Consider the following 57,671-nt stretch of genomic DNA (forward strand, 5'->3'; position numbering starts at 1 on the left):
GCATGGCGAGATCCTGGGCGGCCCGCGCCGTCTCCACCGTGGCGCGCACCGCACCCCAGTCCGAGATCACCAGGCCGTCGAAGCCCCACTCGCCCTTCAGCGGTTCGTCCAGCAGCGGACTCGCCGACATGGTCGCGCCGTTGACCCGGTTGTACGCCGACATCACCACCCACACACCGGCCTCGACGGCGGCCTCGAACGGCGCCAGATAGACCTCGCGCAGGGCCCGTTCGCCCACCCGGACATCGACCGTCAGCCGGTCGGTCTCGGCGTCGTTGGCGACGAAGTGCTTGGCCGTCGCGGCGACTCCGCCCGCCTGCACACCGCGGATGAGGGCGGCACCGGTACGGGAGGTGAGCAGCGGATCCTCGGAGCAGCACTCGAAGTGGCGGCCGCCGAGCGGCGTCCGGTGCAGGTTCAGCGTGGGCGCCAGCAGTACGTCCACGCCCTTGGACCGGGCCTCGGCCGCGAGCAACCCGCCCAGTTCCGCGGCGAGTTCCTCGTCCCAGGCCGCCGCGACGGCGGTGGGTGACGGCAGGACGAGCGAGGTCTCGCGTTCGTCCCACGACTCACCGCGTACGCCCACCGGCCCGTCGGATGTCACCATCGCCCGCAGCCCGGCCGCCGGTTCGGCGTGCGTGCGCCAGCCGGAGGCCCCGGTCAGCAGACGCACCCTGGCCGCCGGGCTCAACGCGGCGACCAGGGCGTCCAGTTCTTCGTCGGTCATGAAGCCCCCTCCGCGCTCTCCTTCGGAGAGCGCTCTCCCGTATCGGCTGCAAGGGTACGGCGCGCACGTGCCCTTGTCATTCCCTCCACGCCGGCCTTACTTTTGCGCCCTGCGACGTGTCCGAGGGGCGCGTCCGAGGCGCGAGTGGGGGAGCCGAGCATGGCCGCATCCGGTCGTCATCGCCGTTACGAGCCAGGCCGGATCAACCGTGCCTCGCTCGCGGTCACCGCGGGCGGCGCCGGGCTCGCGCTGCCGCTGCTCACCGCCGCACCTGCGGGCGCCGCCACGGCAGACGTCTGGAACAAGGTGGCGCGCTGCGAATCCACCGGCAACTGGCAGATCAACACCGGCAACGGCTATTACGGCGGGCTCCAGTTCAGCCGGTCCACCTGGCAGGCGTACGGCGGCGGTGTCTACGCCGCGCGGGCCGATCTGGCGACCCGGCAGCAGCAGATCGCGGTCGCGGAGAAGGTGCTCAGGGCGCAGGGTCCCACCGCCTGGCCGGTCTGCTCGGTACGGGCCGGGCTCAGCAGGGACGATGCCGCGCCGAGGACGGTCGTGAAGGCCGGGGCGCCGAAGACGGCCGTACGGACCGGGACCGGAACGGCCGGCCGAGCGGCCCCGAAATCCCGTACCGCGGCGCCGGAGCACACATCCGCCCCGAAGCCCCGGAGTGAGCCGCACCCCAGGACCCCGGCCGGCTCCAAGACCGGTGCCGCGCCCGCGGCGTCGGCGAGGCCGTCGGCGACCGTCGCTTCCGCCACGCACCACGACGCGTACACGGTGGTCAGCGGTGACTCGCTCTCCCGGATCGCCGAGGCCGAGCACGTCAGCGGCGGCTGGCACCGGCTGTACGAGGGCAACCGCCCGGTGGTCGGCACCGACCCCGACCTGATCTTTCCCGGCCAGCGGCTGACCATCGACGGGCAGCAGCGGAAGGCCCGGTCCGGACACGCCCCCGCCGCGCCCCGGACCGCGGAGCCCCGTACGGCACATACGGCGCACACCACGACGGCGCCCGCCGGACCCGCGGCGAAGTCCCACCGGACGGCGCCCGCGCAACACCACCCCGCTTCGGCTGCTCAACGCCACCCCGCTTCGGCCGCGTCCTCGACGGCCCTGGTCGCACCCGTGCCCGGCCACCACACCACGGCCTACCGCGCGTCCGGCGGTTCCTGGTCCAGCGGCCACCACACCGGTATCGACTTCCCGGTCGCGACGGGCACCTCGGTCAAGGCGGTCGCCGCGGGCCGAGTGGTCGCCGCCGGGTGGGGCGGTGCCTATGGCTACCAGGTGGTCATCCGGCACGCGAACGGCACGTACACCCAGTACGCCCATCTGTCCGCACTGACGGTCCGGATGGGCCAGAACGTCCAGCAGGGGCAGCGCATCGCCCGCTCCGGGTCGACCGGCAACGCCACCGGACCGCATCTGCACTTCGAGGCGCGGACCGGCCCGGACTACGGCAGCGATATCGATCCGTTGGGCTACCTCAGGGCGGGCGGCGTCGCCGTGTGACCGTCCTTCTTGGTGCGGGTGCGCGCTGCCACCAGATGCGGCTGCGGCGCGGGCCCGCCGGGTGGCGGGACCGTGGCGGAGGTCTGCCGGCCCTGTGACTGTGAGCCGCGCGGGGTTCCGGCGTCCGGCCGGTCGTCCGGCCCGTGGGGGGTCCCGGCGTCCGGCCCGTGCGTGGCCCCGGAGTCCGGCCGGTCGGCGGCGAGCCGCTCCGTCGTCAGCAGGATCAGTCCGCCCGCCGCCACGACGCCGCAGGCGAGCGCCAGCACCGTACCGGTCACCCCGTAGCGGAACTGCTCACCGAAGAGCGTGACACCGAGCGCGGCGGCCAGCACCGGATTGACGACGGTCACGGTCGCCAGCGGGGCCGCGAGCCCGGCCCCCCGGTACGACGCCTGCGAGAGCAGTACCCCGGTCGCCGCGAACCCGGCGATGGCCAGCAGGCTCGGCCACTCGGCGGTCGGTGAGTGCGAGGTCCAGTCCACCGCGACGGTCTTGACGAAGACCGAGGCGGCGCCGAAGGCCACCCCCGCGGCCGTTGCCATCACGACGCTCCGCACCACCGGCTTGCGCACCCGCAGAGCGGTGAGGAACAGCAGGGCGATCCCGCCGAAGGTCGCCAGCGCCAGTACGGTCCGCTCGCCGCCGGGCAGCGTGCCGCTGCCCGCACCGCCGGTCAGGGCGAGCAGCCCGGCAAGCCCCACCGTGGCCATGATCGCGCCACGCCAGGCGGCGGCCCCCGCCCTGCGGCGTACGAAGACGGCAGCCATCGGGAGTGCGAAGACGATGGTCAGGGCACCCAGTGGCTGCACCAGGCTGAGTGGCCCGTAGGCCAGCGCGATCACATGCAGTCCGGCCCCGAGGCCGTTCAGTGTCATGGCCGCCCACCAGCCGGCGTGACGCAGGGGTGCGTAGGGGCTGCCGGGGGTGGCCACGGCGACACGTTCCTGCACGATGGCCCCGGCCGCATACGCGACCGCGGAGACCAGCGACAGCAGCACGGACAGCGCGAGGGCACTCATGTATCAACGATCTCTCCTTTCGGCCGGATTGTCGTCGTACCCAGGCACCGAATCGTTCGTACTACCAGAGCAGTACGCGGCAACCCGGGAGGTAGTCCTCGCGGCGGTCGTGCAAGAGCCGCAAACCGCCCGGTAGCGGCGCAGAGCGGCTACCGGGCGGTTCGCGGCGTGGTCACCGGGTGGTCAGGGCGCGGCCTTCAGAGCATCCTGCGGCGCCTGCCCAGCCAGGTCTGGGCGATGACCACGACCGCCAGGAAGGCGCCGCTGACCACCTGCTGGTACGCGGAGTCCAGCGAACCGATCTGGTTGATCACGTTCTGGATGACCTTCAGCAGCAGCACCCCGACGAGCGAACCGCTGATGAAGCCGAATCCGCCGGTCAGCAGCGTGCCGCCGATGACGACGGCCGAGATCGCCTCCAGCTCCATGCCCGAGCCGAGAATGGTGACACCGGAGACCAGCCAGGCCGCGTTGAGCGCGCCCGCGAGCCCCGCGCAGACCCCGGAGAGCGCGTACACGGTGGTCTTCGTACGGGCCACGGGGGCGCCCATCAGCGCCGCCGCGTCCTCGTTCCCGCCGACCGCGTACACATACTGGCCGAAGCGGCTGCGGCGCAGCACCACCGCTCCCAGGACGAAGAGCGCCAGGGTGATCCAGACCGGAACCCCCAGGCCGAGCCAGCTGTCCTGGCCGAGGTGGGCGAAGAGCGAGGAGCCGTCGACGAGGTAGGTCGTCGCCCCCTCGTGGGTGATCGCCAGCAGGATGCCGCGCGCGGCGAGCAGCGACGCCAGGGTCACGATGAACGGCGCCAGCCGGGCCCGCGCGATCAGCAGGCCGTTGACCAGGCCGATCAGCCCGCACACCGCAAGCGGCAGCAGCAGCGCCACCAGCGTCCCGTACCGCGAGCCCCAGGCCCCGAGCACACCGCCCAGCGCGAAGAGCGAGCCCACCGACAGATCGATGCCGCCGGTGATGATCACAAAGGTCATCCCGAGGGCGACGACGGCGAGGAAGGCCGAGGAGACGGCCATGTTTCCGAGGTTGTCGGCGGTCAGGAAGGTGTCGAAGCTCAGCGATGCCGCGATCACGGCGACGACCAGGGTCACCAGGGCGCCGTGCTGCTGGGCGAGCGCGCTGATCCGCTCGCCGCGGGTCGATCCGGTGGGCTCGTCCCCTTCGGCCTCGCGGCCGGTCCCGATGGTCTGCACGGCGGTCACCGCTTCCCCCGTTCCCGTGCCGCGTACACCGCGAGCACGATCACCACGGCCTGGGCGATCTGCGTCCAGGACGGAGGCAGATCGTGCTTGATGAGCGTGGCGGTGAGCAGCTGGATGAGGACGGCCCCCGCCACGGTGCCGCCGATCCTGATGCGGCCGCCGCTCAGCGGCGTACCGCCGACGACGACCGCGGTGATCGCGGAGAGTTCCATCAGATTGCCGAGCGAGGTCGGATCGCTGGCCTGCAGCCGCGCCGACGCGAGGACCCCCGCGACGGCGGCCAGCACCCCGGAGCAGACATAGACCAGGATCAGCACCCGCCGGACCGGAAGCCCGGCCAGCTGGGCGGCGGGCCGGCTGTCGCCGATGGCGAGCAGCTGCCTGCCGAAGGTCGTACGCCGCACGGTGAACGCGACGACCAGGGCGAGCGCCGCCGCGATCAGCACCAGATACGGGATGCCGAGCACGTCCCCGGAGCCCAGCGACGCCATGCCCGGGTCGTGGATGTCCTTCAGCTGGGGGAGCAGGACCAGGGCGATCCCGCGTCCTGCGACCATCAGTGCCAGGGTCGCGACGATGGGCTGGACGCCGATGAACGCGATCAGCGATCCATTGGCCACCCCCACCACGATCCCGCCGACGACGGCCGTGATGAGCGCGATCCACACCCCGTAGCCGAGGTAGAGCGAGACCAGCGAGGTCGAGAGGGCCATCACCGAGCCGACGGAGAGGTCGACGCCCTCGCTGCCGATCGCCAGCGCCATCCCGAGCGCCACGATGAGGACCGGTGCGACCTGCACGGCCTGGGTGCGGAAGTTCTCCGCGGACAGGAAGTGCGGGGTGAAGGCGATATTGGCCAGGATCAGTACGGCCACCCCGGCGTACACGCCGTACTCCTGGAGGAGCCGCAGCAGCCGGTCACGGTCGTAGGAAGTGCGCCGGAGCGCCAGGTCAGTCATGGTCCCCGCCCTTCGCGGCGATGGCCCGCAGCAGTCGCTCCCCGGTGACGGCGTCACCGGACAGCTCCGCGACGACGGCGCCGTCCCGCAGGACGACGACCCGGTCGGAGCCCTCGATCAGCTCCTCCATGTCGGAGGAGATCAGCAGGACGCCGAGCCCGTCCTCGGCGAGTTCGTCGATGAGTTTCTGCACCTCGGCCTTGGCACCGACGTCGATGCCCCGGGTCGGCTCGTCCAGGAGCAGCACCTTGGGGTGCATGGCGAGCCAGCGGGCGAGCAGCACCTTCTGCTGGTTGCCGCCGGAGAGTTCGCCCACCTTCTGGTGCGGGCCCGCGGCCTTGATCCGCAGCCGCGTCATGAAGGTCTCCACGATGCTGTCGATGCGTTTCTCGTCGACCAGGCCGAAGCGCGAGAGCCCCGGCAGTGCGGCGAGGGCGATGTTCTCCCGTACCGAGAGCCCCGGCACGATGCCCTCGGCCTTGCGGTCCTCGGGCAGCAGACTGATGCCCGCCCGGATGGCGGCCGGGGTGGAGCCGGTACGGACGGCGCCGCCCGCGACCAGCACCCGGCCCGTGTCGGGCGGCAGCGCCCCGGCGATGGCCTTGGCGGTCTCGCTCCGGCCGGAGCCGAGCAGCCCGCCGAGACCGACCACCTCACCGGGCCGGATGGTGACCGACACCCCGTCCAGCACATGACGTACCGTCAATCCCTCTGCACTCAGGACGGGTTCGGCGCCCTCGATGTGTCCGCCGGTGAACTTGGTGAGGCCCTCGCTGCGCACCTCGCCCATCTCCCGCCCGAGCATCAGCGAGACCAGCCGCAGCCGGTCGAGCTCGGCGATCGGCCCGGTGTGCACGACCTTGCCGTCCCGCAGCACGGTGACGTTGTCGCAGACCTCGTACAGCTCCTCCAGGCGGTGGCTGACGTAGATCACCGCGATCCCGCGGTCGCGCAGCATCCGGATCACCCCGAACAGGGTCTGGACCTCGGCCGGTTCGAGCGAGGACGTCGGCTCGTCCATGATGACCACCCGGGCGTCCACCGAAACCGCGCGGGCGAGCGCCACCATCTGCTGGGTGCCGACGCCGAGGGACCGCAACGGCCTGCGCACATCGGTACGGACACCCAGTGAGCGGAGCGCCTCGTCCGCCTCGCGGTGCATCCGGCGGAAGTCGATCAGGCCGATACGGTTGCGGGGCTCGCGGCCGAGGAAGAGATTGCGGGCCACGCTCAGCAGCGGGACCAGATTCACCTCCTGGTAGATCGTGGAGATCCCGGCGTGCTGTGCGGCGAGCGGGGTGGCGAAGGAGGCCGGTTCCTGACGGTAGGTCAACTCGCCTTCGTCAGGGTGGTAGACACCGGTCAGTACCTTGATGAGGGTGGACTTCCCGGCGCCGTTCTCACCGATCAGCGCGTGGACCTCACCGGGCCGCACCGCGAAGTCCACCCCGTCGAGCGCGCGGGCACCCGGGAAGGTCTTGGTCAGACCGGTGACGGACAGCACCGGCGCCTCGGGCGCCCCCATGCTCAGAACGCCTTGTCGATGTCGGACTTGGCGTTGTCCTTGCTGTACTCACTGTCCTGGATGACGATGTCCTGCGCGACCTTCTGGCCCTTGGTGAAGTTGTCCAGCGTCTCGAAGGCGAGCGGCCCGAAGCGCGGGTTGGACTCCACGTCACCGCTCATCCAGCCGTCCACGATCTGCTGGACGCCGTTGCGGGTGCCGTCCACCGTCACGATCTTCACCGCGCCGGCCTTCTTGCCCGCGCCCTTGAGCGCGTTGACGGCGCCGAGGCCCATCTCGTCGTTCTCCGCGTAGATCCCGGCGATGTCGGGGTTCGACTGGATGAGCTGTTCGGTGACCTGCTGGCCCTTCTCGCGTACGAAGTCACCGGTCTGCTCGAAGACCACCTTGAGCCCGGGGGCCTTGGCCTTCAGCTCGTCCTTGAAGCCCTTGGTGCGTTCGGTGGTGACGTTGTTGCCCGCGGAGCCCAGCAGAATCGCGAGCTTCCCCTTGCCGCCGGTCGACGCGATCATCTGGTCGGCCGCCCGCTTGCCCTGCTGGACGAAGTCCGAGCCGATGAAGCTGACGTAGTCCTTGCACGGGGTGGCGTTGATCTTCCGGTCCACGGTGACGATCGGGATGTGCTTCGCCGCCGCGGTACGGAGCACCGGGCCCCAACCGTCCGAGTTCAGCGGGGCGATGACCAGCAGGTCCGCGCCCTTGGCCATCAGGTCCTGGACATCGCTGATCTGCTTGGAGAACTGCGACTGCGCGTTGGCCGTCAGCAGCTTCAGACCGCGCTTCTTGGCCTCGGCCTTCATGGACGCGGTCTCGGCGATCCGGAAGGGGTTGGCCTCCTTCTCGGACTGCGAGAAACCGATCGTGGCGTTCTTGATGTCGAGCTTCTTGCCGCCGAACTGACCGATGGTGCAGCTCTTGGCGTCGCCCGCGGTCGGAGTGGCGACGACCTGGCCCGAATCGCCCTTGCCGGACGAGGCGGAGGTGTCCTTCGAGCCGTCGTCCTCGGACTTGGCGCAGCCGGACGCGAGCGCGAGGCACGCGGTGAGGCCGGTGGCGAGAAGAGCTTTGCTGGTGGTGCGTCGAAGGAGCATGGTCGGATTCATGGCGTCCCCAGATTTGGCGCAGGCCCGTGGTGGTTGAGGCACGGGAGGCGGGCTCGTACGAGTCGACTCACAGCGTTCCGGGGCACTTTTTACAACGTTAGAAGGGTCCTGTAAACCCTTCGCGTACCTGACAACCCAATACCGGGCCTGATCCCGCGTCACCGGCGCCCCAGAGTGCTCTCCCGCTCCACCAGCCTGAATTCCGCGGCCAGTTCACGTCCGGCGCGCGTCCCGCCCGACTGCTCGCTGTGCTGGTCGGAGCCCCCTTCCGGACTCTGGAGACCGCCGATGACCGACTCCACGGCGAGCCGCGCGATGGACTGCTTGTCGGGCGAGACGGTGGTGAGTGTGACCGCACCGAATCTGCCCTCCGCGATGTCGTCGAACCCCACCACCGCCACATCCCACGGCACCCGCAGCCCCCGCTCCGAGAGCACCCGCATCGCACCCACCGCCACCAGGTCGTTGTAGGCGAAGACGGCGTCGGGCCGCTGTCCCGAGTCCAGCAGCCAGGCCATCGCCTGCGCCCCGTCCCCGCGGTCCCAGCCGCTGGTCGGGGCCGCCAGCCCGTCGGGCGCGGGCAGCCCGGCGGCCGTCAGCTCCTCGCGCCAGCCGCGGAGCCGCAGTTGGGCGGGCCTGTTGATGCGGTCGGTGCGGGCGCCGAGGTAGGCGATCCGGGTGCGGCCGAGCCCGATCAGATGCCGCACCGCGCAGCGCGAGGCCGCGACGTTGTCGATCGCGATGTGGTCGTACGGGAGGGCGTCGTACTCGCGCTCGCCGAGCAGCACCAGCGGCGCGTCATGGATCCGGCTGCTCAGATCCTCGGGCTCCAGCTCGATGGGGGAGAGGATCAGCCCGTCGATGACCCGCCCCCGGAATCCCTGACTGACCAGGATCTCCTGTTCGCGCTCGCCGCGTGTGTGGTCGAGCAGCACCGTGTAGTCGTGCTCGGCCGCCGCGTCGATGACGGCCCCCGCCAGCTCGGCGAAGTACGGGTTGCCCAGTTCGGGCACGGCGAGCGCCAGGATTCCCGTACGGCCTTTGCGCAGGTGGCGGGCGGTGAGGTTCGGTACGTAGCCGAGCTCGTCGATCGCCGCCTGCACTCTGGCCCGCATCGCCGGAGTGACGTGCTGGTAGTTGTTCACCACGTTCGAGACGGTCTTGATCGAGACGCCCGCGAGCCCGGCGACGTCCTTGAGGCTTACGCCCACTGAGTCTCCCCTCCGAGTTGGTCATGCCGCTGGACAGCAGGCAGGAGTCGTGCTGTCATGCCAACTGCCGTTCCTTCCAACGTTGTACAGACTGATGCAACGAGCCGCCACCCTTCCTCACCAAAGGAGGATCCGTGCGCATCCGAAGAAATCTGGCCCTACTCCTCGCCGCCGTCACCGGCTTCGCGGGGCTCTCCGCGATGCCGGCCGCGTCGGCCGCGCCGGCCAGGTCCGCACACCCGAGCACCACCGTCACCGCCCATGGGCTGAAGGGGGAGTACTACACCCAGTCGGCCCCGGGAGCCTTCGACTTCGCGCAGCTCAAGGCCACCGGATTCGACCCGGACATCGACTTCCCCACCCTGGAGTCACGGCTCCAGTCCGCCACCGGCCAGTCGGACAACGACAGCGTCCGCTGGACCGGGAAGATCGTCCCGGAGAAGACCGGCGCCCATACGTTCTCGATGATCGGCGACAACGGCTTTCGGCTCTGGATCGACGGGAAGCCGGTCATCGACCACTGGGTCGACGACTGGGAGAAGGAACAGACCTCCCAGCCGGTCGAGTTGACGGCGGGCAAGGCCTACGACATCAAGATCGAGTACTTCGAGCACGAGGGCGGTTCCAACCTCCATCTGAAGTGGACCCCGCCGGGCGGCACCAAGACGCCGGTCCCGCAGTCCGCGTTCCGGCTGCCCGACGGATACGACTACGACGGTGCCATCGCCGCCACCGTCCAGAAGTCCGGCCGCACCCTCAAGCTCGACTTCGCGCAGAAGCTGGCACCCCCGCCCGCCGGACTCGCCGGACATCTCGACGCCGAGATAGGCGGCGCTACCTGGCCGCTGGGCGCCGTCAAGGCCGACCGCTCCGACCCGCACAGCCTCACCGTCGCACTCAAGCAGCCCGTGGTCGGCAAGAAGGGCGGCGGTGCCAACGGTCTCGCCGACATCCGCTACGACGGCAAGGGTTCGCTGAAGAGCCGCGACGGCAAGGCGGTCGGCGCCTTCTGGTCGAGCGGTTCCAACAACTCCGAGTACGAGCTGCGCACCAAGTGGGCGGACGACGTCAGCCCGTCCAACGCCCACCCCGAGTACCCGCGACCCCAGCTCACCCGGGACGACTGGCAGAACCTCAACGGCAGCTGGCAGTTCGCCGCGGCCAAGGCGGGCGAGAAGCCGCCGGTCGGGAAGAAGCTGGCGGAGAAGATCCTCGTCCCGTACCCGGTCGAGTCCCAGCTCTCCGGAGTGGAGCGGCACGAGGACCGGATGTGGTACCGGCGTACGTTCACCGTCCCCAAGGGCTGGAAGGTCGGCTCGGGCAAGCGGCTCCAGCTCAACTTCGGGGCCGTGGACTGGCAGGCCGATGTGTACGTCAACGGCACCAAGGTCACCGAACACAAGGGCGGCTACGACAAGTTCAGCGCGGACATCACCGACGCGCTGAAGCCGGGCCGCACCCAGGAGGTGATCGTCGGGGTCTATGACCCGACCGACGCCAAGGACGGCGAGAACCCGCCGATGGGCAAGCAGCGCCAGGACCCCAGCGGTATCTGGTACACCCCGTCGTCCGGCATCTGGCAGACCGTGTGGATGGAGCCGGTCGCGGCCGACCACGCGGACTCCCTCAAGCTCACCCCGGACGTCAAGGCGCAGAAGGTCGCCGTCGAGGTGCAGGGTGTGCGCGGCGGAGTGCCGGTCACGGCGACCGCGTACGACGGCAGGCGCAAGGTGGGCACCGCCACCGGACGTACCGGCACCGCGCTGAACGTGCCGGTGCCCAGGCCGCACCTCTGGTCGGCGGACGACCCGCATCTCTACCGGCTCAAGGTCACCGTCGGCTCCGACCGGGTCGGCAGCTACTTCGGGATGCGCTCCATCGCGGTCGAGAAGGTGAACGGCACCCCGCGCACCGTGCTCAACGGCAAGCCGGTCTTCATGATGGCCACCCTCGACCAGGGCTTCTGGCCGGACGGGCTGTACACCGCGCCGACCGACCAGGCCCTCGCGTACGACCTCAAGATGCACAAGGCGATGGGCTTCAACGCGGTCCGCAAGCACATCAAGGTCGAACCGGACCGCTGGTTCTACTGGGCGGACAAGCTCGGGCTGCTCGTCTGGCAGGACATGCCGGCCATGGAGGCGGGCACCAACCCGTCGCCGGCCGCGCGCACCGAGTACGAGCACGAGATGAAGCAGATGATCGACCAGCACAGCAGCCACCCGTCGGTCGTCATGTGGGTGACGTTCAATGAGGGCTGGGGCCAGTACGACATGGCGCGCATCGCCGACCAGGCCAAGGCCTGGGACCCGACGCGTCTGGTCAACAGCATGTCCGGGATCAACCTGGGAGCCGACGGCGGTACCGGCGACATCATCGACGAGCACGGCTATCCCAGTCCGGCGCTGCCGGCGCCCGACGGGAGACGCGCGCTGGTCAGCGGTGAGTACGGCGGACTCGGACTGGCTGTCCCGGGGCACGCCTGGGCGGTGCAGCAGTCATACGTCGCGGTCGACCCGGCCACGTACACGGACGACTACCTCACCAAGCTCAATGAGGTACGCAAGCTCGCCTGCCAGGGCAGCAACGGCGCCGTCTACACCCAGATCTCGGATGTGGAGGGCGAGCTGAACGGGCTGATGACCTACGACCGGAAGGTCATCAAGCCGGATGTGAAGCGGGTCAGGGACGCCCAGCAGGCGCTGATCCATGACGCGTCGCAGGCGGTTCCGGCAGGGTGCCCGTCCTCCTGACGGGGCCGGGTGCCCCGTGCCGTACGCGGCCCGGGGCACCCGGAGCATTCCGGTCGGAACTCTTGACGCGAGCCCGACAGGAACCAACAATGATCGCGTTCTGACAACGTTGTCCAAGGAGGCGGAGCGGCGTGTCGCACCACCCGTACCAGCCGAGCCGACGCCGTTTCGCCCAACTGCTGGGCGTCTCCGCCGCACTGACGGCCGTTCCGCTCGTGACGGGCACACCCCCCGCCGCCGCGGACAGCGGCCGGCCGGCCCGCGGCGGCCACCCCGACACGGTGGCGGGCACCTACTACCGGGTCCTGCTCGACCACACCCGCTGGTCCGAGACCCAGTGGGACGCGAAGTCCGGCCACTACACCGCCACCGACTTCGGTTTCGCCGTCGTCCTGGGCCATGCGCTGCTGCTGACGCGCGGCACCTATGACGCGGACGCCGCGGGGGTGGACGAAGCGACCCTGCGCGCGCGGACCCTCGCCACGATCCGCCACTTCGCCGCTTCCAACCGGCTCACCGGCGGCACCGAATGGGGCCGCACCCTCTTCTTCGACACCACCTTCCAGTCGTACTTCATCCTCGCCGCACGGCTGCTCTGGTCCGGCCTCGACGAGAAGACCCGGGCGAACGTCGACACCATCGCCCGCGCCCAGGCCCGGTACACGACATCCCTCGGCACCGGCGACGACCCCGCGTCGGGCAGCTGGACCCCGCACGGCGCCACCGGCGGCTTCCAGGGCGACACCAAACTGGAGGAGATGGGTGTCTACGCCCAGTCGCTCGCACCGGGCCTCGCCTGGGCGCCCTCCGACCCCCAACAGGACGCCTGGCGTGCCGCGTTCGGCCGCTGGAGCCGCAACGAGACCGGGCTGCCCGCGGCCGACCTCGCCAACCCGGCCCGGGTGGACGGCGTACCGGTCAGCGACAACACCGCGCAGAACCTGTACGACACGTTCATCGTCGAGAACCACGGCTCGTTCGGCCCGCACTACCAGGAGGAACTCTGGCGCACCTCCGGCCGCAACGCCGCCCACTTCATCACCGCGGGGCAGCCGCTCCCCGAGGTACTCACCGCCCAGCCGAACGCCGGCCCGCTCTGGGACACCCTGCTCACCATGGCCAGCGACGCGGGCGAACCGCTGATGCCTATGGTCGAGGACCGCGAGCATCTGTACGGGCGCGATGTCATCCCGCTCGCCTTCCTCGCCCAGGTCGTCGGGGACCGGGCGGCGGCCCGCGCCGAGGCCGCACTCGCCGACCGGCTCGTCGCCTACCAGGCGTACCCGCCGGAGCACCGGATGGCGAAGTTCTCCGGGGAGCCCAAGTACGAGCCCGAGGCCCGAGCCGAGATCGCCATCAGCTATCTGCTGCACGAGTGGCGCGCCCGCACCGGCTCCCCGGTGCGCCCGCTGAGTGAACGTCAGCTGTTCGAACAGGCAAGCGGCGCAAAGGACTTCGGCGCCGGGCCCGGACTGCTGGCCCATCAGTCGCCCGGCGCCTGGGCGGCCGCTGTCACCAAACCCGGCTTCGTGAAGTTCGCCTGGCAGCCCGCCCACGACGACTGGCTCTTCGCGCTCAGCGGTCACACCCCGATGTTCCTCCCCGGCACCGGCGCCAAGGTGACCGCCCGCACCGCCGTGACGTACAGCGCGCTGCGCGACGGCTTCGACGGGAGCGCCAGTCTGCTCACCCTGGACAGCGGCTTCGCCGGCCTGACCACGCTGCCGTCCGGCGCGGTGGTCTACGCGACGTCCGGCACCGGTGCGGGGGAGGGCCATCTGGAGGTGCGGAACCTGACCATGCCGGGCATGCCAGGACTGGACGGCAGCCGCACCTACACGGCGGCCGACGGAGCGGTCACCGTGCCCGCGCAGGACGGCGCCGCGCCCACGGCGACAGCCGGACGCACCGACGAACTCCCCTGCGCGGCAAGCGAGTTCCGCTATGTACGGATGCAGGGAATCACCCCGGACCCGGCCTACGGATACTCGCTCTACGCCATCGAGGTCCGCGATGGTGCCACAGGCACCGACCTGGCCAGGGGCGCCACCGCCACCGCGTCGTCCGAGGACACCGGCAGAGCGGCGGCCCTCGCGGTCGACGGCGACAACACGACCCGCTGGGCCGTGTCCCGCGCCGACCGGGGCCGGGCGGACAGCAGCCTCACCGTCGACCTCGGCACGGGGCGCCGGTTCGACCGGGCCACCCTGCGCTGGGAGGCCGCGGCCGGCCGTGCGTACACCGTGCAGGGATCGACCGACGGGCGGAACTGGACCGAGCTCGCCCGCTATCCGCACCCCGATCTCACCAGCACGGGTGACTGGCTCTGCGTGGACGGGCGGGCCGGGCTCGTCGTACGCGGAGCGCGCAGTCCGCTCGCGGTGTACGGCGACACGGTCGTCCTCTGCGACGGGCCCGCCCAGCCGCTGCTCGTGGAGGGGTACCCGTCGGCCGACCCCGGCCGGACCCGCGCCGCCGCGGGCAGGAAGGTCCCGGCGGCCGACCACCCGGGCGTGCTGGCCTGTGACGCGGAGGGGTATCTGAGCCTCTTCAACCTCACCGCGCAGCCGGTCACCAGCACGGTCACGCTCCCGCAGGACACCCGCTCGGTCCGGCTCTACCCGGGCGACCAGCGCGTCACCGCGACGGGCACCGCGTACACGGCCGCACTCGGCGCGGCGGCGGCGGTCCTGGCCCCGGCACGGCTCACGCTGCGTACGGCGAAAGGCACACGGGTCCCCGCCGGGATGCGGGCCGAGGTGACCGACGCGGGCACGGTACGGCTCACCGGTCCTTCCGGCCGGTACACCGTCACCGCTCCGGGCGGCCACAGCGCCCGGGTGACCCTGCGCTCCGGACGCCCGTACGAGGTCAGGGTCCCGGGAGTCACCCCGTACCCGCTCACCGACGCCGCGCTCGGCCGGACCACCTTCCCGACGGCTCCGCTGCCGCCCGGCATGTCGGACCCCGCGGCGGCGGTCGACGGGCAGTCCCACACGTCGTGGACGCCGGGGCCGGGCGGGCGGATGGTGGTCGACCTCGGTTCGGTACGGCGGGTGAGCGCGGTGCGGGCGGTGTGGACCGGCGGCCGGACACCGGCGGCGCAGGCGGAGCTGAGCGCCGACGGCATCGGTTACCGGCCCGCCGGCCGGCTCTCCGCACGCTCCCGCCACGGTCATGACAGCGCACTGACCACGGACGGGTCCGCCCGCTACGTCGCCCTTTCCGTCCCCGGCTGGCGCCACGGCGACGCGGCGCTCGTCTCCCTCAGCATCACCTGAACCGGCGCCCCGCCGCCCGCCCCGATTCCCACAGCCCCCAGAGTCCCGGACCGGGCACCCGTAGTTCCCCCTTCATCCTCGCGGAGGTCTCCACCCATGTACTGGACACAACGGCTGCGCGGCGCAGGGACGGCCGTGGCCGCCGCAGCGCTCATCGGCGGGGTGCTCGCCGCGCCGGCGGCCGAGGCCGCGGGCGCCGGTCACGGTGGCCGGCTCACCGATCTCGTCAACCCGTTCATCGGTACGGAGAACGAGGGGAACACCTACCCGGGGGCCGCGGTGCCCTTCGGCATGGTGCAGCTCTCGCCGGACACCGGGCACAACACCGGCTACGACCACGCCCAGAACGAGATCCGCGGCTTCTCCAGCGTGCACATCTCAGGCGTGGGCTGCGGGCTCGGCGGGGACCTGCCGACCCTGCCGACCACCGGTGACGTCACCGAGACCGACTACGCCAAGTACGCGGCGAAGTTCAGCCACGACACCGAGAAGGCGAGCCCCGGCTACTACAAGGCGGTACTCGACTCGGGCATCACCGCCGAACTCACCGCCACCAAGCGGACCGGGGTGCAGCGCTACACCTTCCCCGCCACCGACAAGGCCAACGTCCTGCTGAACGCGGGCCAGTCGCTCCACAAGACGGTCTCCACCTCCGTAGAGGTCCTCGACTCCCGGACCATCCGCACCGCCATCACGGGCAGCGGCTTCTGCCAGGACACCAAGCCGTACACCCTCTACACCGTCACGCACTTCGACCGCCCCTTCACCACGTCGGGCACCTGGAAGGACGGCACGGTCACCCAGGGCTCACGCAAGTCCACCGGGACCGGCGGCAACGGCGCCTGGGTGCGCTTCGACACCTCCAAGGACCGCACGGTCGAGGCGACCACGGCCATCAGCTACGTCGACGCGACGGGCGCGGCCCGAAATCTGCGCGCCGAGGGCGGCAGGAGCTTCGACCGCGTCCACCGCGCCGCACAGGCGAGCTGGGAGGACCGGCTGGAGGACGTACAGGCGCAGGGCGGCAGCGACACCCAGCGCCGGACGTTCTACTCCTCGCTCTACCGGTCGTTCCTCGCGCCCAACATCGGCAGCGACACCGACGGCCGCTACACCGGCTGGGACCAGAAGATCCACCGTGCCAAGGGGTTCGACTACTACCAGAACTGGTCGCTGTGGGACACCTACCGCACCCAGACCCAGCTCCTCTCGCTCCTCGCGCCGCGCGAGGAACGGAACATGGCGATCTCCGTACTGAAGATCGACGAGCAGAGCGGCTGGCTGCCCAAGTGGGGTTACGGCACGGTCGAGACCAACATCATGACGGGCGACCCGGTCACCCCCTTCCTCACCAACGCCTACCGGCAGGGGCTGCTCAAGGGGTACGAGGAGCAGGCGTACCGGGCACTCAAGAAGAACGCCGACGGGACCCCGCCCACCGACTCCCCGGCGGTCGGGCGTGAGGCCAACGTCCAGTATCTGAAGGACGGTTTCGCCCCGTACATCAAGGACCGCCCCCATGCGAAGCCCGGCGACTCGGACTTCGACCACGGCGCGTCGGCCACCCTGGAGTACGCGCTCTCCGACGCCATGCTCGGCCAGATGGCTCGCGACCTCGGCCACCGGGCGGACGCCAAGCGCTACGCGGCCCGTGCGCAGAGCTACCGCAACATCTTCGACCCCTCGACCGGCTTCTTCCGCGCCCGTGACGAGAAGGGGAACTTCACCGGTCCCGCCGACCCGGCGCAGGGCGAGGGCTTCCACGAGGGCACGGCCTGGCAGTACCAGTGGATGGTCCCGCAGGACCTCTCCGGCATGGTCGACCTGATCGGCGGCAAGGACGCGGCCAACAAGCGCCTCGACTCCTTCTTCGCCTACGACCAGCTCCTCGCGGACCCGGCGAAGACGGCCACCGACGTGTGGGTCAACGGCCCGTACGACTACTACAACGCGGACAAGTACAACCCGCAGAACGAGCCCGACCTGATCGCCCCGTACACCTATCTCTCCACCGGCCAGCCGTGGAAGACCACCGATGTCGTACACGCCGCGCTGACGCTCTTCACGGACACCCCGACCGGTATGACGGGCAACGACGACCTGGGCACCATGTCCGCCTGGAACGTCCTGTCCTCCATCGGGGTCTTCCCGGTCCAGCCCGGCACCGACACCTGGGGCCTCTCGACACCCGCCTTCCAGCGTGTCGACCTGAGGCTCGACCGCCGCTACTACCCGCAGGGCCGCTTCACGGTGAAGGCGCCGGGGGCCTCGGACACCGACCGGTACATCCAGTCGGCGGCCGTGGACGGCAGGGCGCACGCGAAGACGTATCTCACCACCGACGAGATCCGCTCCGGCCGCACCCTCTCCTTCAGCGTCGGCGCCAAGCCGTCCGGCTGGGGTACGGAAGCCTCCGCCGCCCCGCCCGTCATCCGCTGACCGACGGCCGCTCCGCCCCGCCCGTCCCCGCGCCCGGGGGCGGGCGGTCCCCTTCGCGGGCGGGCAGCACCCCCACGGCCAGCCCGGCCAGTGCCACGCCCGCCCCGGTGGCCACCACGGCGGGCCAGCCACCGCCCGCCCACGCCAGCGAGCCCACCAGCGAGCCCAGCGCGATCCCGAGGAAACGGAAGGTGAAGTAGAGGGTGTTGAGGCGGCTGTGGATGCGCGGCTCCAGGGTGAACAGCACGGTCTGGCTGACGGCCTGACCGCCCCAGACCCCCACATCGAGCACGACGACCCCGGCCACCAGCCACCAGAAGCGGCTGCCGCCCGGCAGCAGCACCAGCCACCCTGCGATGACCAGACCGGTCAGCGCCGCCAGCGCACCGCGCCGGCCGATCCGGTCGGCCAGCCGCCCCGCGGACGGTGAGAGGAGCGCACTGGCCGCGGCGACCAGACCGAACAGCCCGACGCCGGTCGGCCCGATGTGGAAGTGCTGCTCCAGGAGGAAGGTCAGCGTGGTCCAGAACGCGCCGAACGCGATGCCGACCAGCGCTCCCGACACGGTGATCCGGCGGACCAGCGGATGGGCCAGGAAGAGCCGCGGCAGCGAGGAGAGGGTGGCCCGGTACGAGGCGGCGCCCGCGGCGGCGGGGACGTAAGGCAGCGCCCCGCGCAGGACCAGCACCAGTGCCAGGGTCAGCAGACAGGAACAGCCGAACACGGCCCGCCAGCCCGCCAGTTCGGCCAGCGACCCCGAGTAGGCGCGGGAGGCGAGCACGCCCATCAGCAGGCCGCCCTGCACGGTGCCGACGATCCGCCCCGCGCCCGCCCGCCCGTCGCCCGCCAGGGCGACCGCGAGCGGGGTGACCAGCTGCGGGACCGGCGACAGCAGACCGACGGCGAACCCGGCGGCGACCAGCCAGCCGAGCGAAGGGGCCAGCGCACACCCCGCGAGTGCGACGGCCGACCCGGTACCGAGCCACAGGATCAGCCGCCGCCGGTCCTGGCTGTCGCCCGCCGGTACGACCAGCAGGATGCCCGCCGCGTAGCCGAGCTGGGTGGCGGTGGGAACGGCGGCCAGCGCGTCGGGCCCGGCCCGCAGCGAGGCGGCCGCCGCCCCCATGAGCGGCTGGCTGAGATACACATTGGCGGCCGTGACGGCGCTGGTGGCGGTGAGCAGCAGCGTCAGCTGACGGGTCCTGGCTCTGGCCGCACGGCCCTGGCCTGCGGAAATGTTGGATTCGATCACATGAGTCGACGTTAGGGCGGGCACCCGGTGGCATACTTTCTCCGCTACGCCAACGTCTATCGAGAATGCGCCAATGTACGGGAAGAGCGAGCAGCGCGACGACTACCAGTCGGTGCCCAGGCCGCTGGCCGCGATGGCCAGGGACCTCCCCGACGGCCACCACATCCCGCCCCACCACCACCGGCGGGCCCAGCTGATCTACGGCACGACCGGGGCCATCACCGTGGTCACCGGCCACGGCGCCTGGGTCGTCCCGGCCACCCGGGGTGTCTGGGTGCCGGCCGGCCTCACCCATGAGATGACCTGCGCGGGGGCGGTCGCGATGCGCACCCTGTACATCGAGCCCCAGCCGGACCTGCCACGGGAGCCGACCGTCGTCTCCGTCTCGCCCCTGCTGCGCGAACTGATCGAGGAGGCGGCGCGGCTGCCCGTGGAGTACGACCCGGAGAGCCGCGACGGCAAGGTCATGGAGCTGCTGCTCCTCCAGCTGACCCCGCATCCGGTCCCCGCGCTGCATCTGCCCGCCCCGGCGGACGACGGCCTCGCGTCCCTCTGCGCGGCTGTCCAGCGGGCCCCCGGCGCCGACTGGCGCACCGGGGCGGCCGCGGAGTTCGCGCATCTCAGCCCCCGTACGCTGCAGCGCAGATTCCCCGCCGCAACCGGAATGAGCCTGGCCCGCTGGGTTCAGCAGGCCAGGCTCATTCACGCGGTGACACTTCTCGCCAGGGGAGTGCCGGTCACTTCGGTGTCCGGCGCGCTGGGCTATGCGACGCCGAGCGCCTTCACCGCGATGTTCCGCCGTGCGCTCGGTATCAGTCCCACCGGGTACTTCACCCCGGGGCGCTGAGCGCGCCGGGCATCCCGGGCGTGCTCAGCCGATGGGGCTGATCAGCCCTTGGCGCCCTTCGGCACCGAGTTGATCATTTCACGGCTGCTGCGCTGGACGTCCTTGCAGTAGTTCACGAAACCGGTGTTGTCCACGTAGCGCGCCGAGATCCAGGTGTTGCTGTCGCGGAGCAGGTACCAGATGGTGTTGCCGTCGATGTTCTGGGCGCGGACCTTGCAGCGCAGGCCCACCTGCTGGTGGAAGCGGAGCGAACCCCGCACGGAGGAGTCCGTGCTGGGGTACATCCGCTGGATCAGGCCGGAGGGGGAGGTGACCGTGCCGTACGGGCGCGGCGGGGCGGCCTGGGCCGGGGCGGCGGCCATCAGGGTGGCTCCGAGGGTCAGGGCGGTGGTCAGCGCGCCTGCGCCCGCGATGATGTTCCGGCCGCGGGCGGTGCGGAGGGCAGCGGTTGTGGACAAGACGTTCTCCTGTTTCTTGAAGCGCAATGACACTCATTGGCGCGAGTGGGACATTAAGCCGCAAAATGCCCAACGAGTGGGAGAACACGCGGTGTTGGGCCGAACGTGTGAGGCTGAAACCCGTGCTCGCCGGTGGTCCGGCGGGCGGTGAAGGACGGGTCTTCCGGGTGCTGGAGGGGCTGAGCGCGGGGCCGCCTTTTTTGGTATCCCGCCCGGCTGCGTATATCTTCGTCAGTTGGTCGATGGCCGACTGCTGACCTGGGGCTACGGAACACAGAGGGACGACGATGACGGTGACAGAGGACAGCCAGGCGTTCGGCCCGGGCATCGATCCGGAGCGGCTGGCTCTCTGCCTCAGTGTGCTCGACGAGCTGGACAGCATCGATGTCGACCATCCGGACGCCGTCGCGGTGCGCCGTGCCACCGCCGGTGTCTACCGCACAGTGAAGCAGCGCCGCCGGCAGGAGCGCCGGGCCGCGAAGACCGCCCACGACAAGGCCGTCACGGAAGCCACCGCCACCGGCTCGGCCGAGCGCATCGACGACGAGACCCAGGGCGTGCTGCCCTCCTCGCGGGCCCGGGGTGAGATCGCGGGCATACTCCAGCGTCCGCGGTCCTGCTACATCTGCAAGGCCCGGTACGTCGAGGTCGACGTCTTCTACCACCAGCTCTGCCGTGACTGCGCCGCCGAGAACCGCGCGCGGCGCGACGCCCGTACCGACCTCACCGGCCGGCGGGCCCTGCTCACCGGCGGGCGGGCCAAGATCGGCATGTACATCGCGCTGCGGCTGCTGCGCGACGGCGCGCACACCACCATCACCACCCGGTTCCCGAAGGACGCGGTCCGCCGCTTCAAGGCGATGCCCGACAGTGACGAGTGGATCCACCGCCTCAAGGTCGTCGGCATCGATCTGCGCGACCCCGCCCAGGTCATCGCCCTCGCCGACTCGGTCGCCGCCGAGGGTCCGCTGGACATCCTGATCAACAACGCCGCGCAGACCGTGCGCCGTTCCCCCCAGGCGTACAGCGAGCTGATCGCCGCCGAGACCGCGCCGCTGCCCGCGGGGGAGCTGCCCGCGTCGCAGGTCATCGGTGCCTTCGGCAGCGGTGCGCAGGTCTCCCTGCCCAGCGCCAGGCCCGGCGGGCTGAGCGCCCAGGACGTGGCCGAGCTCGCCCTGGTGACCGGGTCCGCGTCACCGGCAAGGATCGAGGCCGGCACCGCGATCGACGCGGGCGGCCTCGTGCCGGACCTGCACGACACGAACAGCTGGATCCAGACCGTCGAGGAGGTCGACGCGGTCGAGCTGCTCGAAGTCCAGCTCTGCAACTCCACGGCGCCGTTCATCCTGATCAGCCGGCTGCGCCCGGCGATGGCGGCCGCGGCGGCCGGCCGTACCTATGTGGTGAACGTGTCCGCGATGGAGGGCGTCTTCAGCCGCGGCTACAAGGGTGCGGGCCACCCGCACACCAACATGGCCAAGGCCGCGCTGAACATGCTCACCCGTACCAGCGGACAGGAGATGTTCGAGTCGGACGGCATCCTGATGACCGCGGTGGACACCGGCTGGATCACCGACGAGCGCCCGCACCCCGACAAGATGCGCCTCGCCGACGAGGGCTTCCACGCACCGCTCGACCTGGTCGACGGCGCGGCGCGGGTCTACGACCCCATCGTGCGCGGCGAGGCCGGCGAGGACCTGCACAGCGTCTTCCTCAAGGACTACGCCCCCGCGAACTGGTAGGGCCGGCGCCCAGGCCCGGTCGGCGCCACAGGTCTGTCCGCCCCGAGGTGCCTTCTGGCCGATTTCGGCAGATCATGGCCGGGTGGGCGTCCTTCTGAACGGAAGGCAAAGAAAACTTGGCCGACCGACTGGCGCCCCTATCGAGCGGAACCCCGCTCATTTGGTTACTCTGATGTGGGCGGACAGCCGAAGAGGTTCCACCAAATCTCTCGTCCCGTCCCGGGACAGGCACGCACCACGGCCGCGCTCCCGCCAGAAAGCCGGCGCCACCGCGTCCGAACTGCCCCTGTCCATGCGGTTACGCGACACAAAGGAGTGCGCGGTGACATCAGAGACCATCACCAAGCGCGAGCAGCGCCCGGCGGAACGTACCGGGATCGTCCGGCCCGAGAAGCTTCAGAATCTCGACGTCTGGGCCAGGTCGGCCCCGATCAGGCTGGCCGGTTACGAGGACGACCTCGCCGAGCCCCACATCCTGCAGGGGATCGACTGACCGCTGCACGCACACCACCGAACGGCCCGTTCCGCACCTGGAGCGGGCCGTTCGCGTGCTCGGGGTGCGGACGTTCCGGAGCGGGAGCGGGGGAGAAGAATGGGACGAACCATGACAGAGTGATCACATGGTTGAACGGGCACAGGGCGCCCTGTCCCTGCCATCGGACTGGCCCGCCCACCCGGATCTGAGCCTCGCCCTCAACCGTATGGGCAGCTTCGACTGGGATCTGGACACCGGGCTGATGCACCTCGATCAGGCCGCCCTCGACGTGTTCGACCTCTACGCCGACGAGTACGACGGCCGCCCGGAGACGCTCGCCCGGCGGGTCCCGCCCGACGAGTCGAGCCGACTCGACGCCATGGTCTCGCAGGCGCTCAAGGGCGGAGTCACCACCTACGGCGCGTACTTCCGCATCCGCCGCCGCGACGGTTCGCTGCGGTGGACCCATACCCAGGGCGCTGTCCGGCGCGATGCGACGGGCCGCCCGCACCGGATCATCGGCATCGTCAGGCACGCGGACCAGGAACTCACGGACGCCTCGGTCCGTATCGCCCTGGATGACGAGGGTCGGCGGAGATCCAGTGTGGTCGCGGGCACGGCGGCGGCGCTGGCCCATGCCCGTACCGTCCAGGACGTCACCGATGTGCTCAGCGACTCACGGGGCCTCGAATACCTCGGTGTGACCAGTCTGGTCATGGGGCTCGTCGAGGCCGGGCGGATCCGGCTGGTCGCCGACGGGCCCGAGGGGAGCTATGTGCCGGGCACCCGGTACACCCGGGTGGACGAGCAGTTCCCGATGAGCGAGGTGGTCCGGACCTTCGCCCCCCGCTTCATCGAATCGCCGCACGACTTCGCCGTCTCCTACCCCCGGCTGTGGCCCCACATCAAGGACCTCGGCATCACATCGGCCGCCTATCTGCCGCTGATCGCGCAGGCCAGACCGATCGGTGCGATCGGTCTGCTCTACCGGGACAAGGCCGGCTTCAGCGCCGACGAGCGTGATCTGCTGATCGCGCTCGGCAGTTCCATCGGGCAGAGCCTCCAGCGGGCCATGCTCTACGAGCAGGACCACGACCTCGCCCAGGGGCTCCAGCAGGCCATGCTGCCGCGCCGGATACCCGAGGTCGCCGGGGGACAGGTCGCCGTCCGCTACCGCTCCGCCGGGGCGGGCCGTGACATCGGCGGTGACTGGTACGACGTGATCCCGCTGCCCGGCAGCCGGTTCGGCATGGTCATCGGGGATGTGCAGGGGCACGACACCCACGCGGCAGCCGTCATGGGCCAGCTACGCATCGTCCTGCGGGCCTACGCGGCCGAGGGGCACAGCCCGGCGACCGTGATCGCCCGCGCATCCGACTTCCTGCACCAGCTCGACACCGACCGCTTCGCCACCTGCCTGTACGCGGAGGTGGATCTGGCCACCGGGGTGGTCCAGCTCGTCCGCGCCGGACATGTCGATCCACTGCTGCGGGCGCCCGACGGCACCTGTCGCCGGGTGCCGGTGGAGGGCGGACTGCCGCTGGGGCTCTCCGCCGAGTTCGGCCGGCTCGACTACCCGGTCGCCATCCTGGAACTGGACCCCGGGCACACCCTGCTGCTCTTCACCGACGGGCTGGTCGAGCGGCCCGGTACCGACCTTGACGAAGGGATGGAGCGGCTCACCCGGCTGGTCCGGTCGGGCCCCCGTGATCTCCAGCTCCTCGCCGACCAGCTGTGCGAGGTGGTCGACGAGTGGGGCGGCGCCGACGACGTCGCGGTGCTCCTGCTGCGCAGACAGGGGGTTGAGGCCCCGCAGACCGGGGGCAGGCTGCAGCAGCGGGTGGCCCAGTCCGACCCCGAGGCGCTCACCGCCGCACGCCACATGGTCCGTGCGGCGGTACGGGCCTGGGGCGCGGCGGAGCGCGCTGACGACATCGAACTGGCCGCCGACGAACTGCTGACCAACGCCCTGCTGCACACCGAGGGCGGTGCGGAGATCACCCTCAGGGTCCTCGCCCGGCCGCACCGCAGACTGCGGGTCGAGGTCAATGACGGCTCCAGCGCGCTGCCGCGCCTGCGGGAGGCGGGGGAGACCGGGGTCTCCGGGCGGGGACTTGTGCTGGTGGCTCGGCTCGCGGACCGGTGGGGGGTCGAGTCCCGGGGCAGCGGCAAGTGCGTCTGGAGTGAATTCGCCCTGCCCGGGACGACGTCGATGTGAGGGATACCAGTTAGTAACTGTAAGTATCGAGATCGTACTTGACCGTAACTGACCCATGGAGCTTGACTGCTGCATCCCGGGTGTCCGCCCATGGCATCGCGGCACCGGCTCCCGACGACGACATCGAGGATCTGTTGAGCTCCGAGCCGCTGGCCCCGCTTGATCTCGCGTTCTGGCACCTCGAATCCGCGGAGCACCCCATGCATCTGGGGGCGCTCGCGGTCTTCGGGCCCGGTACCGGCCCGGGGCCCGCCCCCGGCGACGTCATGGAGTTGCTGGCGGAGCGCGCCGCCGCCATCCCCGGGCTGCGGATGTCTGTACGCCCCGTGCTGCTGCCCCTCGGCGGCGCCGCCTGGTCCGAGGACAGACACTTCGACGTATGCCGCCATCTGCGCCATGTCGTACTGCCCGAAGGGGACTTCGCCGCCGGGGCGAACGGCCTCGCGGGGGAGCTGATGGAGCGGCCGCTGGAGCGCGGGCGCCCGCCCTGGGAGATGTACGTGCTGACCGGGCGGTCCGGCGGCCCCTTCGCGGTCCTGGTCAAACTCCACCACGCGCTGGCCGACGGGATGCGGGCGGTGGCGATCGGTGCCGGGATCTTCGACCAGATCGCGGACGGGCGCGGCGCGGAGGGCAGAAGGACGCGACCCGTACCGCCGCGCTCCTGGCTGCCGGGCCCCGGGCAGTTCGCGGGGTTCGCCAGGGAGCGGATCGAGGAGCTGGGCCGGGCCGTGGGGATCGGCGCCTCCGTCATGCGGGCCAGCCGCATCGACCTGTGGGCCGGGTCCGCGCTGGCTGCCAGCTCCAGCGGCACCCGGCGGCTGGCCACCGCCGTGCTCGACCAGGACGAGGTGCTGCGGGTGCGCCGGGAGGCGGGCGGCACCGCCAACGACGTGCTGCTCGCGGTGGTCGCGGGCGGGCTGCGCCGCTGGATGCTGGAGCGCGGGGAGCGGCTGCCGGCCGCCGATCCGCGGGCCCTGGTGCCGGTGTCCCGTCGCCGCCCCGGCTCCCCGCCCGGCTCGGCGAACAGGCTGTCCGCGTATCTGCTCGGCCTGCCGGTCTCCGAACCCGATCCCTGGCGGCGGGTCGGCCGCGTCCGTGCGGCCATGGACCGCAACAAGGCGGCCGGGCCCGCGCGCGGGCCCGGCGCGGTGGCCGTACTCGCGGACCGGCTCCCGCCGCTCGCCCACCGGGTGGGCGCCCAACTGGCCGGGAGCGCGGCCCGGATGCTCTTCGACGTCCTGGTCACCAGTGTGCCGCTGCCTCGCTCGACGCTCTCGCTCGGCGGCTGTCCGCTCCGGGAGCTCTACCCGCTGGCGCCGCTCGCGCACGGGCAGTCCCTCGCCGTCGCACTCTCGGCCTACGGCGGGCGGATCCACGTCGGGCTGGTCGCGGACGGGAAGGCGGTGCCGGACGCGGGGCGGCTCGCCCAGTGCTTCTCCGACGAGCTGTCCGCTCTGCTGGACATCACGGAGGAGAGAGCGGCGGAGGGGAGAATCTCTGGGGAGGGGGTCGCGGACGAGAGGTTCGCGGAGCAGGAGTTTGTGGAGGAGAGATCATGCAAGGGTGTTGACGCCCTGAAGTGATCCGATGAATATTCGTGTGATGCGGCGCAACAAGATCGGAAACGGCACGGTCGGCATCACCGAACTGTCCTTCGGGGCGGCCGGGATCGGCAATCTCTTCACCCCGGTGGACCCGGCGGACGCCCGAAAGGCCGTCGACGCCGCCTGGGACGCGGGCATCCGGTACTTCGACACCGCGCCGCACTACGGGCTCGGACTCTCCGAGGAGCGGCTCGGCGACGCACTGCGTGAACGGCCCCGTGCCGCGTACGTGGTGTCGACCAAGGTAGGACGTCTGCTGAAGCCAGGTCCAGGGGAGGGCGACGACCTCTCCAACGGGTTCGCGGTCCCCGCCGACCGCCACCGGGTCTGGGACTTCAGCGCGGACGGGGTGCGGCGCAGTATCGAGGAGAGCCTGGTCAGGCTCGGCACCGACCGGATCGACATCGCCTATCTGCACGATCCGGACGACCACGCCGAGGACGCCTTCCGGTACGCCTACCCCGCCCTGGAGCAGCTGCGCGCGGACGGGGTGGTCGGCGCCATCGGCGCCGGGATGAACCAGACGGCGATGCTCACCCGCTTCCTGCGCGACACCGACGCCGACGTGGTGCTCTGCGCCGGACGCTGCACCCTGCTCGACCAGTCGGCCCTGGATACTCTGCTGCCCGAGGCGCAGGCCCGCGGCAGGAGCGTCGTCGTCGGAGGCGTCTTCAACTCCGGCCTGCTGGCCGACCCCAGGCCGGGCGCCCCGTACGACTACGGAGCGGCGCCCGCCGGCGTCCTCGACCGCGCCCTGCGGATGAAAGCCGTCTGCGAACGGTACGGGGTCCCGCTGCGGGCCGCCGCCCTCCAGTTCCCCCGGCGTCACCCGGCGGTGGCGAGCGTGCTCGTCGGCACCCGCTCGGCGGCCGAGGTGCGGGACGCCGCCGAGATGCTGGAAACCGGCATACCGGAGGCGCTCTGGGACGAGCTCGCCGCACTGCGGGAGGGCTGAGAGCCGATGCGGATCATCGACGCCCACCACCATGTGTGGGACCTCTCCGTACGCGACCAGGACTGGATCACCGGGCCCGGACTGGCCCCGCTGCGAAGGAACTTCGCACTCGAAGAACTCGCACCGCAGGCACGGCAGGCGGGTGTGGCGGCCACCGTCCTCGTACAGACCGTCACGGTCGCCGAAGAGACCCCGGAGTTCCTGGCCCTGGCCGGGCGGAGCGGCCTGGTCGCGGGCGTGGTCGGCTGGACCGACCTCACCGATCCCGCGATCGCCGACACTCTCGCCGCGCTGCGTGAACTGCCGGGCGGGGAGCATCTGGTCGGCATCCGGCACCAGGTGCAGGGCGAGCCGGACCCCGGCTGGCTGCTGCGCCCCGATGTCCGGCGCGGTCTCGCCGCCGTCGCGGGGGCCGGACTGGCGTACGACCTGATCCTCCTCGACCACCAGCTCCCGGTCGCCGCCGCTGTCGCCGCGCAGCTGCCGGAACTCACCTTCGTACTCGACCATCTGGGCAAGCCGCCCATCGCCGACGGGACGCTCCAGCCCTGGGCATCCGATGTGCGCGCCCTGGCCGCCCGGCCCAACACCGTCTGCAAACTCTCCGGGATGGCTGCCGAGGCGGGCCCGGACTGGACGGTGGACGGGCTCCGTCCGTACGCCGATACGGTGTTCGACGCCTTCGGCCCCGGCCGGCTGATGTTCGGATCGGACTGGCCGGTCTGCACCCTCCATGCCTCCTACGCCCAAGTCGCCGACGCCGCACACCGGTTGACCGACGGTCTGAGCGAAGCCGAGCGCGCCGAGGTGTTCGGGGGGACTGCGGCTCGGGTCTACGGAATCGCCACGCCCTGATCAACAGCACGATCTCAACGCCCTCTGCAACAGAGCCCATTGGGGACGCTCCGGCCGGCCCTTCGCGGGCCGTGGGCCACGCCCCGGGCCGTACACTCCGGGCCATGCTGCGCGTACTGGCCGTGGACGACGAGGAGCCCGCCCTTGAGGAGCTTCTGTATCTGCTCCGCAGCGACCCCCGGGTCAGCAGTGCGGAGGGCGCGCCGAGCGCCACCGAGGCGCTGCGCCGGATCGGCGGCGCCCTCGGCACCGGGGCCGGGGGAACGGCCACCGTCGATGTCGTCTTCCTCGACATCCACATGGCCGGGCTCACCGGTCTCGACATCGCCCAGCTTCTCGCGGGGTTCGCCCGGCCCCCGCTGGTCGTCTTCGTCACCGCGCACGAGGGCTTCGCGCTGCAGGCGTTCGACCTCAAGGCCGTCGACTACGTCCTGAAACCGGTGCGCAGGGAACGCCTCGCCGAGGCCGTGCGCAGGGCCGCCGAACTCGTCGCCGACCGGGCGGCCCCGGTCCTGGACACGGCCGACCAGATCCCGGTCGAACTAGGCGGAGTCGTCCGCTTCGTCGACGTCTCCGACATCACCTATGCCGAGGCCCACGGGGACTACGTGCGGCTGCACACCCCCGACGGCAGCCATCTCGTCCGCGTCCCGCTCTCCGCCCTGGAGGAGCGCTGGCGCGCTCGCGGCTTCGTCCGGATCCACCGCAGCCGCCTCGTCGCACTGGACCGGATCGACGAACTGCGCCTGGAGGCGGGCTCCATGAGCGTACGGATCGGCACGGCCGAACTCCAGGTGAGCCGGCGCCATGCCAGGGCGCTCCGCGACCGCCTCATGCGCCGCCCCGGCCGCTGACCCGGGTCTGCTGAACCCGGGGCCGCCGGCACCCGGCCGCTGCCCCCTTAACGCGTACTCCTTCTCCGTTTGCCTCCCGGCCGTTCGCCCCGCTGCGTACACTCCGCGCCATGTCCGCTGAGCCGCCACCCCGACGCGAGACCGTGACGGGCGAGTCCCGGCGGGTGCGGCCGCTGCCCCGCCGCAGGGTGCCATCGGAACCGCTGTCCGCGCCCGCCGCGGCACTCGACGGGCAGACCGCGCTGGGCGACGCCTATGTCCGCTCCCTGATGCGCGGTCAGCTGCGGGCCGGGCTGGGTGCCTTCGGCCTGGTGGCGCTGCTGGCCGGCACCTTGCCGCTGGCCTTCGCCGCGCTCCGCAGCGACCTGGCCGTCTGGATCGTCCTGGGCCTCGGCGCCTATCCGGTCCTGGTGGCCGTCGCCTGGTGGTACATCCGCCGCGCGGAGCGCAACGAACGGGACTTCGCCCGGCTCGTGGAAGGCCGACCCGCGCGGTGAGCCGGACGTACGCCGTGGTGGCGGTGGCCGCCGTCGTCCTCGCCACGGTCCTGGTCGGAGGCTTCGGCCTGCGGATCTCCCGTACGACCTCCGACTTCTATGTGGCGTCGCGCACCGCGGGCCCACGGCTCAACGCCGCGGCGATCAGCGGTGAGTACCTCTCCGCCGCCTCCTTCCTCGGGATCGCCGGACTCGTCCTCGTCCACGGCCCCGGCATGCTCTGGTACCCGGTCGGCTACACCGCCGGATATCTCGTCCTGCTGGTGCTCATCGCCGCACCGCTGCGCCGCTCGGGCGCCTACACCCTGCCCGACTTCGCCGAGGGGCGCCTGGAGTCACGGCAGGTACGCGGGCTCGTCGGGGTCCTCGTCACCGGAGCGGGGTGGCTCTATCTGGTACCCCAGCTCCAGGGCGCCGGGCTCACCCTGGAGATCCTCACCGGCGCGCCCGGCTGGCTGGGCCCGGTGATCGTCGCCGCGGTCGTCGTGCTCTCGGTCGCCGCGGGCGGAATGCGCAGCATCACCTTCGTCCAGGCGTTCCAGTACTGGCTCAAGCTGACCGCCCTGCTGGTCCCGGCGCTCTTCCTGGTGCTCGCCTGGCAGGGCGACGGCCGGCCCCGGATGCCGGCCGCAGGCCCCCAACTGGCAGCCGCTGCGGGCCTCGACCGGGCGGGCCACCCGCTGTACGCGACCTACGGGCTGATCGTCGCGACCTTCCTCGGCACCATGGGCCTGCCCCATGTCGTCGTTCGCTTCTACACCAGCCCGGACGGCCGCACCGCCCGCCGTACCACCGTGGTGGTCCTGGCCATGATCGGCGTCTTCTATCTGCTCCCGCCGGTGTACGGGGCGCTGGGGCGGCTCTACGCGTCGGAGCTGTCCCTCGGCGGTGACGCCGACGCCGCCGTGCTGCTGCTGCCCGGCCGGGTGATCGGCGGCAGCGGCGGCGCACTGCTCGGCGCGCTCGTCGCGGGCGGTGCCTTCGCCGCGTTCCTCTCCACCGCGTCGGGGCTGACCATGGCCGTCGCCGGGGTCCTCACCCAAGGAGCCCGCGGCATACGCCACTTCCGCCTCGCCACGGTGCTGGCCATGGGCATACCACTCGGTGGCGCGCTGCTGGTCAGCGGTGTGCCGGTGGCCGACGCCGTCGGCATGGCCTTCGCGGTCTCCGCCTCGTCCTTCTGCCCCCTGCTGGTCCTGGGCATCTGGTGGCGCCGTCTCACCCCGCCGGGCGCCGTCGCGGGGCTGCTGCTCGGCGGTGGCTCCGCGCTGATCGCCGTGTCGGTGACGATGGGCGGGGGCGTACGGCCCGGCTGGGCGCACACCCTGCTCGCCTGGCCCGCCGTGTGGTCCGTACCGGTGGGCTTCCTCGCGATGATCCTGGTCTCGCTGGCCACCCCGGGCCGTATTCCGCCCGGCACCAGCGCCGCCATGGCCCGCTTCCACCTGCCGGAGGCGCTGGCCGCCGCCCGGGGCGGCGGCCGGTGAGCGGGGCCGCGACGGCCGCGCTGATCGTGCTCGGACCGCTGCTGCTCGCGGGCGGGTTCCTGCTGGGGCGGCGCACCCGCCCCGCGCGCGGCAGCGGCGTCGGGACCCCGGTCGAGCACGCCACGTTCGAGACGCTGCACGCCGCTTCGCTCGCCGCGCCGCCGCTGCGGGCCGGACTCACCGGGGAGAGCGCACGCAAGGCCGCACGCCGGCTGCGCTCGCTGCTCGGCACCGACGCACTCTGCCTCACCGACGACGAGCGCGTCCTCGCCTGGGACGGCATCGGGGAGCACCACCGGGCCCCCGCCATGGAACAGCTCAGCACCCTCCTGGACACCGGCAGGGACCAGGCGTTCAGCAGCGGCTGCGGCGATCCGGGCTGCCCGCTGCGCTGGGCCGTGGCCGTCCCGCTGACCGTCGACGGCCGGGTGCTCGGGGCGCTCGTCGCCTATGCTCCGCGCGAGTCCGCGGTGCTCGCCCGCGCGGCCGGGGAGGTGGCCCGCTGGGTCTCCGTACAGCTGGAACTCGCCGAACTCGACCGCTCACGTACGCAGTTGATCGAGGCCGAGATCAAGGCGCTGCGGGCGCAGATCTCCCCGCACTTCATCTTCAACTCGCTGGCGGCCATCGCCTCGTTCGTCCGTACCGACCCCGAACGCGCCCGCGAACTGCTGCTTGAGTTCGCCGACTTCACCCGCTACTCCTTCCGCAGCCACGGAGACTTCACCACGCTCGCCGACGAACTGCATTCCATCGACCAGTATCTGGCCCTGGTGCGCGCCCGCTTCGGCGACCGGCTCGGCGTCACGCTCCAGGTCGCGCCGGAGGTGCTGCCGGTGGCGCTGCCCTTCCTCTGTCTGCAGCCGCTCGTCGAGAACGCCGTCAAGCACGGCATCGAGGGGGAAGCCGGACAGAGCCGCATCACCATCAGCGCCCTCGACGCGGGCGCCGAGGCCGAGGTGGTGGTCGAGGACAACGGCGTCGGCATGGAACCGGAGCTGCTGCGCCGGATTCTGCGCGGTGAGGCCGGGACCTCCTCCGGAATCGGGCTGCTCAACGTGGACGAACGGCTGCGCCAGGTGTACGGGGACGGCTACGGCCTGGTGATCGAGACGGCGCGCGGCGCGGGCATGAAGGTGACCCTGCGCATCCCGAAATACCGTGCGGGCGTGCACGGTTCATGACCCACCGGGAACCCCCGGGGCGGCGGCTTCGCGTGCGGTGAACGGGATACGGGTTCTTTTCAATCAGTGATTGAAAAGTGTGGTGCGCTGTGCTGTGATGTCGTGCCATGGCCACCGACACCACCCGGGCCCGACTCCTCGACGCGGCCGAACGGCTCTTCCTGGAACACGGATATGAGCGTGTCTCGGCACGCGCCGTCAACGCCGCCGCGGGGATGAACCCCGCAGCGGTCCACTACCACTTCGGCTCCAAGGAGGGCTTGGTCGTAGCGCTGCTGCAGAGCCGGCTGGGCCCGCTCTGGGCGGGCCGCCTGACCGGGCTGACGCAGCGTCGCCAAGCAGGCTGGACCCCTGGTGCGGCCGAGATCGTCGATGTGGTCGTCCGGCCCCTGGACGAGCTCGCGGCCCGCCCCGGCGGGCGCATGCTGCTGCACCTGCTGGCCCGTGTGGTCTTCCGCAACCGGGACCTGCGCTGGGACGAGCCGTGGTTCCGCCACGACCCCTGGTGCGAGCTGCTGTCCGCCGCCCGCCCGGACCTGACGGCGCAGGAGGTCCAGGACCGCTGGTGCCTGGCCTTCGACCTGCTGCTCCAGCTGTACGGGGAACCCCTGGCCGACGCCGGAAGGCTCGGCGCGACCCCGGCCCCTCTGCCCGCCACGGTGATCGCCTTCGTGACGGCAGGTCTCGACGCCCCTTCCACGCAAGCGTACGAAGGATGACTCATGACTGTCCCGACATCCCGTGACCACCCTGACGTCCTCGCCCCGGCGAAGCTCGGCCCCCTCACCCTGCGCAACCGGATCATCAAGGCAGCCACGTTCGAGGGGGCCACACCTGACGCCCTCGTCAGCGACCGGCTCATCGAGTACCACCGGCGGCCCGCCGCCGGCGGCGTGGGGATGACCACCGTCGCGTACCTGGCGGTCGCGCCCGAGGGGCGCACCGAGCGCCGCCAGATCTGGATGCGCCCCGATGCGATACCGGGCCTGCGCCGTCTGACCGACGCCGTGCACGCCGAGGGCGCGGCGGTCTCGGCCCAGATCGGCCACGCCGGGCCGGTCGCCGACGCGAAATCCAACGGGCGGCCCGCGCTCGCGCCCGGACGCCTGTTCAACCCGGTCAGCATGAGGATGGCGAGGGCCGCGACCGACGCGGACATCGAGCGGATCACCCGCGCACACGGCGAGGCCGGGCGGATCGCCGTCGAATCGGGCTTCGACGCGGTGGAGATCCACCTCGGACACAACTACTTCGCCAGCTCGTTCCTGAGCCCGAAGATCAACAAGCGCCGGGACCGGTACGGCGGCAGCCTCGTCAACCGGGCGAGGGTCGCACGCGGTGTGGTCCGCGCGGTGCGCGAAGCGGTCGGCGACCGCCTCGCGGTCACCGCCAAGCTCAACATGGACGACGGTGTGCCCGGCGGCTTCTGGCTGGACGAGAGCATCCAGGTCGCCGAGTGGCTCCAGGAGGACGGCACGCTCGACGCGTTGGAGCTGACCGCGGGCAGCTCGCTGATGAACCCGATGTACCTCTTCCGCGGAGACGCGCCGATCCCCGAGTTCGCCGCGGCGTTCCCGCAGCCGCAGCGGCTGGGCGTACAGCTCATCGGGAAGAAGTTCCTCGTCGGCTATCCGTACCGGGAGGCGTTCCTGCTGGAGTCGGCGCGGCAGTTCCGCGCCGCGCTGGAACTCCCGCTGATCCTGCTCGGTGGCATCACCAACCGGGACACCATGGACCTGGCGATGGCCGAGGGCTTCGAGTTCGTGGCGATGGGCCGTGCACTGCTGCGCGAGCCGGACCTGATCCGGCGGATCGAGCAGGACCGGGCCACGAAGTCGCTGTGCATCCACTGCAACCGCTGCATGCCGACGATCTACTCCGGTACACGGTGCGTGCTGGTCGAGCCCGCATCGGACAGCCTTGGCCCTGAGCAACCGGACCGCACAGGCCGGCCGTAGGCACGCCGTTCGCCGGGCCGGCCGGTGGACCGGCAACGAAGAGCACCGCGGACCGCATGGGGCGGACCCCTCAGAACAGGTGGATCGCCAGATGGCCCAGCGGCAGCCCGAGCCGCCAGGCCGGGGTCCACACCCGGGGTTCTTCGTCCTGGCCGGCCACGGCTCCCGGTGCGACCGCGTCGAGGTCCGCGGCGAACAGTTCGGTGTCCTCCAGCCACCGCCAGGCCGCCAGGGCCAGCGGCAGATCGGGGCCCCCGCAACCGTCCGCGACCAGCGCCGCGATGCGGCCGCACACCCACTCCCGCCACCGGGCGTCGTACGAGGTGAGCGACAGCCACTCGTCGAGCCGTGCCACCGTCCGCGCCCCGCCGACCGCGCCGTCGGAGAGGAAGACGGTCAGGGCCAGCGCGTCCCGTCCCGCCTGGTACTCGATCGTCGTCGGCGGCATGAGATCGCCGGTGCGCAGCAGTTCATCCGCGATGTACTCGGCGTACATCCAGTCCATCGGGACCAGCAGTTCGTGACCGCTGGTCCCGTTGGTGCCCTCGGGACGCATCCCGTCTCGCCTCTTCCCTGACTCGGCCGGCCCGTTGCCCGGCACATCGGCAGGCGCGCCGTCCGGCGCTCCACGGAGCATTGAACCCGTGCCGGGCGCCCGCCGTTGCCATAAAGCCAGGATTCACCGGGCGGCGCGGCGCGGGGCGGGACGCGCCGCCGCCGTGAGGATCAGCGGCTTCCGTCCGGATAGCCCGGCAGGCTGCGGCCCAGGGCGCGCAGGGCGTAGTGCGAACGGGACTTGACGGTGCCGGCCGGTACGCCGAGCGCCGAAGCGGCCTCGTGCACACTCAGTCCGCGGAAGTAGAGCTGCACCAGTACCGCCCGGTGCTCCGGGCTCAGCGTCCGTACCGCCTCACGGACATCGAGGGCGGCGGCCGACCGCTCGGCGGGGTCGCCATGGGCCGCGGTGGACTCCAGCAGGCGGTCGCTCACCTCGGCCGGACGTGCCAGCCGGGACCTGCGGGCGTCGATGGCGAGCCGCCTGCCCACCGTGAACAGCCAGGGCCGTATCGACTCGTACGGTCCCTCGAACGCCTCGGGGTGCTGCCAGGCGCGTACCAGGGTCTCCTGCGCCAGGTCCTCGGCCCGCTGCCGGTCTCCGTACGTCAGACGCAGCAGGAACCGCAGCAGCGCACCGCCGTGGGCGCGCTGGAGTTCGCGGAGGTCCCGCTCGTCCGTTCCGCGGCAAGTCCGTGTGGAGGTCACCGTCGTATCCGAGCGCAGCACGGCCGGAAGGGACAGCGGCCCGGCACGGCTCTGCGGCGAGCGGTTGAACCGTGCGACGAACGGCACGGTGAGCGGTCGTCGTGCGGCCGGCTCCTGAGCGCCGGGGCCCTCGGGCGGCCTGTGGCTGCCGCTACGGAACGACGGTGACCGGCCAGCGGCCTGCCTTGACCAGCCGGACGGCGACCGAACCCACGATCCGGTGGCCGGCCGACTCGGAGGCTCCGACCACCACGGCGTCCGCCTTCAGCTCGTCGGCCGCCGTGACCAGGCCGTTGTACGGGTCGCCGCGGAAGGTGTGGAACTCCCAGCGCACGGCGAATATCTCCTTGACCCGCTCGGTCGCGGCCCGGATCTCGGCGACCAGCCCCTCGGCGATCTCCCCGGTGGTGTCCCCGACCGGGGCCCCGAGCGAGACCCCGGCGGAGAGCACCGGCTGGACGTACACGATGGCGAGCAGGGCGTTCTGCCGCCGGGCGAGCCCCCCGGCGTACGAGGCGGCCCGTAGCGACGGCTCCGATCCGTCGATTCCGACCACGATGACCTTGGGGCCGTCCGTACCGCGTTCGAACTGGTGAGGCTGCTGATCTGTCACGCCGAGAGGTTATCGCTCCGGCGTTCGGACTCCTATTTGGTGGCGTGCGGGAAGAGGTCGAGGAACGGTCCCGCGGTGGCGGAGATGACTCCCCTGCCGAAGGGAGCGTCGAAGTCCCAGATCAGGAAGAGCAGAAAGGCGATCAGCGCGCTGAAGAGCCCGGCGAGCAGCAGTTCCTTCGGGGAGCGCCGGATCTGGAGGGTGAAGATCAGCCCGACGGTGATCACCGCACCGACGATCAGGCCGAACCAGACCACCCCCGGCATCGTCGCCTGCGCGTTCTGCGCACGCGAACTGCGGGCGTCGTCGGCCGCCGACACCTGGTCGACCAGCGGCTGGTACGCCTCGCCCTCGTGATCGTTGGCCGGTTTGTAGTCGCTGACGTCCCGGCGTACCTGGCCGAGAAGTTGCGCTCCACGATCGGTGAGATCGCCGTGCTCGCCCATGTGTTTCCACTCGGTGTCCAGTACATAGCTGACATAGGTCTCCACATCGGAGTGGATGCGCTGGTGGACGGAGGGGGGATAGACGGCCGAGCGGGCGTCCACCTCGTGCAGGGCCTGGGCCTCCATGCGTACGGATTCCTGGGCGGCGCCGCGGCCCTCCCAGACGCCTGCGATGGCCAGACCCAGCACGATCGCGTAGATCACGCCGATCATCATCGTCATGTACTCGATGACGTCCGGTGTCTGCGAGGGATCGTCGTCCTCGGCGATCCGGCGGTTGCTGAGCAGGGTGATGGTCAGGACGACGGCACAGGCGGCCGCCATCGCGATGGTGAGAACAAGCCATTCCGACACGGGTGTCTCCGTCGGTCAACGGGCGGATCAGCGGGAGGATCGCGGGCGCAGAACGGCCACGGCGAAGACGGCCGGAGCCGTCACCAGAAGCATCAGCGTGACGATGGGCGGTCCGGTGTGCGGCTTCTTGCGCACCGGAGCCTTGTACGCCGGGAGGGCGACGGGCCTGGGTGAGGGCGGCCGCGGGCGCGCCGAGGGCTTCGGCGGCGCGGGCGGCTTCGGCCGTGCGACAGGGGCCGGAGGCGGCGGGGCGCGGTGCCGGACGGGCGGCGGGTGGTACACGGGCCGCGGTGGAGGCGGCGGTGGAGGCGGTGGCGGTTTCGGCCGGGGCTTCGGTGGCGGCGGTGGCGGGGGTTTCGGCTTGTGGGTGTGCTCGGCCGTGCAGCTGCTGCTCCCGCCGATGGCCACGGCTCTTCCCGAACCGGCCTGGCCCGACTGGGAGATGTAGGCGTACGAGCAGTCGGAGGCTGCCGCGGGCGCAGGTATCAGCGGGAGCCAGAGGAGGCCCGCCACTGCCAGCAGCCGGCCGGTGAGCGGAACGAGCGTCCGCGTCGATCGGTCCATGCCGAGCAGCATGATCCGCCCGGCGGGGCCGCACTCCGGCGTTGTCGCCGATTCGCCGGAAGGGGGGATATCTGCGCCTTTGTGTTTGCGGCGGTCATCTCACGTGTCACCCGCGGGAATTGCCGCGGAGTACGGTGCCTACGATGGGCTCCGCCACGCTCGCACGGAGCGCGCGGCGGCAGGCCGGAAGCACTTGCCAGCGGCGTGTGACCGAGAACGGACCGCCAATTTCCGTTTTTGCTCGCTCTCTTGCCGGGTGGTCAGTAGATTCGGCCCGAACAGTGGCCATGGACATGGCCGGACCGTCGTGCCGATTTGTTGGAGACATTGATGGAGCGTCCTGCCTGGGCCCCGCAGGGCATCGATCTTTCGGTGCCGAGTGTGTCGCGGATCTACGACTACTACTTGGGCGGTTCGCACAATTTCGAGGTGGACCGTGAGGCCGCCCGCAAAGCCATGGAGTTCATGCCGGGACTTCCCAAGGTGATGCAGGCGAACCGGGCCTTCATGCGCCGCGCGGTCAGGTTCGCCGTGGAACGGGGAATCACGCAGTTTCTCGACATCGGCTCCGGTATACCGACCTTCGGGAATGTGCACGAGGTCGCCCAGTCCATCGACCCGGACGCCCGGGTCGTGTACGTCGACCACGACCCGGTCGCCGTCGCCCACAGCAAGGCCGTGCTCGAAGGCAACGACCTGACCGCCGTGGCCGCGGCCGACCTGCGCAAGCCCCGGGAGATCCTGGACAGCCCGGAGGTCGCGGCCGTACTCGACCTGGAACGCCCGGTCGCGCTGCTGCTGGTCGCCGTACTCCACTTCATCGAGGACGCCGACGACCCGTACACGGCGGTCGCCGCCCTGCGCGACGCCCTGGCGCCCGGCAGTCTGCTGATCCTCACCCACGCCTCGTACGAGGGAATCCCCGTCCTGCAGGAGCAGGCGGGCGGCGCGGTCGGTGTCTACCGGAACATCCGCAACCCGCTGGTGATGCGCTCGCGCGAGGAGGTCGCCCGCTTCTTCGACGGGTACGAACTCGTCCAGCCCGGTCTGGTCACCATGCCGGAGTGGCGGCCCGAGACACCGGTCGACCAGGAGGACCCGTACGCCTTCTCCGGTGTCGTGGGCGTGGGACTCAGGCCATGAACGTGCCGAGCCAGAAGTCGGCGTCCCAGGCCGGCCAGGACAGCCCCGAGGACAGAATCGGCCGCTTCGCGACCATCTGGAGCCGGGCCATCTTCCCGTCCACCGCCACCTCGCTGACCAGGCCCGAGTTCGAGCAGCATCTGCTGCCGCTGGCGTGCTCCCTCAGCGAAGCGCTGCATGCCTGGCCCTTCGATCCGGCGCCGGCCCACCGGATCGGCGGCGACCTGGTGGCGGCCCACTGCACCGACCCCGACGCCCTCAGCCGGACGCTCGGGGTGGTCGACTCGTATCTGGTGCTCTACTGCGGTGAGAGGGAGTCGGGGCCCGACCTGACCGCCGAGGAGTTCCGCAACCGCTGTGCCCGCCTCCAGCACGCGCTGGCCGCCGGCTTCTCCCAGGCGCTGCGGGAGCGCACCCTCGCGGAGCAGGAAGCCATCGCCCGCTCGGCGCTCTCCGCCCGCAGCGCCGCCGAGGAGGCCCTGCACGTCACCGAGACCCGGTTCAGGGCGGTGTTCGAGGACGCGGCCGTCGGCATAGGCATCGCCGACCTGGACGGCAACATCCTGGAGATCAACGCCGCCCTGCTGCGGATGTTCGGCGGGGTCGACCACCACGTACGCAGCCGCAAGGTGAACGAGTGGGTGCACCCCGACGACGCCCCGCACGTCTGGCGGCTCCACGCCGAGCTGGTACGCGGCGACCGTGAGCACTACCGGGTCGAGAAGCCGTACTACCGCAATGACGGCACCGTCCTGTGGACCAATCTCACGGTCTCCCTGCTGCGGGACGCCGAGGGCAATCCGCAGTACCAGCTGGCGCTCATCGAGGACACCACCGAGCGGCGGCTGCTCAATCTGCGGCTGCGGTACGAGGCGACGCACGACGCGCTGACCGGGCTGCCCAACCGCACGCTCTTCTTCGAGCGGCTGGAGAAGGCGGTCACCGCGCCCGACGGGCTGCGCTTCGGCCTCTGCTATCTGGACCTCGACGGCTTCAAGGCGATCAACGACAGCCTCGGGCACTCGGCGGGGGACCGGATGCTGGTCGAGGTCGCCGACCGGCTGCAGAGCTGCGCCACGGCGTCCGGCGAGATGGTGGCCCGACTGGGCGGGGACGAATTCGTCGCGCTCACCACGGGATACGAGTCGGCCGACGAGGTCGAGGAGCTGGCCGTACGCATCCTGTCGGTCCTGGCGGCCCCCATCCGTATCGACGGCCGGGAGCTGACCGTCCGGGGGAGCATCGGGGTGGTCGAGGGGCTGTCCGGGGCGCAGAGCGCGGCCGAGGTACTGCGCAGCGCCGACATCACCATGTACCGGGCCAAGGCGGCGGGCGGCAACCGCTTCCAGCTGGCCGACGCCGAGGCGGACGCCCGCGCCATCACCCGGCACGGCCTCACCACCGCGCTGCCCGCGGCCCTGGAGCGCGGTGAGTTCTTCATCGAGTACCAGCCGCTGGTGCACCTCGGCGACGGCACCGTGCACGGCGCGGAGGCGCTGGTGCGCTGGTCACACCCGCAGCACGGGATACTCGGGCCCGACCGGTTCATCTCGCTCGCCGAGCACACCGGGCTGATCGTGCCGCTCGGCCGCTGGGTCCTGGAGGAGTCGGTACGCCAGGCGCGGGGCTGGCAGCAGCTGCACCCCGCGCACAGCGACGGCGGTCCGCTGCGGATCAATGTGAACCTCTCGCCCACCCAGCTCCACCACCCGGGTCTGGTCGCCGACACGGTGGCGGTCCTGGAGCGCACCGGTCTCGATCCGGGGGCGCTCTGCCTGGAGGTAACCGAGTCGGCGCTGATCGGCGCCGACGACGATCTGCTCAAACCGCTGCGGCAACTGGCCGACATGGGCGTGGACATCGCGCTGGACGACTTCGGCACCGGCTACTCCAACCTCGCCAATCTGCGCAGGCTGCCGGTGAGTGTGCTGAAGCTGGACAGGTCGTTCACGCAGTCGATGCAGCAGCACCCGGCCGACCCGGTCGACCTCAAGATCGTCGAGGGGATCGTGGCCCTGGCGCACAGCCTGGAGCTGGCGGTCACCGTCGAGGGCGTGGAGACCGGCGCACAGGCCGACCAGCTCAAGGAGCTGGGCTGCGACACGGCTCAGGGCTGGTACTACGCGAGGCCGGGCGCACCCGACCGGATTCACACGCTGTCGCTGGCCGACGCGGTGTGACCGGTGCCCGCCGGGGCGTCGGCGAGCAGGACCTCCTGGAGGACCCGGGCGGCGCGCGGCGGCGCCACATCGCTGCGGTGGGCCAGCGCGATCGTACGGCGCAGTCCGGGGCGGGCCAGCGGGGTGACCCGCAGCCCGTGTCCGGCCCTGGCCGCGATCATGGCGGGCACGACCGCGATGCCGAGCCCGGCCCGTACGAAACCGAGCACCGCGTCCATCTCGCCGCCCTCCACGGTGAAGTACGGCTCGAACCCCTCGGCCCGGCAGGCCGAGAGCGTGAGGTCCCGCAGGTCGTAGCCGTGCCGGAACATCACCATCGGCTCGCCCTCCAGGTCGGCGATCCGCAGGGGTGAGTGCGGCGGGGCGGCCGCCGGCGACGAGACGACGACCAGGTCCTCGTGGAACAGCTCGACGGTGGTGAGTGCGGGCGAGGGGGCGGGCAGCGGGAGGACGACCAGCGCGAGATCCAGGGCGCCGCGCGCCAGCTCCCGCACGAGGTCGTGCGAGCCGCCCTCCTCGATCATCAGCTGGATACCGGGGTGCTGGTCGTGGAAGGTGCGCAGCACATCGGGGAGCAGACCGGTGCAGAGGCTCGGTGTCGCGCCCAGCCTGACCCGGCCGCGCCTGAGCTGGGCCAGCTCCTGCACCTCGTGGCGGGCCGTCTCGGCGTCGGCGAGGATCCGCCGGGCGAGCGGCAGCAGCGTCTCCCCGGCGTCGGTGAGGGCGATGTTGCCGCGGGCCCTGCTGAACAGGGCGGCGCCCAGCTCCTTCTCCAGCGCCCTGATCTGCTGGGACAGCGAGGGCTGGGCGACATGCAGCTCCTCGGCGGCGCGGGTGAAGTGACGGGTCTCGGCGACGGCGACGAAATACCCGAGCTGCTGGAGCTGCATGGCTACCACCGTAACCGAGCACGATAGCCAGCGGCTATGGATATGAGGCGTTCCATGTCTTGGACCACTGGCCACGCGATCCGTAACGTGTTCTGACATGGCACTGGCAACGAAGACGGACCGACGGCCGTCCATGGCGCGCTCGGTCTGGTCATCGACCGTGGGCAAGAAGACGATCATGGCCGTGAGCGGTCTGATCATGCTGCTGTACCTGGTCGTCCACATGTTCGGCAACCTGAAGATCTTCTTCGGCTCCGGGCAGTTCAACAGCTACGCGCACTGGCTGCGCACCATCGGTGAGCCCTTCCTCCACTACGAGTGGGCGCTGTGGATCATCCGCGTCGTGCTCGTCGCCGCGGTGGTGCTGCACGCCGTCTGCGCCTACCAGCTCAGCCGCCGCGATCTGCGGGCCCGCCCGGTCGCGTACGCGCACAAGCGCCCGCGCGCCAGCTATGCCACCCGCACCATGCGCTGGGGCGGCATCATCCTCGCCCTGTTCATCGTCTGGCACCTGCTGGACTTCACCACCCTCACGGTGAACGACAACGCCCAGCCAGGACACCCCTACGAGAACGTCGTGGCGACGTTCCACACCTGGTACGGCGATGTCATCTACATCGTCGCGATGCTCGCGCTCGGTCTGCACATCAGGCACGGCTTCTGGAGCGCGGCACAGACCCTCGGCGCCGGGAAGGCCACCCGCGACCGGGTGCTGAAGGCCGTCGCCAACATCCTCGCGCTGGTGCTGACGGTGGGTTTCATCTCGGTACCCGTCGCCGTCATGACCGGAGTCGTGAGCTGACATGACCGCCTACACGCAGTACACGACCGGCGCCCCGGCCGCCGACACCAAGGCCCCGCAGGGGCCGGTCGCCGACCGCTGGGACACCCGCCGCTTCGAGGCCAAGCTGGTCAACCCGGCCAACCGCCGCAAGCACACCGTCATCGTCGTCGGCACCGGACTCGCGGGCGGCTCCGCCGGCGCCACCCTCGCCGAACAGGGCTACCACGTCGTGCAGTTCTGCTACCAGGACTCACCGCGCCGGGCCCACTCCATCGCCGCGCAGGGCGGGATCAACGCCGCCAAGAACTACCGGAACGACGGCGACTCGGTGCACCGGCTCTTCTACGACACCGTCAAGGGCGGCGACTTCAGGTCCCGCGAGTCCAACGTCCACCGGCTCGCCCAGATCTCGGTGGAGATCATCGACCAGTGCGTCGCCCAGGGCGTGCCGTTCGCCCGTGAGTACGGCGGACTCCTCGACACCCGCTCCTTCGGCGGCGTCCAGGTCTCCCGTACCTTCTACGCCCGTGGCCAGACCGGGCAGCAGCTGCTCCTCGGCGCCTACCAGGCGCTCTCCCGGCAGATCGCGGCCGGCACCGTCGAGATGCACCCGCGCACCGAGATGCTCGACCTGATCGTGGTGGACGGCAAGGCCCGCGGGATCGTCGCCCGCGATCTGATCACCGGGAAGATCTCGACGTACTTCGCGGACGCGGTGGTGCTGGCCAGCGGCGGCTACGGCAACGTCTTCTACCTCTCCACCAACGCCATGAACTCCAACGCCACCGCGGCCTGGCGCGCCCACCGCCGCGGCGCCTGGTTCGCCAACCCCTGCTTCACCCAGATCCACCCCACCTGCATCCCGCGCACCGGAGAGCACCAGTCGAAGCTCACCCTGATGAGCGAATCGCTGCGCAACGACGGCCGGATCTGGGTGCCGAAGGCGAAGGGCGACGACCGCCCCGCCAACGAGATCCCCGAGGACGAGCGCGACTACTACCTGGAACGCACCTACCCGTCGTTCGGGAACCTCGTGCCGCGCGACATCGCCTCGCGGGCCGCGAAGAACGTCTGCGACGAGGGACGCGGGGTCGGACCCGGCGGGCAGGGCGTCTATCTGGACTTCGCCGACGCGATCACGCGCATGGGCCGCCGGGCCGTCGAGGAGAAGTACGGCAACCTCTTCGACATGTACGCGCAGATCACCGCGGAGAACCCGTACGAGACACCGATGCGCATCTACCCGGCCGTGCACTACACGATGGGCGGACTCTGGGTCGACTACGACCTCCAGACCACCATCCCGGGGCTGTTCGCGATCGGTGAGGCCAACTTCTCCGACCACGGCGCCAACCGGCTCGGCGCCTCCGCGCTGATGCAGGGGCTCGCCGACGGCTACTTCGTCCTGCCGTCCACCATCAACGACTACCTCGCCCGCAACCCGCACCACGAGGAGATCACCGCCGACCATCCGGCGGTGGCCGAGGCCGTCGCCGAGACCGAGGACCGGCTCAATCTGCTGCTCTCGGTCGACGGTGACCGCACCCCGGACTCCTTCCACCGCGAGATCGGTGAACTGATGTGGGAGCTCTGCGGGATGGCCCGTACGGACGACGGCCTGCGCAAGGCGCTCGACCGGCTGCCGCGGATCCGCGAGGAGTTCTGGCGCCGTATCAAGGTGCCGGGCACCGGCGAAGAGTTCAACCAGTCGCTGGAGCGCGCCAACCGCGTCGTGGACTACCTGGAGCTCGCCGAGCTCATGTGCCTCGACGCCCTGCACCGCGCGGAATCCTGCGGAGGCCACTTCCGCGAGGAGTCCCAGACCCCGGACGGGGAGGCCGCGCGGCGCGACGAGGAGTTCTCGTACGCCGCCGCCTGGGAGTTCACCGCCACCGGCGACGCCCCCGTCCTGCACAAGGAAGACCTGGTCTTCGAGTACGTCCACCCCACTCAGCGGAGCTACGCATGAAGCTCACCCTGCGCGTCTGGCGCCAGCAGAACGCGGCCGCCCCCGGCGCTATGACGACCTACGAAGTCGACGACATCTCACCGGACATGTCGTTCCTGGAGATGCTCGACACCCTCAACGAGGAGCTGACGCTCAAGGGCGACCAGCCCGTCGCCTTCGACCACGACTGCCGCGAGGGCATCTGCGGCGCGTGCAGCCTCGTCATCAACGGTGACGCCCACGGACCGGAGCGCACCACCACCTGCCAGCTCCATATGCGCTCCTTCCGGGACGGCGACACCATCGACGTCGAACCGTGGCGTGCCTCGGCCTTCCCGGTCGTGAAGGACCTCGTGGTGGACCGGTCGGCCTTCGACCGGATCATCCAGTCCGGCGGCTACGTCAGCGTCCCGACCGGCGCGGCGCCCGAGGCGCACGCCACGCCCGTACCGAAGGCGGACGCCGACTACGCCTTCGAGCACGCCGAGTGCATCGGCTGCGGTGCCTGTGTGGCGGCCTGCCCCAACGGCTCCGCGATGCTCTTCACATCCGCGAAGATCAACCATCTCAATGTGCTCCCGCAGGGCGCCCCCGAGCGCGAGACCCGGGTGCTCGACATGGTCACGCAGATGGACGACGAGGGGTTCGGCGGCTGCACGCTCACCGGGGAGTGCGCCACCGCCTGCCCCAAGGGCATCCCGCTGCCGTCGATCACCGCGATGAACAAGGAGTGGCTCCGGGCCACCCGCAAGGTCAGCCGCTGACGCGGTCCCCCGCGGTGCCCGGCATCGCGTCCGTGCCGCGCAGCGCGCGCAGCAGATAGGGCGCGGTCCGGCTGCCTGGCGCGGCAGCCACCTCATCCGGCGGGCCCGCGGCGACGATCCGTCCGCCGTCGCCGCCCCCGCCGGGGCCCAGGTCGATCACCCAGTCGGCCCCGGCCACCACCGTCATGTCGTGCTCGACCACCACCACCGTGTGGCCCGCGTCGGCCAGTCCGTGCAACTGCCGCATCAGGACCTCCACATCGGCCGGATGCAGCCCGGTGGTCGGCTCGTCCAGGACGTACAGGGTGTGCGCCCCGCGGGCGCGCTGCAGCTCGCTCGCCAGCTTGATGCGCTGCGCCTCGCCGCCCGACAGCTCGGTCGCGGGCTGTCCGAGCCGCAGATAGCCGAGCCCCACGTCGAGCAGGGTCCGCAGACTGCGGGCGGCGGCGGGCGATCCGGCGAAGAACTCGGCGGCCGCCTCCACCGTCAGATCGAGGACATCGGCGATGGTGCGGCCCCGGTGCCTGATCTCCAGCGTCTCCGGGTTGTACCGCGCCCCGTGGCAGTCCGGGCACGGCGCGTACGTACTGGGCAGGAAGAGCAGCTCGACGGAGACGAACCCCTCGCCCTGGCAGGTCTCGCACCGTCCCCCCGGCACATTGAACGAGAACCGGCCCGCCCGGTACCCACGGGCCCGCGCCTCGTCGGTGGCGCTGAACAGCTTCCGTACGGTGTCGAAGAGACCGGTGTACGTGGCGAGGTTGGACCGGGGGGTGCGCCCGATCGGCTTCTGATCAACCGTCACCAGGCGTTGCACGCCGGGAAGTTCCTCGATGATCTCGCTCACCAGGGTGGACTTCCCCGACCCGGACACCCCGGTCACCGCCGTGAGTACACCGAGCGGGACCGAGGCCCGCAGCCCTTCGAGGTTGTGCCGGGTCACCGGGCCGATCTCCAGCATCCCGGACGGCTCTCGCACCGTGCGCTCCGGAGCCCCGGAAGAGTCGAAGAGATAGCGCCGGGTCACCGAATCGGCGACATCCGCGAGGAGCGCGGGCGGCCCGCTGTGCAGCACCCGGCCGCCGTGCTCACCCGCATGGGGTCCCACATCGACCAGCCAGTCCGCACGGCGTACGACATCGAGCTGATGCTCGACCACGAAGACGGAGTTGCCCGTCTCCCCGAGCCGGTCGAGCACCACCAGCAGCGCCTCGGTGTCCGCCGGGTGCAGCCCCGCCGACGGCTCGTCGAGCACATACACGACGCCGAAAAGCCCCGACCTCAACTGGGTGGCGAGCCGCAGCCGCTGGAGTTCGCCCGAGGAGAGGCTCGGGGTGGTGCGGTCCAGGCTCAGATAGCCCAGGCCCAGTTCGGTGACGACCGCGATACGCGCCAGCAGATCGCCGGTCAGCACCTTCGCCGTCTCGCCGCCGCCGTCCGCTTCCGCGAGCACCCCGGCGAGACCGGAGAGCGGGAGCGCGGCGAGTTCGGCGATCGTACGTCCGGCGAAGGTGACCGCGAGGGACTCGGGGCGCAGCCGGTGGCCCCCGCACACCGGGCACGGCGCGCTCGTCAGGAAGCGCTCGGCCCTGGCACGCAGCGACGGGCTCCGGGAGTCCGCGAAGGTGTGCAGCACATACCGCTGCGCGCTCATGTACGTGCCCTGGTACGGGCGGTGGATCCGTCCCGCGTCCCGCACCGGGTGCACGGTCACCACCGGCTGCTCGTCGGTGAAGAGCATCCAGTCGCGGTCCTGCTGCGCCAGTTCACGCCAGGGCCGGTCCACGTCGTACCCGAGCGCGTCCAGCACATCGCGGAGGTTCTTGCCCTGCCAGGCCCCGGGCCAGGCCGCGATGGCCCCCTCCCTGACGGAGAGCGAGGGGTCGGGAACGAGGAGCGCCTCGCTGGTGCGGTGCACCCGCCCGAGGCCGTGACACTCCGGACAGGCGCCGGCCGCGGTGTTCGGCGAGAACGCGTCCGAATCGAGCCGCTCGGCCCCCGCCGGGTAGTCACCCGCGCGGGAGAAGAGCATCCGCAGTGAGTTCGAGAGGGTGGTGACCGTTCCGACCGAGGACCGGGAGGTGGGCGCGGACCTGCGCTGTTCCAGCGAGACCGCGGGCGGAAGACCGCTGATCGAGCCGACCTTCGGCGCCCCCACCTGGTGGATGAGGCGCCGGGCGTACGGAGCGACCGACTCGAAGTAGCGCCGCTGGGCCTCCGCGTAGACCGTGCCGAAGGCCAGCGAGGACTTGCCCGAGCCCGAGACCCCCGTGAACACCACCAGGGCGTCGCGGGGGATGTCCACATCGACGCCGCGGAGATTGTGCTCACGGGCGCCACGGACACGGACATACGGGTCATGGGGGCTTTGCATAACGGAATTCTAGGCGGCGCTCTCCCCCCACGGAGTCAGCCGACGTGCACCCGGGGCCGCCGGTCCGGATCGGGCTCCGCACGGCGCAGCACCTCACGCGTCACCGGGGCCACCTCGCCGTGGCCGAAGACCAGGAAGCGCAGCAGATGGCCGACCGGGCTGCCCTCCGTCCAGTTGAAGTACGCGTGCGGCACCCGGCCGGTGCGGTCCCTCAGCTGGAGGAGCACCGCGGCGATGGTGTTGGGCACGCCCGGCCCGGCCACCCGCAGGACCCGCGCCCCGTACCGTTCCTCACCCCGTACCGGCATGCTCACTGTGAAGTCGGACGAGTCCTGCACGGTGACTTCGAGGAAGAGCACCGGGCTGCCTCCGGGGATATGGGTCTCCTCGCGCTGGCTGCCCTCCTTCGCGCGGTACTCGGCGGCGTTGCGTTCGTGGGGTTCGCTGGCGATGACGCGCAGCGGTCCCGACCGGGCGGCCACGTCCACCAGCCGGGCCGCGGTGTCGTCGAACGTGACGTCCGTGGCGCGCAGTTCGAATGCGCGGTGCACCCGGGAGGCGAACGAGGTCAGCAGGATGCCGATGATGAAGAGCAGGGCGATCTTCAGCCCGTCGGGGCGTTCGATCACATTGGTGACCAGGGTGTAGGCGAAGACCGCGGTGATCAGACCGAACCCGGCGGCGGCCCGCCGGCGCCCCCGGTGCAGGACCGCGACGGTCGACGCGAAGGACGCGGAGAGCATCAGGACCAGCACCCCGGTGGCGTACGCGCCGCTCTGCTTGTCGACGTTCGCGTCGAACCGCCAGGTGACGAAGAAGGCGATGGCCACGAAGATGAGGACGAGCGGGCGGACGGCGCGCGCCCACTCCGGCGCCATCCCGTAACGCGGCAGATAGCGCGGTACGAGATTGAGCAGCCCGGCGAGCGCCGATGCGCCCGCGAACCAGAGGATCGCGATCGTGGAGACGTCGTACACCGTCCCGAAGGCCTCGCCGAGATATTCGTGCGCCAGATAGGCGAGCGCCCGCCCGTTGGCCCGCCCTCCGGCCTTGAACTCGGCCGGAGGGATGAGGAGGGTGGTGGCCAGGCTGGAGACCAGCAGGAACCCGCTCATGATCAGCGCGGCGGTGGTGAGGAGCCTGCGGGTGTCCCTGATCCGTCCGGTGGGGCTGGCCCAGGTGTCCGTGGCGGCCCCCTTGATCTGGGGCATGACGGCGACACCGGTCTCGAATCCGGACATGCCGAGCGCGAGCTTGGGAAAGACCAGCAGCGCCACACCGATCATCGCGAACGGCGAGGAGTGCGCGGCCCGCGCGGCCCGCCACCAGTCGCTCACGTCCACGGGGTGGTGGGCCACGTTCCACACCGAGTCGGCGAGGACGATCAGGTTGAGCCCCAGATAGATCCCCACGAGGACGACCGCGATGCCGATCGCTTCTCTGAAGCCCTTGAGGAAGATCGCTCCGAGACCGGAGACCAGCCCCAGGGTGATCCAGAGACCGGCGCCCCGGAGCCAGTGTGGTGCGAACGGGTTCTCCACCACATGGGCGGAGGCATCCGCGGCCGACAGAGTGATGGTGATCATGAAGTCGGTCGCCGCGAAGCCCAGCAGGACGAGGACGAAGAGCTTCCCCGCCCACCAGGGCAGCAGCCGCTCCAGCATGGCGATCGAGCCCTCGCCGTGCGGGCTCTCGCGGGCCACCCGCCGGTACACCGGAAGCGCGCCGCCGAGGGTCAGGGCGAGCAGTACCAGGGTGGCGAGCGGGGAGAGCAGACCGGCGGCCAGCGCGGCGATGCCCGGCTGATAGCCGAGCGTGGAGAAGTAGTCCACACCGGTGAGGCACATCACCCGCCACCAGGGATGCCCCTTGTTCTCGGCGGGTGGTGTGCCGTGCGGACCGGGGTGCCGCGCCGACTGCTCGGTCAGACCTTCCAGCAGCCACGCCCGCCAGCGCGCCGTGGGGCGCGCTGGCTGCGGCTGCGGCGGGGCCTGACTGCCGGTCATGCGGAGCCCCTGTCGCCTGCGGTCGGTGGGTCGGTGGGTCGGTGGGTTGGTGGAGCGGTGGGTCGGTGAACCGGTGGACCGGTCGATCCGCATAGATCCGTGGTCCCTGGCTCAGCGGTCCGCGCGGCTACGGTCTGCGGTCCGCGCGGCTCCCCGGTCCGCGGGTGACACGGCGGACGACCCGCCCGCGCGGCCCGAAGGCGGCGGTGTCCCTCACATCGTCACCCGGTCCGCCGCTACGGGCGAGCGCGCCGCCGCACCACGGCCGCCGCGAGTTCGCCGATCAGCCGCTCGGTCTCCTCCCAGCCGATACAGGCATCGGTGACGCTCCGGCCGTACGTCAGGGTGGAGAGCGGGCCCGGTTCCTGGCGGCCCGCCAGCAGGAAGCTCTCCATCATCAGCCCCGCGATGCCCTGCTCGCCCGCTGCCACCCGGCCGGCGATCTCCCGTACGACCTCCGCCTGGCGCGCCGGGTCCTTGCCGCTGTTGGCGTGGCTGGCGTCGATGATCAGACGGCCCGGCATCCCCGCCCCCTCCAGCAGGGAGAGCGCGTCGCCGACCTCCCGCGGGCCGTAGTTGGGGCCGCCGCGGCCACCGCGCAGGATCACATGGCAGTCGGGGTTGCCGGACGTGGAGACGACCGAGCCGTGGCCTTCGCCGTCGACCCCGAAGAACACATGGCTGCCGGCCGCCGCCCGGCAGCCGTCGACCGCCGCCTGGACATCGCCGTCCGTCGCGTTCTTGAACCCGACCGGCATCGACACCCCGGACGCGAGCTGGCGGTGCACCTGGCTCTCCGGTGTCCGGGCGCCGATCGCGCCCCAGCTCACCGCGTCCGCGATGTACTGCGGGCCGTTGGGCTCCAGGAACTCGCAGCCGACCGGGAGCCCGGTACCGAGCACGTCCAGCAGCACCCGGCGGGCCGTGCGCAGCCCTCGCTCCACGTCGTAGGTGCCGTCCAGGCCGGGATCGTTGATGAGCCCCTTCCACCCGAGGGTCGTCCTCGGCTTCTCGAAGTAGACGCGCATGACGACGCAGAGCTCACCGCTCAGGGGCGCGGCGGCCGCCGCGAGCCGGCGGGCGTAGTCCAGGGCCGCCGCCGGATCGTGGACGGAGCAGGGGCCGACGACGAGGAGGAGTCTGTCGTCCTCCCCGGCGAGTACGGACCGCACGGCCCGCCTGCTGTCGCGGACCAGGGCCATGCGCTCGGCGTCCAGGGGGAGTTCGTCCCGCAGGGCCGACGGTGCGACGAGGCGCTGGAAGCCGGTGACCCGCAGGTCACCGGTGTCCGGCGGGGCACTGGCGGACGCGCCGGTGGTGCCGGGTGCGCGGGTGGCGTCGCCGGTGATGGCGGACGCGCCGTCCGTGGAGGTGTTCATGGGGGCTTCCCGTTCTGCTGCGGCGGGAGGCCGTGTGCGTGGAGTGCACGCCGTCCGGTACCAGCCCGCCTGTACGACGAAAGGCAGAGACGGTGCGTCTCTGCCTTGCTGGCTCCGGGTGATCGGTCGGTCAGCGCAGGTGACCTCCGGCTCCACCCGGAGCCGGCTCATAGCGCTGATACCAACGGATCACTGACATGGGGAGACCGTAGCAGAACCGCGCCGGTACCCGGACGAGCGGCCTCCGCTTGTTGGGCGGTCCGGTTGTAGGGCGGTCCGGGAGATGTCCGGCCGCCGTACCGGCCCACGGACCGGCCGGTACGGAACGCGGGCCCGTGGCCGGCTCAGCCGGTGATCCGGGCCAGCCGCCGGTAGGAGTCGAGCAGCGCCGTACGGTCGTACGTACTGGTCGTGACCAGGAACTCGTCGGCCCCGCTGCGGCCCAGCACCTTCTCCAGACCGTCCGCCACCTCCTCCTCGGTGCCGTGCAGCTGACCGCGCTGCGCCTCTTCGAAGAGGCTCCGCTCCCGTGCGGTCATCGTCAGGCCGGCGATCCGCTCCGCGGGGACAAGGGGCGGGAAGGCGCCATGGGTCCGTGAGTAGGCCGTGGACCAGGCCTCGGGCAGCAGGATCCGGCGGGCCTCATCGGTGGTCGGCGCCACGGCGACGGTGCCCGAGAGCACGACGTACGGGCGCTCGCCCCAGGCCGAGGGCCGGAACGACTCCCGGTAGCCGTCCACGGCCCGCAGCATCTCGTCCTCACCACGCACGGCGGCGATCACCAGCGGCAGCCCGGCCGCGGCCGCCACCCGGGCCCCGGCGCCGGTGGCCAGCACGAAGGCGGGCAGCCGCAGCCCCTCCGCCGGACGGGCGTGGACCTGCGGGTGCGCCGTCTGATCGCCCGAGAAGTACCCCAGCAGCTCCGCCAGCTGGGCGGCGAAGTCCTCGGCGTCCTGTCTGCCGTGTCCCAGCGCCCTGCGGATGCCGTCGGTGAACCCGACCGACCGGCCCAGGCCCATGTCGATCCGGCCGGGGAAGAGCGCTTCGAGCACCCCGAACTGCTCGGCGACGACCAGCGGCCGGTGGTTGGGCAGCATCACCCCGCCGGTCCCCACGCGGATCGTCGACGTGGCGGCGGCGACGGCTGCGGCGAGCACGGTGGGCGCCGAGCCCGCGACCCCCGGCACGCTGTGGTGCTCCGAGACCCAGAACCGGTGGTATCCCAGCGCCTCGGCCTGCTGCGCGAAACGCACGGTGTCGCGCAGGGCCTCGGAGCCGTCGCGCCCCTCACGGGTGCGGGAGCGGTCCAGTACGGAGAACGGTGTCGAGGAGATCGCAGAGCTCACCACAGGTTCAACGCCCGTGCCGGGCGCGCATTCCCCCGGCGGCCGCGTCCCGTCGGGGGAATGCGGCGGGTCACCCCTCGTCCTCCAGCCGGAAGCCGACCTTCAGGCCGACCTGGTAGTGCTCGACCTGCCCGTCCACGATCTGCCCGCGGACCTGGGTGACCTCGAACCAGTCGAGTCCCCTGAGTGTGCTGGACGCGCGCCCCAGGCCGTTGCGGATGGCCTGGTCCACGCCCTCGTGCGAGGTGCCGACGATCTCCGTCACCCGGTAGGTGTGCTCCGACATGACCCGCTCCTTTCGTCGCCTCCTTCCACGGTGCCGTACGGAGCCGGACTCCGCGCGGCGCCCGCCCGGTCCGGGCGATCGCCGGAAGCCGCCCGGTCCCGGAGGCCCCAGGCTTGACCCGGGGGATTGGTCTGTACCAAAATTCAGCCAACCCGTTCAAGCCGTCCGCGCTTCCCCCACGTCGGGTCATGAACTGCCGTGTCCTTACGACAGAGGTGACCTCCGTGAAGAACCACCCCGGCCTGCGCTGCGCCGCCCTGCTCGCCGCCACCGCACTCGCCGCGACCGCGCTCACCGGCTGCGGATATCTGCCGGGTACGGGGGACAGCACCACCACCGTCACGGTGTGGCTGATGAAGGGAAGCGCGTCGGACGGATTCGTCCAGCGTTTCACCCGCGCGTACGAGAAGGAGCACAAGGACACCAGGCTCGACGTCCGGATCCAGGAGTGGGGCGGAATCGGCGCCAAGGTCACGGCCGCCCTGCGGTCCGGCAACGGCCCCGACCTGATCGAGGTCGGCAACACCCAGGTCGCGATGTACGCGGAGAGCGGCGGGCTGCGCGACCTCACCCTGGAATCGGTCCGGGACCTCGGCAGCAAGGACTGGCTGCCCGGTCTCGCCGATCCCGGCAGCATCAACGGAGCCCAGTACGGGGTCCCCTGGTACGCGGCCAACCGGGTCGTCATCTACAACAAGGACCTGTTCAGGCAAGCCGGGATCACCGGGGTGCCGAAGACGCGTACGCAGTGGATCAAGGACACCGAGGAGCTCAACAGCGGCGACCGGCAAGGCATCTACCTCGCCGGACAGGACTGGTACACCCTCTCGGGATTCATCTGGGACGAGGGCGGGGAGCTGGCCGAGGAGTCCGGCGGCAATTTCACCGGCGCCATCGACAGCCCGGCCGCGATCAGGGGCATGGACTTCTACAAGGAGCTCCAGAGCCTCGGCAAGGGGCCCAAGAACGCGGACGAGGCCCACCCGCAGCAGGCCGATGTGTTCGCGCGCGGTGACGTGGCGCAGATGATCGCAGTGCCCGGAACGGCGCAGACCATCCTCAAGGAGAACCCCCGGCTCAAGGGCAAGCTCGGCTTCTTCCCGATCCCCGGCAAGACGGCGGCCAGGCCGTCGGCCGTCTTCACCGGCGGCTCCGACCTGATCATCCCGGACAAGGCCCGCCACGGCGACGCGGCTGTCGGGGTCGTCGAGGCCCTGGCCGGACGCGAGTGGCAGACCGAGCTGGCCAGGACCATGAGCTACGTCCCCAACAAGACCACGCTCGCGGGTGTGGTCAAGGGCGAGGAGGGGACGGCCGCGATGGCCGCGGGCGCGGCACGCGGCCGTGCCACCCCGAACTCGCCGCGCTGGGCGGCGGTCGAGGCAGACAACCCGATCAAGCCCTATATGACGGAGGTGCTCACCGGACAGGACCCGCACGAGGCCGCGAAGAAGGCCTCGAAGCAGCTCACGGGCGAACTGGTGGACCGCTGAGCGACAGCGCGAACTGCCCGCCGGAATCCGTCCACCAGTGGCGCAGCGGCATGCCCGCGGCGGCCAGTTCGCTCCGCACCCGCTCCTCGCGGAACTTCGCCGACACCTCCGTCCGCATCTCCTCGCCCGCGGTGAACGGCACCGCCAGATCCAGCTCGGGGATCTTCACGGTGAACGCCCGGCGCGCCCGCAGCCGCATCTCGATCCACTCGTTCTCGCGGTCCCAGACGGCGACATGGTCGAAGGCGTCCGGATCGAAGTCGGCCCCCAGCTCCCGGTCGATGACGCTCAGCACGTTCTTGTTGAAGGCGGCGGTGACACCGGCCGCGTCGTCGTACGCCGGGACCAGGACGCTCTCGTCCTTGACCAGGTCGGTGCCGAGCAGCAGCTGGTCGCCCGGTTCGAGCAGGCTCCGTACGGAGCGCAGGAACGCGCCCCGTTCGGGCGGCAGCAGATTCCCGATGGTGCCGCCCAGGAAGACGACGAGCCGGGGGCCCGGGGCCGCCGGCAGCGCCAGTTCGCGGGTGAAGTCCGCGATCAGCGCGTGCACGGTGAGCCCCGGCCGCTCGGCGAGCAGCGCATCGGCCGCCGCGGTGAGCGCGCTCCCGCTCACATCCACCGGGATGTACGCCTCAAGGGCGGGCAGCGCGTCGAGCAGATGCCGGGTCTTCTCGGACGAGCCCGACCCGAGTTCGATCAGGGTGCGCGCCCCGGTGGCCTCCGCGATGTCGCCCGCGCGGGCGAGCAGGATCTCCCGCTCGGCCCTGGTCGGGTAGTACTCGGGCAGCGCGGTGATCTCCTCGAAGAGCTCACTGCCCCGGGCGTCGTAGAACCACTTGGGCGGCAGGGTCTTGGGCGTACCGGTCAGCCCCTGGCGCACGTCCGCGCGCAGTGCGGCGTCCGTCGCGTCCTCGGGCAGGGTGCGGGTCAGCTGGAAGGGACTCACGCCGTGTGCTCCTTGAGGGGGGTCAGCTGGACATCGGTGCGGCTCGCCACGAGCAGGGTGCGGTCGGGGACCTCGCGCCAGCCCGGTGCGTCGTCGTACGGCTCAGAGGCGACGACCGTACGGCGGGACGCCCCGGTGGCGGCGCCGGGCTCCGTGCGATACCAGAGGGTGTCGCCCCAGGCCGTGGCGGCGATGGCGGCGCCGTCGGTCATCAGCAGATTGAGCCGCGAGCCGGGCGCGGCCGCCGCGAGGTCGGTGACCGTGTCGGCGAGCGCCTGGCCGGGCGGGTCGCCCTCCCGCAGCCGGTGCAGGACGAGCGCCCAGATCAGCGCGGAGTCGCAGCGGGCCGCCATCCCGAGCAGTTCGGCGGCCGGGAGCGTGGCGGCGAGCGGTGCCGCGCTCACCGGCCAGCCGGTGAGCGCCCCGTTGTGGCTGAACAGCCAGGGCCCCGCGGCGAACGGCGCCGCCGCGGCCTCGCCGTCCGCGCCCGCCTCGGTGGCGTCACGGACCGCGGCCAGGACCGCCCCGCTGCGTACGACCCGCGCCAGATCGGTGAAGGAGAGATCGGACCAGATCGGTCCTGCGCGCCGGTAGCGTGCGGGCACCGGGTCGCCTTCGGCGTACCAGCCGACACCGAACCCGTCGGCGTTGACCGTCCCGTGCCGCTGTCTGCGCGGCTCCCAGGACTGGCGCACCAGCGAGTGCCGGGGCCGCACCAGCACGTCGCCGAGCGGCTCCGGCGGCCCCAGGACAGCGATATGACGGCACATCAGGCATCCCTCGCGGTCCGGAACCCGGCGAAGATCTGACGGCGCACCGGCAGGTCCCAGTTGCGGAAGGTCGCCCGGCAGGCGACCTCGCCGACGGAGAACGCGCCGCCGCGCAGCACCTTGTGGTCCGGGCCGAAGAACACCTCCGAGTACTCGCGGTAGGGGAAGGCGGCGAACCCCGGATAGGGCAGGAAGTCGCTGGACGTCCACTCCCATACATCGCCGATCAACTGCCGTACACCCAGAGGGGATTCACCCTCCGGATAGCTGCCGGCCGGAGCGGGCCCGAGATGGCGCTGCCCCAGGTTGGCACGTTCCGGTGTGGGGTCCTGGTCGCCCCAGGGGTAGCGGTACGAGCGGCCGGTCGCCGGGTCGTGGCGTGCGGCCTTCTCCCACTCCTCCTCGGACGGCAGCCGCCGCCCCGCCCAGCGGGCATAGGCGTCCGCCTCGTACCAGCTCACATGGAGCACCGGCTCGTCTGGCGCCACGGGCTCCACGGCGCCGAAGCGGCGGCGCAGCCACTGGCCGCCCTCCCGGTGCCAGAACAGCGGCGCGGACAGCTCGTGTCCGCGGACCAGGTCCCAGCCCTTCTCCGTCCACCAGCGCTCGTCGCGGTATCCGCCGTCCTCGATGAACCGCAGGAACGCGCCATTGATCACCGGGGCGGTGTCGATGCGGAAGGCCGGCACGAGCCGCTGGTGCGCGGGGCGTTCGTTGTCCAGCGCCCAGGGCTCGTCCGAAGTGCCCATGGTGAACGGGCCTGCGGGGACCAGGACTTCGTCCGGCAGGCCGGTGCTGTCGGTGCGCGGCGGCGCGGGGGCGGTCAGCGCGGTGGGGCCGCTGCGCAGCTGGTGGGTGATGAGCATCGTCTCGTCGTGCTGCTGCTCGTGCTGGGCGATCATGCCGAAGGCGAATCCGGCGTCGACCAGCGGCCGGCCTTGCAGCGGGGCGCTCTCCAGTACGTCGATGACCCGGCCCCGTACGTCCGATGCGTAGCGGCGTGCCTCGGCGGGCTGGAGCAGCGGCAGCGAAGGACGGGTGGCCCTCGGGTGCTCGAAGGCGTCGTAGACCGAGTCGATCTCCGGGCGCATCGCCTCGCGTCCCGCGACGGCCCGCAGGAGCCACTGCTCCTCCTGGTTGGAGATATGAGCCAGATCCCAGACGAGGGGGGACATCAACGGCGAGTGCTGCGCGATGAGTTCGCTGTCCTCGACACAGTCCGTCAGCGCGCTGGTCCGGCTGCGCGCCGCGGTGAGCGCGTCGAGCGCGCTGCGGCGCACGGCGGTGGGGTCGGCGGTCATGAGCGGTGATCCTTCCCGTGGTCGGGATCGAGCAGATCGTCCGCGGGGCACCTGCCCCGCGCGACATAGCGGTCGGCGAAGGCGGCGACCGCGTCCCGTACGGCGGTGGAGGCCCCGAGCCGGGGGAGCGCCTCCTGCGCGGCGGCGAAGCAGAGCGCCGCCGCCGCGCGCAGCTCCGGATCGGCGAGACCGGTCCGCGCCGCGGTCTCCCAGAGCGGATTGCGCGGCGCCGGTGACCTGCCTGCGGTCTCCGCGAGGGGTTTGACGGCGCGGTACACGGTCTCGGCCGCGGCCGGGTCGTCGAAGAGGGCGGCGGTCACCGCGAGCGGCACCGTCCAGCCGTGCTCACCGGACTGTGCGTCGATCATGCGCAGTTCGAGATGGCCGCGCGGCCGTACAGGAGGGAAGAGCGTGGTCAGGTGGTAGTCCAGATCCTCCCGGGTCGGCGGCCTGGGCAGCCCGGTGCGCAGCCACTGCCGGAAGGAAAGGTCATCGGGCACCGGCCACGGCCCCGCATCGGCGCGGATGCACATCACCGGAGCATCCAGCACATGCGCGGCCCAGGCCGCCCGGGGCTCCGGCCCTTCGCCGGGCGCCAGTGAGCGCACCGGGTCGAGATCGGCCCACTGGGACTGCCGGGTGGAGAGCCAGCCGGTGGTACGGCGCTGGCGGTGCGGCGA

The 57,671-nt window shown here is 71.4% G+C and carries 47 protein-coding genes (2 of these 47 cut by a window edge); 23 read left to right on the forward strand and 24 right to left on the reverse strand.

Features of this window, described 5'->3' with window-relative positions; translation table 11 throughout:
• Positions 1 to 727, reverse strand: the 5' portion of a protein-coding gene (locus ACWGKJ_RS19095) for a glycoside hydrolase family 3 C-terminal domain-containing protein (protein WP_385022044.1). The gene continues 1,733 nt to the left of window position 1, outside the view; the window shows 727 of its 2,460 coding nt (coding positions 1-727); it begins with the start codon at positions 725 to 727; its stop codon lies off the left edge, out of view.
• A 159-nt stretch (positions 728 to 886) separates the two neighbouring features.
• Between ACWGKJ_RS19095 and ACWGKJ_RS19100 the strand changes: the two genes are divergently transcribed.
• Positions 887 to 2,245, forward strand: coding sequence for a transglycosylase family protein (locus ACWGKJ_RS19100; protein WP_385022047.1), 1,359 nt, complete (start codon positions 887 to 889; stop codon positions 2,243 to 2,245).
• Here ACWGKJ_RS19100 and ACWGKJ_RS19105 read toward each other — a convergent pair.
• The 6 genes from ACWGKJ_RS19105 to ACWGKJ_RS19130 form a co-directional block, all read right to left on the reverse strand.
• On the reverse strand, positions 2,215 to 3,264 hold the full coding sequence (locus ACWGKJ_RS19105; RefSeq protein WP_385022050.1) for a DMT family transporter: 1,050 nt from the start codon (positions 3,262 to 3,264) through the stop codon (positions 2,215 to 2,217). The two genes, ACWGKJ_RS19100 and ACWGKJ_RS19105, sit on opposite strands and share 31 nt — an antisense overlap.
• A 197-nt stretch (positions 3,265 to 3,461) precedes the next feature.
• Positions 3,462 to 4,472: an ABC transporter permease gene (locus tag ACWGKJ_RS19110; protein WP_385022164.1), complete on the reverse strand. Its 1,011-nt coding sequence runs from the start codon at positions 4,470 to 4,472 to the stop codon at positions 3,462 to 3,464.
• A gap of 5 nt (positions 4,473 to 4,477) precedes the next feature.
• Positions 4,478 to 5,440, reverse strand: a complete 963-nt coding sequence (locus ACWGKJ_RS19115; RefSeq protein ID WP_385022054.1) for an ABC transporter permease — start codon at positions 5,438 to 5,440, stop codon at positions 4,478 to 4,480.
• Positions 5,433 to 6,965, reverse strand: coding sequence for a sugar ABC transporter ATP-binding protein (locus tag ACWGKJ_RS19120; RefSeq protein WP_385022057.1), 1,533 nt, complete (start codon positions 6,963 to 6,965; stop codon positions 5,433 to 5,435). The genes ACWGKJ_RS19115 and ACWGKJ_RS19120 overlap by 8 nt, the downstream gene beginning before the upstream one ends.
• 2 nt (positions 6,966 to 6,967) lie before the next feature.
• Positions 6,968 to 8,056 carry an ABC transporter substrate-binding protein gene (locus ACWGKJ_RS19125; RefSeq protein WP_385022060.1) on the reverse strand — a complete coding sequence of 363 codons (1,089 nt, stop codon included), beginning with the start codon at positions 8,054 to 8,056 and terminating at the stop codon, positions 6,968 to 6,970.
• A 170-nt stretch (positions 8,057 to 8,226) separates the two neighbouring features.
• Positions 8,227 to 9,279 (reverse strand): LacI family DNA-binding transcriptional regulator, encoded by a 1,053-nt coding sequence (locus ACWGKJ_RS19130; protein ID WP_385022063.1) that lies wholly within the window; start codon positions 9,277 to 9,279, stop codon positions 8,227 to 8,229.
• 200 nt (positions 9,280 to 9,479) lie between these two features.
• Between ACWGKJ_RS19130 and ACWGKJ_RS19135 the strand changes: the two genes are divergently transcribed.
• The 3 genes from ACWGKJ_RS19135 to ACWGKJ_RS19145 all read left to right on the forward strand — a co-directional run bounded on the left by ACWGKJ_RS19135 (position 9,480) and on the right by ACWGKJ_RS19145 (position 17,752).
• Positions 9,480 to 12,032: a PA14 domain-containing protein gene (locus ACWGKJ_RS19135; RefSeq protein WP_385022167.1), complete on the forward strand. Its 2,553-nt coding sequence runs from the start codon at positions 9,480 to 9,482 to the stop codon at positions 12,030 to 12,032.
• A gap of 131 nt (positions 12,033 to 12,163) precedes the next feature.
• Positions 12,164 to 15,313: a discoidin domain-containing protein gene (locus ACWGKJ_RS19140; RefSeq protein WP_385022066.1), complete on the forward strand. Its 3,150-nt coding sequence runs from the start codon at positions 12,164 to 12,166 to the stop codon at positions 15,311 to 15,313.
• A 96-nt stretch (positions 15,314 to 15,409) separates the two neighbouring features.
• Positions 15,410 to 17,752 carry a GH92 family glycosyl hydrolase gene (locus ACWGKJ_RS19145; protein WP_385022069.1) on the forward strand — a complete coding sequence of 781 codons (2,343 nt, stop codon included), beginning with the start codon at positions 15,410 to 15,412 and terminating at the stop codon, positions 17,750 to 17,752.
• Here the strand turns inward: ACWGKJ_RS19145 and ACWGKJ_RS19150 are convergent.
• Positions 17,742 to 19,004, reverse strand: coding sequence for an MFS transporter (locus tag ACWGKJ_RS19150; protein ID WP_385022072.1), 1,263 nt, complete (start codon positions 19,002 to 19,004; stop codon positions 17,742 to 17,744). The genes ACWGKJ_RS19145 and ACWGKJ_RS19150 overlap by 11 nt on opposite strands.
• Positions 19,005 to 19,077: 73 nt before the next feature.
• On the opposite strand from ACWGKJ_RS19150, the gene ACWGKJ_RS19155 reads away from it, so the two are divergent.
• On the forward strand, positions 19,078 to 19,851 hold the full coding sequence (locus ACWGKJ_RS19155) for an AraC family transcriptional regulator (RefSeq protein WP_385022075.1): 774 nt from the start codon (positions 19,078 to 19,080) through the stop codon (positions 19,849 to 19,851).
• Positions 19,852 to 19,892: 41 nt separating this feature from the next.
• On the opposite strand, the gene ACWGKJ_RS19160 is transcribed toward ACWGKJ_RS19155, so the two are convergent.
• Entirely contained in the window at positions 19,893 to 20,309 is a 417-nt protein-coding gene (locus ACWGKJ_RS19160) for an SH3 domain-containing protein (RefSeq protein WP_385022078.1), read from the reverse strand.
• 287 nt (positions 20,310 to 20,596) lie between these two features.
• On the opposite strand from ACWGKJ_RS19160, the gene ACWGKJ_RS19165 reads away from it, so the two are divergent.
• The 12 genes from ACWGKJ_RS19165 (at position 20,597) to ACWGKJ_RS19220 (ending at position 34,141) form a co-directional block, all read left to right on the forward strand.
• Positions 20,597 to 22,051, forward strand: a complete 1,455-nt coding sequence (locus ACWGKJ_RS19165; RefSeq protein WP_385022081.1) for an SDR family NAD(P)-dependent oxidoreductase — start codon at positions 20,597 to 20,599, stop codon at positions 22,049 to 22,051.
• A 322-nt stretch (positions 22,052 to 22,373) separates the two neighbouring features.
• Positions 22,374 to 22,544 carry a hypothetical protein gene (locus ACWGKJ_RS19170; protein WP_385022177.1) on the forward strand — a complete coding sequence of 57 codons (171 nt, stop codon included), beginning with the start codon at positions 22,374 to 22,376 and terminating at the stop codon, positions 22,542 to 22,544.
• Positions 22,545 to 22,671: 127 nt separating this feature from the next.
• Positions 22,672 to 24,744, forward strand: a complete 2,073-nt coding sequence (locus ACWGKJ_RS19175; protein ID WP_385022085.1) for a SpoIIE family protein phosphatase — start codon at positions 22,672 to 22,674, stop codon at positions 24,742 to 24,744.
• 134 nt (positions 24,745 to 24,878) lie between these two features.
• A complete protein-coding gene (locus tag ACWGKJ_RS19180) occupies positions 24,879 to 26,330 on the forward strand; it encodes a wax ester/triacylglycerol synthase family O-acyltransferase (RefSeq protein ID WP_385022170.1) in 1,452 nt (483 codons plus the stop codon).
• 19 nt (positions 26,331 to 26,349) lie between these two features.
• Positions 26,350 to 27,306 carry an aldo/keto reductase gene (locus ACWGKJ_RS19185; protein ID WP_385022173.1) on the forward strand — a complete coding sequence of 319 codons (957 nt, stop codon included), beginning with the start codon at positions 26,350 to 26,352 and terminating at the stop codon, positions 27,304 to 27,306.
• Positions 27,307 to 27,312: 6 nt separating this feature from the next.
• Complete coding sequence (locus ACWGKJ_RS19190; protein WP_385022088.1) at positions 27,313 to 28,161, forward strand: amidohydrolase family protein; 849 nt, start codon at positions 27,313 to 27,315, stop codon at positions 28,159 to 28,161.
• 104 nt (positions 28,162 to 28,265) lie between these two features.
• Positions 28,266 to 29,015, forward strand: a complete 750-nt coding sequence (locus ACWGKJ_RS19195) for a LytR/AlgR family response regulator transcription factor (RefSeq protein WP_385022091.1) — start codon at positions 28,266 to 28,268, stop codon at positions 29,013 to 29,015.
• Between the two features lie 110 nt (positions 29,016 to 29,125).
• The gene (locus ACWGKJ_RS19200) at positions 29,126 to 29,512 is read left to right on the forward strand and encodes a hypothetical protein (protein ID WP_385022094.1); all 387 of its coding nucleotides are present in this window, start codon (positions 29,126 to 29,128) and stop codon (positions 29,510 to 29,512) included.
• Positions 29,509 to 30,999, forward strand: a complete 1,491-nt coding sequence (locus ACWGKJ_RS19205) for a sodium/solute symporter (protein WP_385022097.1) — start codon at positions 29,509 to 29,511, stop codon at positions 30,997 to 30,999. The genes ACWGKJ_RS19200 and ACWGKJ_RS19205 overlap by 4 nt, the downstream gene beginning before the upstream one ends.
• Entirely contained in the window at positions 30,996 to 32,183 is a 1,188-nt protein-coding gene (locus ACWGKJ_RS19210; protein ID WP_385022100.1) for a histidine kinase, read from the forward strand. The genes ACWGKJ_RS19205 and ACWGKJ_RS19210 overlap by 4 nt, the downstream gene beginning before the upstream one ends.
• Positions 32,184 to 32,290: 107 nt before the next feature.
• Positions 32,291 to 32,902, forward strand: a complete 612-nt coding sequence (locus ACWGKJ_RS19215; RefSeq protein ID WP_385022104.1) for a TetR/AcrR family transcriptional regulator — start codon at positions 32,291 to 32,293, stop codon at positions 32,900 to 32,902.
• Between the two features lie 3 nt (positions 32,903 to 32,905).
• Positions 32,906 to 34,141 (forward strand): NADH:flavin oxidoreductase, encoded by a 1,236-nt coding sequence (locus tag ACWGKJ_RS19220; RefSeq protein WP_385022107.1) that lies wholly within the window; start codon positions 32,906 to 32,908, stop codon positions 34,139 to 34,141.
• A gap of 70 nt (positions 34,142 to 34,211) precedes the next feature.
• On the opposite strand, the gene ACWGKJ_RS19225 is transcribed toward ACWGKJ_RS19220, so the two are convergent.
• From ACWGKJ_RS19225 to ACWGKJ_RS19245, 5 genes are all read right to left on the reverse strand, one after another.
• Positions 34,212 to 34,697 carry a hypothetical protein gene (locus tag ACWGKJ_RS19225; protein ID WP_385022110.1) on the reverse strand — a complete coding sequence of 162 codons (486 nt, stop codon included), beginning with the start codon at positions 34,695 to 34,697 and terminating at the stop codon, positions 34,212 to 34,214.
• A gap of 170 nt (positions 34,698 to 34,867) precedes the next feature.
• Positions 34,868 to 35,404: a sigma-70 family RNA polymerase sigma factor gene (locus ACWGKJ_RS19230; protein WP_385022112.1), complete on the reverse strand. Its 537-nt coding sequence runs from the start codon at positions 35,402 to 35,404 to the stop codon at positions 34,868 to 34,870.
• Positions 35,405 to 35,555: 151 nt separating this feature from the next.
• Positions 35,556 to 36,017 carry a universal stress protein gene (locus ACWGKJ_RS19235; protein WP_385022115.1) on the reverse strand — a complete coding sequence of 154 codons (462 nt, stop codon included), beginning with the start codon at positions 36,015 to 36,017 and terminating at the stop codon, positions 35,556 to 35,558.
• Between the two features lie 32 nt (positions 36,018 to 36,049).
• On the reverse strand, positions 36,050 to 36,817 hold the full coding sequence (locus ACWGKJ_RS19240) for a bestrophin-like domain (RefSeq protein WP_385022118.1): 768 nt from the start codon (positions 36,815 to 36,817) through the stop codon (positions 36,050 to 36,052).
• A 27-nt stretch (positions 36,818 to 36,844) separates the two neighbouring features.
• A complete protein-coding gene (locus tag ACWGKJ_RS19245) occupies positions 36,845 to 37,381 on the reverse strand; it encodes a hypothetical protein (RefSeq protein WP_385022121.1) in 537 nt (178 codons plus the stop codon).
• Positions 37,382 to 37,711: 330 nt separating this feature from the next.
• On the opposite strand from ACWGKJ_RS19245, the gene ACWGKJ_RS19250 reads away from it, so the two are divergent.
• Both ACWGKJ_RS19250 and ACWGKJ_RS19255 read left to right on the forward strand, forming a co-directional pair.
• The gene (locus ACWGKJ_RS19250; protein ID WP_385022124.1) at positions 37,712 to 38,524 is read left to right on the forward strand and encodes an SAM-dependent methyltransferase; all 813 of its coding nucleotides are present in this window, start codon (positions 37,712 to 37,714) and stop codon (positions 38,522 to 38,524) included.
• Complete coding sequence (locus ACWGKJ_RS19255) at positions 38,521 to 40,704, forward strand: putative bifunctional diguanylate cyclase/phosphodiesterase (protein WP_385022127.1); 2,184 nt, start codon at positions 38,521 to 38,523, stop codon at positions 40,702 to 40,704. The genes ACWGKJ_RS19250 and ACWGKJ_RS19255 overlap by 4 nt, the downstream gene beginning before the upstream one ends.
• On the opposite strand, the gene ACWGKJ_RS19260 is transcribed toward ACWGKJ_RS19255, so the two are convergent.
• Positions 40,674 to 41,594, reverse strand: coding sequence for a LysR family transcriptional regulator (locus ACWGKJ_RS19260; protein ID WP_385022130.1), 921 nt, complete (start codon positions 41,592 to 41,594; stop codon positions 40,674 to 40,676). The two genes, ACWGKJ_RS19255 and ACWGKJ_RS19260, sit on opposite strands and share 31 nt — an antisense overlap.
• A 97-nt stretch (positions 41,595 to 41,691) precedes the next feature.
• On the opposite strand from ACWGKJ_RS19260, the gene ACWGKJ_RS19265 reads away from it, so the two are divergent.
• From ACWGKJ_RS19265 to ACWGKJ_RS19275, 3 genes are read left to right on the forward strand one after another with little or no spacing between them, the layout of a single operon-like run.
• Positions 41,692 to 42,396: a succinate dehydrogenase cytochrome b subunit gene (locus ACWGKJ_RS19265; protein WP_385022132.1), complete on the forward strand. Its 705-nt coding sequence runs from the start codon at positions 41,692 to 41,694 to the stop codon at positions 42,394 to 42,396.
• 1 nt (position 42,397) lies between these two features.
• Positions 42,398 to 44,347, forward strand: coding sequence for a fumarate reductase/succinate dehydrogenase flavoprotein subunit (locus tag ACWGKJ_RS19270; RefSeq protein ID WP_385022135.1), 1,950 nt, complete (start codon positions 42,398 to 42,400; stop codon positions 44,345 to 44,347).
• Positions 44,344 to 45,090, forward strand: coding sequence for a succinate dehydrogenase/fumarate reductase iron-sulfur subunit (locus ACWGKJ_RS19275; protein ID WP_385022138.1), 747 nt, complete (start codon positions 44,344 to 44,346; stop codon positions 45,088 to 45,090). The genes ACWGKJ_RS19270 and ACWGKJ_RS19275 overlap by 4 nt, the downstream gene beginning before the upstream one ends.
• On the opposite strand, the gene ACWGKJ_RS19280 is transcribed toward ACWGKJ_RS19275, so the two are convergent.
• The 5 genes from ACWGKJ_RS19280 to ACWGKJ_RS19300 all read right to left on the reverse strand — a co-directional run bounded on the left by ACWGKJ_RS19280 (position 45,080) and on the right by ACWGKJ_RS19300 (position 52,481).
• A complete protein-coding gene (locus ACWGKJ_RS19280; RefSeq protein WP_385022141.1) occupies positions 45,080 to 47,464 on the reverse strand; it encodes an ATP-binding cassette domain-containing protein in 2,385 nt (794 codons plus the stop codon). The genes ACWGKJ_RS19275 and ACWGKJ_RS19280 overlap by 11 nt on opposite strands.
• 35 nt (positions 47,465 to 47,499) lie before the next feature.
• A complete protein-coding gene (locus ACWGKJ_RS19285) occupies positions 47,500 to 49,470 on the reverse strand; it encodes an APC family permease (RefSeq protein WP_385022144.1) in 1,971 nt (656 codons plus the stop codon).
• Positions 49,471 to 49,706: 236 nt separating this feature from the next.
• Positions 49,707 to 50,849, reverse strand: a complete 1,143-nt coding sequence (locus ACWGKJ_RS19290; RefSeq protein WP_385022148.1) for a 3-deoxy-7-phosphoheptulonate synthase — start codon at positions 50,847 to 50,849, stop codon at positions 49,707 to 49,709.
• A gap of 344 nt (positions 50,850 to 51,193) precedes the next feature.
• On the reverse strand, positions 51,194 to 52,195 hold the full coding sequence (locus ACWGKJ_RS19295) for an MsnO8 family LLM class oxidoreductase (protein ID WP_385022151.1): 1,002 nt from the start codon (positions 52,193 to 52,195) through the stop codon (positions 51,194 to 51,196).
• 70 nt (positions 52,196 to 52,265) lie between these two features.
• Positions 52,266 to 52,481, reverse strand: a complete 216-nt coding sequence (locus tag ACWGKJ_RS19300; protein WP_385033672.1) for a dodecin — start codon at positions 52,479 to 52,481, stop codon at positions 52,266 to 52,268.
• A 242-nt stretch (positions 52,482 to 52,723) separates the two neighbouring features.
• On the opposite strand from ACWGKJ_RS19300, the gene ACWGKJ_RS19305 reads away from it, so the two are divergent.
• A complete protein-coding gene (locus ACWGKJ_RS19305; protein WP_453315776.1) occupies positions 52,724 to 53,974 on the forward strand; it encodes an extracellular solute-binding protein in 1,251 nt (416 codons plus the stop codon).
• On the opposite strand, the gene egtD is transcribed toward ACWGKJ_RS19305, so the two are convergent.
• The 4 genes in view from egtD to egtA are tightly spaced (each overlapping or abutting the next) and all read right to left on the reverse strand, a layout consistent with a single transcriptional unit that may run on beyond the window.
• Positions 53,949 to 54,920, reverse strand: coding sequence for an L-histidine N(alpha)-methyltransferase (gene egtD, locus ACWGKJ_RS19310; RefSeq protein ID WP_385033666.1), 972 nt, complete (start codon positions 54,918 to 54,920; stop codon positions 53,949 to 53,951). The two genes, ACWGKJ_RS19305 and egtD, sit on opposite strands and share 26 nt — an antisense overlap.
• Positions 54,917 to 55,690: an ergothioneine biosynthesis protein EgtC gene (gene egtC / locus ACWGKJ_RS19315; RefSeq protein WP_385033663.1), complete on the reverse strand. Its 774-nt coding sequence runs from the start codon at positions 55,688 to 55,690 to the stop codon at positions 54,917 to 54,919. Before egtC ends, egtD begins: the two co-directional genes overlap by 4 nt.
• Positions 55,690 to 56,991 carry an ergothioneine biosynthesis protein EgtB gene (gene egtB / locus ACWGKJ_RS19320; protein ID WP_385033660.1) on the reverse strand — a complete coding sequence of 434 codons (1,302 nt, stop codon included), beginning with the start codon at positions 56,989 to 56,991 and terminating at the stop codon, positions 55,690 to 55,692. Before egtB ends, egtC begins: the two co-directional genes overlap by 1 nt.
• Positions 56,988 to 57,671, reverse strand: partial view of an ergothioneine biosynthesis glutamate--cysteine ligase EgtA gene (gene egtA / locus ACWGKJ_RS19325; RefSeq protein ID WP_385033657.1) — the 3' portion only. The gene runs 570 nt beyond the window's last position; only the last 684 of its 1,254 coding nucleotides appear in the window; its start codon lies beyond the right edge, outside the window — the gene reads right to left on this strand; the stop codon is at positions 56,988 to 56,990. The genes egtB and egtA overlap by 4 nt, the downstream gene beginning before the upstream one ends.

Source organism: Streptomyces sp. NPDC054757 (genome assembly GCF_053612185.1).

Excerpts from the sequence above, each read along its gene's own strand:
- ACWGKJ_RS19145 (WP_385022069.1), top strand. The coding sequence starts at position 15,410 with ATGTACTGGACACAACGGCTGCGCGGCGCAGGGACGGCCGTGGCCGCC.
- egtC (WP_385033663.1), bottom strand. The coding sequence starts at position 55,690 with ATGTGCCGTCATATCGCTGTCCTGGGGCCGCCGGAGCCGCTCGGCGAC.
- ACWGKJ_RS19200 (WP_385022094.1), top strand. The coding sequence starts at position 29,126 with ATGTCCGCTGAGCCGCCACCCCGACGCGAGACCGTGACGGGCGAGTCC.
- ACWGKJ_RS19195 (WP_385022091.1), top strand. The coding sequence starts at position 28,266 with ATGCTGCGCGTACTGGCCGTGGACGACGAGGAGCCCGCCCTTGAGGAG.
- ACWGKJ_RS19250 (WP_385022124.1), top strand. The coding sequence starts at position 37,712 with ATGGAGCGTCCTGCCTGGGCCCCGCAGGGCATCGATCTTTCGGTGCCG.
- ACWGKJ_RS19190 (WP_385022088.1), top strand. The coding sequence starts at position 27,313 with ATGCGGATCATCGACGCCCACCACCATGTGTGGGACCTCTCCGTACGC.
- ACWGKJ_RS19115 (WP_385022054.1), bottom strand. The coding sequence starts at position 5,440 with ATGACTGACCTGGCGCTCCGGCGCACTTCCTACGACCGTGACCGGCTG.
- ACWGKJ_RS19175 (WP_385022085.1), top strand. The coding sequence starts at position 22,672 with ATGGTTGAACGGGCACAGGGCGCCCTGTCCCTGCCATCGGACTGGCCC.
- ACWGKJ_RS19165 (WP_385022081.1), top strand. The coding sequence starts at position 20,597 with ATGACGGTGACAGAGGACAGCCAGGCGTTCGGCCCGGGCATCGATCCG.
- ACWGKJ_RS19215 (WP_385022104.1), top strand. The coding sequence starts at position 32,291 with ATGGCCACCGACACCACCCGGGCCCGACTCCTCGACGCGGCCGAACGG.
- ACWGKJ_RS19280 (WP_385022141.1), bottom strand. The coding sequence starts at position 47,464 with ATGCAAAGCCCCCATGACCCGTATGTCCGTGTCCGTGGCGCCCGTGAG.
- ACWGKJ_RS19120 (WP_385022057.1), bottom strand. The coding sequence starts at position 6,965 with ATGGGGGCGCCCGAGGCGCCGGTGCTGTCCGTCACCGGTCTGACCAAG.
- ACWGKJ_RS19135 (WP_385022167.1), top strand. The coding sequence starts at position 9,480 with ATGCCGGCCGCGTCGGCCGCGCCGGCCAGGTCCGCACACCCGAGCACC.
- ACWGKJ_RS19300 (WP_385033672.1), bottom strand. The coding sequence starts at position 52,481 with ATGTCGGAGCACACCTACCGGGTGACGGAGATCGTCGGCACCTCGCAC.
- ACWGKJ_RS19125 (WP_385022060.1), bottom strand. The coding sequence starts at position 8,056 with ATGCTCCTTCGACGCACCACCAGCAAAGCTCTTCTCGCCACCGGCCTC.
- ACWGKJ_RS19290 (WP_385022148.1), bottom strand. The coding sequence starts at position 50,849 with ATGAACACCTCCACGGACGGCGCGTCCGCCATCACCGGCGACGCCACC.
- egtB (WP_385033660.1), bottom strand. The coding sequence starts at position 56,991 with ATGACCGCCGACCCCACCGCCGTGCGCCGCAGCGCGCTCGACGCGCTC.
- ACWGKJ_RS19245 (WP_385022121.1), bottom strand. The coding sequence starts at position 37,381 with ATGGACCGATCGACGCGGACGCTCGTTCCGCTCACCGGCCGGCTGCTG.
- ACWGKJ_RS19270 (WP_385022135.1), top strand. The coding sequence starts at position 42,398 with ATGACCGCCTACACGCAGTACACGACCGGCGCCCCGGCCGCCGACACC.
- ACWGKJ_RS19105 (WP_385022050.1), bottom strand. The coding sequence starts at position 3,264 with ATGAGTGCCCTCGCGCTGTCCGTGCTGCTGTCGCTGGTCTCCGCGGTC.
- ACWGKJ_RS19265 (WP_385022132.1), top strand. The coding sequence starts at position 41,692 with ATGGCACTGGCAACGAAGACGGACCGACGGCCGTCCATGGCGCGCTCG.
- ACWGKJ_RS19220 (WP_385022107.1), top strand. The coding sequence starts at position 32,906 with ATGACTGTCCCGACATCCCGTGACCACCCTGACGTCCTCGCCCCGGCG.
- ACWGKJ_RS19155 (WP_385022075.1), top strand. The coding sequence starts at position 19,078 with ATGTACGGGAAGAGCGAGCAGCGCGACGACTACCAGTCGGTGCCCAGG.
- ACWGKJ_RS19100 (WP_385022047.1), top strand. The coding sequence starts at position 887 with ATGGCCGCATCCGGTCGTCATCGCCGTTACGAGCCAGGCCGGATCAAC.
- ACWGKJ_RS19255 (WP_385022127.1), top strand. The coding sequence starts at position 38,521 with ATGAACGTGCCGAGCCAGAAGTCGGCGTCCCAGGCCGGCCAGGACAGC.
- ACWGKJ_RS19260 (WP_385022130.1), bottom strand. The coding sequence starts at position 41,594 with ATGCAGCTCCAGCAGCTCGGGTATTTCGTCGCCGTCGCCGAGACCCGT.
- ACWGKJ_RS19285 (WP_385022144.1), bottom strand. The coding sequence starts at position 49,470 with ATGACCGGCAGTCAGGCCCCGCCGCAGCCGCAGCCAGCGCGCCCCACG.
- ACWGKJ_RS19225 (WP_385022110.1), bottom strand. The coding sequence starts at position 34,697 with ATGCGTCCCGAGGGCACCAACGGGACCAGCGGTCACGAACTGCTGGTC.
- ACWGKJ_RS19185 (WP_385022173.1), top strand. The coding sequence starts at position 26,350 with ATGCGGCGCAACAAGATCGGAAACGGCACGGTCGGCATCACCGAACTG.
- ACWGKJ_RS19275 (WP_385022138.1), top strand. The coding sequence starts at position 44,344 with ATGAAGCTCACCCTGCGCGTCTGGCGCCAGCAGAACGCGGCCGCCCCC.